This is a genomic window from Klebsiella sp. JN_Kp121, assembly GCF_040062145.1.
GTDB lineage: Bacteria > Pseudomonadota > Gammaproteobacteria > Enterobacterales > Enterobacteriaceae > Klebsiella > Klebsiella aerogenes.
Genome location: NZ_JBEAHX010000001.1, coordinates 402,362 through 459,716, shown reverse-complemented (window position 1 = coordinate 459,716; position 57,355 = coordinate 402,362). Strand labels below are relative to the sequence as shown.

Sequence of the window (57,355 nt, the reverse complement as noted above, 5' to 3'; positions counted from 1 at the left end):
CATCGACAACCTGACGCTGGCGCAAATTAAGGTTCTCAATCGCGATAAAGAATCTTCGCGTAAAAAGGGGCTTAAGCTGCTGGAGCGCGTGGGTCTGGCGGCGCATGCGGAAAAATATCCGGCGCAGCTCTCCGGCGGCCAGCAGCAGCGTGTCGCGATCGCGCGCGCGCTGTGCATGGATCCGATCGCGATGCTGTTCGATGAGCCAACTTCAGCGCTAGACCCGGAGATGATCAACGAAGTACTGGACGTGATGGTCGAGCTGGCGAACGAAGGTATGACCATGATGGTGGTGACGCACGAAATGGGCTTTGCCCGTAAAGTAGCGAACCGGGTCATCTTTATGGATGAAGGTAAAATTGTCGAAGATGTCGATAAAGAAGCCTTCTTCGCCAACCCACAATCAGAACGCGCGAAAGATTTCCTTGCCAAAATCCTGCACTAAAATCCCAGCGCGCATGTCATGTGCGCGCCTTTTCTCTCTCGATAATGTGTGCCATATATTAGTGGTTTATTTTAATTGTTTTCTTATTAAACCAGTGAATAATTTAACACTCCCCCCTAACAAATCACATTCTAAATTAATTTAATTCATACAAAATTCAGTTTTCTTCGCATGGCTAAGCGTTACCGCCACCGCTAACATACCCCCCTTAAGAACAAGCCCTGGAAATATTTCCCAACACAAAACTTTCTGATAATAAAAAATAATATTTTTATGGATGACCCTATACCCTGAATAAGGCCGTGTTTTAAGCAAGCTTAGCAATACAGCATGCAAATTTAATGAAACAAATGGAACTTGCTTCATGTTTAATAAAAAAAATCTGATTCACACCCTGCTGATTGTGTTTTTGTGTCAGCAGCAGGTTTTCGCCAGTACGATAGTCTCCACCACGACTAACCAAAACGAGCAGGATAAAGCCCGTCAGGCGGCGCTGACACCACAGCAGCAGGCCGCCCAGGCTTCACTAATTAATACCGACCGACAAACGCTCACGTTTCCAAAGGAAGAAAACTGCAGGTTCATCAATAATATTCATATCGATTCTGCCGAGCCGAAGCTCACGCATCAGCTTCTGGACAACCTTACAGCTCAGGCTCTGCATCGTTGTCTGGGGATTAACGGTATTCAGCACCTCACCATGGCATTACAAAATGAGTTAATTGCCCGTGGTTACATCACTTCATTACTGACCATCCCGGAACAGTCATTGACGGAGGGCACATTAAGGCTCGAACTCGCTTATGGCAAAATCGGTGATATTTTCTGGTCAACGACAAGCGAGCAAACCACCAGCATCTGGAACAATATCCCCACCCGCACGGGAGATATCCTGCGTCTCACCGATCTCGAACAGGGAATGGAAAACCTGCGCCGCCTGCCAGGAAGTTCGGCGAATATGCAAATATTACCGGGACAACGGGAGGCAGAAAGCAATCTGCAGCTAACGCGTCGGCTGGATAAAAAATGGCAGGTGGGAGCCTGGATGGATGACGCTGGCAGCCGCGCCAGCGGTCGCTATCAGGCCGGAGGTGCGCTCTATCTTTATGATATCACCACCCTCAACGACATTTTCTATGTCTCAGGAGGAGGAGATATCGAGTTTAATCAACATAATGATGGTAACCAGAATGGCAGTCTGTATTACTCGATTCCCTTCGGTTACTGGGCGTTAGGTCTTTACGGTTCACAGAGCCAATATCGCCAGTTGTTCAAGGGCAACTGGTCGCAAACGGATTATAAAAGTAAAAATCGCTACTATAGCGCGACGCTGTCACGACTGCTGTCTCACACCCGTCAGCAAAAAACGTCGCTGGATTTCCGTATCTCAAAAAGTACATCACACTACTATTTTGGCGGTGAAGAACTTAGGGTGATGCGCAAACAGAACCCGACATGGGAGCTGACGCTACGACAGCAACGCTATTTCGATAAAAAAGTCGTCGCCGCCAGCCTGGGGTTACAGCGCCGCCTCCCATGGCTAAACTCCGTCGCCACACCGGAAGAAAAAGCAGGCCAGTTCAGTAAGCGCTCACGCGTAGTACATGCCGATTTGCAGGCCTTAATGAAATTCGATTTAACCGGAGATAGATTTAGCTATGCACCGCATTTTAATGCGCAATATAGCCCGGACATTCTCTCTTCGGATAACCAATTTAATATTGGCAACCGCTGGACGGTTCGCGGATTTGATGGCGAATATACTCTCTCTGGCAATCAGGGATGGTACTGGAGCAATGATTTCATCTGGGATATTGCCGGCCCGGAACAGCAATTCTATTTAGGATTAGATATTGGTCGTATTATCGGCAGTGAACAATATCGGCAAGGAAAAGTTATTTCAGGTGCCGTTAGCGGATTGCGCGGTGATATATTCTCAACACAATATGATTTTTTCATCGGCACACCGCTAAGTAAACCAGATAACTTTAGTAGTGACTCATTCAATATGGGTTTCTCATTGAAGTGGAAGTATTAACACAACCTATTTTTCACTATATTTAAAGGAATAAATTCATGTTTAAGTTTAAATTAACCTATGTTGCTTTAGCAGCAGCGTTAAGCTCGACGGTGGTGTACGCCGATCCGTCGACTTACACCCATCTATCAGGCGCAACGGTGGTTGATATTGAAGCGCCGAATGCTGCAGGCGTTTCGCACAACCTGTATCGTGAATTTAACGTTGGCAGCAACGGTTTAATACTCAATAACAGCGACAGCGATATTAATCATGCGACTTTTGGCAATATTGCTAAAAACAACAATCTGACTAATGGCGGCGCATCGGTGATCCTGAATGAAGTCACCTCCAATAAAGCCAGTTCATTAAATGGCTTCATTGAAGTCGCCGGGCTGAAAGCCGACGTGGTAATCGCTAACCCTAACGGTATTACCTGCTCCGGCTGTAGTTTCGTTAATACCAACAAGGCAATATTAACGACAGGTCAGGTGAATTTGACCGATGAAGGCGCTATCGGCAGCTATACCATCACCAATGGCAAAATCACCATCGGTGAAAATGGCATGAACGCCGCTAACAGCTATGCTGCTCTACTCGCCGACGCGATTAAAATTAATGGTAAAGTGCAGGCCAAGAACGCCCTTGTTAGTGCAGGTAATTTCACCATGGATAACAGTTCTGGCGCGGTGACCTCAGCGGGTAAAAAAGCGACCCTGCTCGAAATGACGATTAACCCGCAATACAGCATCGACGTCAGTAGTCTTGGCGGCATTACTGCCAACAGCATTAGCATGATTGGCAATAACATTGGTTTTGGCGTACGTAATAATGGCTCTATTATCTCAAACAGCTCACTGCAACTCACCAGCTACGGAAACCTGATAAATAAAGGGACGATAAAAGGCAACGGTCTGCTAAGCCAGGTTTCTACGGTCACAGGTATCACCAATGAAGGCAGTATCGGCGGAGCCAATTATTTAATGCTCTCCAGTGGGGATTATATCGTTAACGTCGGTTCTATCACTGGCGGTCAGCTAATTGCCACCGCTAACGGCAACATCACTAACGGCGACTCTGGAACGATGACCGGAACCAGTGGGTTAAGCCTGGCCAGCGGTGGAAAAATCCGTAATGAGGCTAAGGCCTCCCTGCTGTCGAATAACCAGATTTCCGCCACGGCAATAGGCGATTTTCTGAATGAAGGGAAAATCAGTGCTAAAAACACCACCCTTACTTTTGTTGGCGAGAGTTTTAAAAATACCGGGAACATTAATTCAACCGGCAACACCACCATTCAGTCTCTTAAGCAGGATGGAACCGTAAATGTCGGGGAAATCTACAATCTGGGTAATATCACTGGCGAAAACATCAATCTACAAACCAACGGCACGCTGGCGCAAAGCACCAGTGGCCGCATGGAGGCCACCAACGCCATTACCGCGCATAGCTACTGGCTGAATAACAACGGTTATATGAAAGCCGCTGATATTACTACCGATCATGGCACGATTAGTAACACAGGTACTATCACCGCGGCCAATGTCTCTCTGACAACTTATTATGATGTTACTAATGAAGGGACGATTTACAGCACCGGCGATCTGCTGCTGGACACCAAGTTAAAAGGCAATATCTATAACTACTCATTAATTCAGGCGAACGGCACCTTAACCATGACCGCGAAAAAGGTGGTTAACAGCGGTCGCGGCTGCGGTTGGTTGAAATTTAATACCTGTGATGTCGGCACCATCAGCGCCAACAAGATGGTCCTCAACTCCTCGCATAAATACGCCAGTGAGATGGGTGGTTATCAATACTTCAAGGTTGCGGAAATTAATACCGTACTGTAATGACTCAGCGATGCGCAGCGCAATGCGCATCGCTGCTTTTAGCGTTTACGGCTCAAATGGCCGCCGCTGAAACTGGTCATGCCCGCATTTCGGGCAGAGTGGCAGCACATCCGGGGTGTATACCGCCAGATGGTAGTGGCACTTCTCGCATACCAGGTTGCCAAGACCTACCACTTCCCCGCTGTGATAGACTCCATGGTGGTTCAGATCCTGAAACACCTCACGCCACTCAAGCTGGGTTTTGTCGGTGATATCGGCAAGCTCCTGCCACAGGCTCTCTTTGATCACCCGCATAAAGACGCTGTCGCTATCGTCTTCATGGCTCTCTTCATAGCTGCGGGCAAATTCTTCCAGATCGCGCTTCACCGCCGCGATAAGTGACTCAACCTCGCTCTGCGTCAGATCGCCTGCCTGGGTGATTTTCTCCCTCGCCTGCTTCACCAGCGCGTCAATGTCACGCTCTCCATTGCGCAGCCGTTCACTGAGCGAGGAGACCAGTTCCCGGTAATATTGAGCAACCTTGTTCATCATTTCGCCTCCGGTGTGATTAACTGCTTCTAATAATAGACGTTATCGGCGGTTTGCTTTGCCATCCGCGCCACAGAGTCGCGAAAAATTCTGCGCCGCTTTTGCCGATGTTAATGTGCGAAAGGCTGTTTTGACGTGGACGTTTGGGCTATGCTATGCCGATCTGAAATAACACATCCATTGGCTACATTTTGTAGCTGTATTGAAAACAGGACCACTGGCTGCCATGCAAGAGCAATACCGCCCGGAAGAGATAGAATCGAAAGTCCAGCTTCACTGGGACGAAAATCGTACATTTGAAGTAACTGAAGACGAGAGCAAAGAGAAGTATTACTGCCTGTCGATGCTTCCTTATCCTTCTGGTCGACTACACATGGGTCACGTGCGTAACTACACCATCGGCGACGTCATCGCGCGCTATCAGCGCATGCTGGGCAAAAACGTCCTGCAGCCGATCGGTTGGGATGCGTTTGGTCTGCCTGCGGAAGGCGCGGCGGTGAAAAACAATACCGCCCCGGCCCCGTGGACCTATGACAACATCGCATACATGAAAAACCAGCTGAAAAAGCTGGGCTTCGGCTATGACTGGAGCCGTGAAATTGCGACCTGCACCCCGGAATACTACCGCTGGGAGCAAAAATTCTTCACCGAGCTATATAAAAAAGGCCTGGTGTACAAAAAAACCTCAGCGGTGAACTGGTGTCCGAACGATCAGACCGTGCTGGCTAACGAACAGGTTATCGACGGCTGCTGCTGGCGCTGCGACACCAAAGTTGAGCGCAAAGAGATCCCGCAGTGGTTTATTAAAATCACCGCCTACGCTGACGAACTGCTCAACGATCTGGACAACCTGGATCACTGGCCTGACACCGTTAAGACCATGCAGCGCAACTGGATCGGCCGCTCTGAAGGGGTAGAAATCTCCTTTGACGTCAACGACTACGCCGATAAGCTGACCGTCTACACCACCCGCCCGGATACCTTCATGGGCTGCACCTACCTTGCCGTCGCAGCGGGTCACCCGCTGGCGCAACAGGCTGCGGCTAACAATCCGGCGCTGGCCGCCTTTATCGACGAATGCCGTAATACCAAAGTTGCCGAAGCCGATATGGCGACGATGGAGAAAAAAGGCGTCGACACCGGCTTTAAAGCTATTCACCCGCTGACCGGCGAAGCCATCCCGGTATGGGCGGCAAACTTCGTACTGATGGAGTACGGCACCGGCGCGGTGATGGCCGTTCCGGGTCACGACCAGCGCGACTACGAGTTTGCCAGCAAATACGGCCTGAACATCAAGCCAGTTATTCTCGCCGCTGACGGTTCCGAGCCGGATCTCTCCGAGCAGGCCCTGACCGAGAAAGGCGTGCTGTTCAACTCCGGCGAATTTAGCGGCCTGGATTACGAAGCAGGCTTCAACGCCATTGCCGATAAACTGGCCGCGATGGGCGTTGGCGAGCGCAAAGTTAACTACCGCTTGCGCGATTGGGGAGTTTCCCGCCAGCGTTACTGGGGCGCGCCAATTCCGATGGTGACCCTGGAAGACGGTACCGTGATGCCGACGCCGGAAGACCAACTGCCGGTTATCCTGCCGGAAGACGTCGTCATGGACGGCATCACCAGCCCGATCAAAGCCGATCCTGAGTGGGCGAAAACCACCGTTAACGGCATGCCGGCGCTGCGTGAAACCGACACCTTTGACACCTTTATGGAGTCCTCCTGGTACTACGCGCGCTACACCTGCCCGCAGTACGATAAAGGTATGCTGGACCCGAATGCCGCGAACTACTGGCTGCCGGTGGATATCTACATCGGCGGCATCGAGCACGCCATCATGCACCTGCTCTATTTCCGCTTCTTCCACAAGCTGATGCGCGATGCCGGTATGGTGAATTCCGATGAGCCAGCTAAACAGCTGCTGTGCCAGGGTATGGTACTGGCCGATGCGTTCTACTACGTCGGCGAAAACGGCGAGCGTAACTGGGTATCACCGATTGACGCCACCGTTGAGCGTGATGAAAAAGGCCGTATCGTTAAAGCCTTCGACCCACAGGGCCGCGAGCTGGTGTATACCGGCATGAGCAAAATGTCCAAGTCGAAGAACAACGGTATCGACCCGCAGGTTATGGTTGAGCGCTACGGCGCGGATACCGTACGTCTGTTCATGATGTTCGCCTCCCCAGCAGAAATGACCCTTGAGTGGCAGGAATCTGGTGTAGAAGGGGCAAACCGCTTCCTGAAACGCGTCTGGAAACTGGTTTACGAGCATACCTCTCAGGGCCCGGCTGTCGCCCTGGATGTGGCAAGCCTCAGCGAAGATCAGCAAGCGCTGCGTCGCGACGTGCATAAAACGATTGCCAAAGTGACCGATGATATCGGCCGTCGTCAGACCTTCAATACCGCCATTGCCGCGGTAATGGAGCTGATGAACAAACTGGCGAAAGCGCCGCAGGAAAGCGAACAGGATCGCGCGCTGATGCGTGAAGCGCTGCTGGCAGTGGTGCGTATGCTCAACCCGTTCACCCCGCATGCCTGCTTCACCCTGTGGCAAGAACTGGGCGGCGAAGGCGATATCGACAACGCGCCGTGGCCGGTAGCAGACGAAAGTGCAATGGTTGAAAACACGACTCTGGTCGTCGTCCAGGTAAACGGTAAAGTTCGTGGTAAAATTACCGTTGCGGTAGACGCAACCGAAGAGCAGGTTCGTGAACGTGCAGGCCAGGAACATCTGGTCGCAAAATACCTTGAAGGCGTGACCGTACGTAAAGTGATTTACGTTCCGGGCAAACTGCTCAATCTGGTCGTTGGCTAAGCGCGGGAGGAAGCGTGCGATATCTGGCAACAATGCTGTTATCTCTGGCGGTGTTAATCACCGCCGGTTGCGGCTGGCATCTACGTAGTAATACGCAGGTTCCAACCACAATGAAAACTATGATTTTCCAGTCAGGCGATCCGAATGGTCCGTTAAGCCGTGCGGTACGTAACCAGCTACGTCTGAATGGCGTAGAGCTGATCGAAGCCGATACGCTGCGTAAGGATATTCCGTCCCTGCGTCTGGGTAACTCATCCATTCAGAAAGATACGGCATCCATTTTCCAGGATGGTCGTACTGCTGAATACCAAATGGTGCTGACCGTTAACGCCACCGTATTGATTCCGGGCCATGACATTTACCCAATCAATACCAAGGTTTATCGCTCGTTCTTCGATAACCCGCAGGCGGCGCTGGCGAAAGATGCCGAGCAGGACATGATTGTTCGTGAAATGTACGATAAGGCTGCGGAACAGTTGATCCGTAAATTGCCGAGCGTGCATGTTGCGGATGTCGAAGCCACTAAAGAGGCTGAGCAGCCGGTGTCTGGTACCCCGGCCACCTCAACCTCTGGCAACCGCGTCTCCACTACGCTGGGTAACTGATGATTCGGTTGTACCCGGAACAACTCCGCGCGCAGCTCACTGAAGGGCTGCGCGCGGCGTATTTATTGCTTGGTAGCGACCCATTGCTGTTACAGGAAAGCCAGGATGCGATCCGCGAAGCCGCGGCCGCCCAGGGCTTTACCGAACATCACACCGCGACCATCGATGCCAGCACCGACTGGCCCGCCCTTTTTTCCTTAAGTCAGGCGCTGAGCCTCTTTTCCAGCCGCCAGACGCTTCTGCTTATCCTGCCGGAAAACGGCCCGAATGCGGCGATCAACGAACAGCTGTCCACGCTGGTCGGTATGCTGCATGAAGATCTGCTGCTGATTGTCCGCGGCAACAAGCTTACCAAGGCGCAGGAAAACGCGGCGTGGATAACAACGCTTGCCAGCCGCGCCGTGCAGGTGAGCTGCCAGACGCCGGAATACGCGCAGTTGCCTCGCTGGCTGGCCGCCCGCGCTAAACAGAATCAGTTGCAGTTAGATGAGGCCGCCAGCCAACTGCTATGCTACTGCTATGAAGGCAACCTGCTGGCGCTGGCGCAAGCGCTGGAGCGCCTCTCTTTGCTGTGGCCCGACGGTAAACTGACGCTGCCGCGCGTTGAACAGGCGGTGAATGACGCCGCCCACTTTACGCCGTATCACTGGGTCGATGCCCTGCTGGCCGGCAAAAGCAAGCGCGTACTGCACGTCCTGCAACAACTGCGCCTTGAAGGTTGCGAACCCGCTATTTTGCTGCGCACGCTGCAGCGCGAACTGCTGCTGCTGGTCACTCTGAAGCGCCAGTCGGCGCATACGCCGCTGCGCACGCTGTTTGATAAACACCGGGTCTGGCAGAACCGACGTCAGCTGGTCGGCGACGCGCTCACGCGCCTCAGCGCCGAGCAACTGCGCCAGGCCGTTACGTTATTAACCCGCGCCGAGCTCACCTTCAAGCAAGATTACGGTCAGTCAATATGGCCCGAGCTGGAAAGCCTTTCGTTACTGCTCTGCCATAAAGCGCTGGCGGACGTTTTTATTGATGGTTGATATGACTCAGTTGCAGGCAATGTACGGCGGCACCTTCGATCCGGTGCATTATGGTCACCTTAAGCCGGTAGAGATTCTGGCAAACCAAATTGGTCTTAGCCGGGTCATTATCGTGCCTAATAACGTGCCGCCGCATCGCCCGCAGCCGGAAGCCACCAGCGCCCAGCGGGTGCATATGCTGGAGCTGGCAATTGCCGATAAACCCCTATTCGTTCTCGACGAACGCGAGCTACAGCGCGATACGCCGTCCTGGACTGCGCAAACGCTACAGGAGTGGCGGCAAGAACAAGGCCCGGAACAGCCCCTGGCGTTTATCATCGGCCAGGACTCGCTGCTGACCTTCCCCACCTGGCATAACTACGCCACGATCCTCGATAACGCGCATCTGATCGTCTGCCGCCGTCCGGGATATCCGCTGGCGATGAAGCGCGAAGAAGATCAGCAATGGCTCGATAAACATCTCACCCACGACGTCGAGATGTTACATACCCGTCCCGCCGGGGTTATCTATCTGGCGGAAACCCCATGGTTCGATATTTCCGCCACGCTGATTCGTCAGCGTCTACAGCAAGGTGTCTCCTGCGCCGATATGCTGCCGGCCGCCGTACTGGACTATATTCACCAGCAGAAGCTCTATTGCTGAGAACCGGCTGCGAGGATATCGTTACGCTACGCGATTTCCACGGAGTGCATCATGAAACTATGGCTGGTTCGCCACGGCGAAACGCAGGCTAACGTCGACGGACTGTATAGCGGACATGCTCCCACCCCCCTTACCGAACGCGGTATCCAGCAGGCGCGCTCGCTGGGTGACTATCTGCAAGCGGCGCCTTTCGACCGGGTATTGTGCAGCGAGCTGGCGAGAACCCAGCACACCGCCGACCTGTTGCTCGCTGGCCGGCCTGTCCCCCGGCAAATTATTCCTTCATTGAATGAGATGTTCTTTGGCGATTGGGAAATGCGTCACCATCGCGATCTGCAAAAAGAAGACCCGCGGAACTACGCTGCCTGGTGCAAAGACTGGCAACACGCCACGCCGACCAATGGCGAAAGCTTCCAGGCCTTTACCCAGCGTATCGCGGACTTTGCCGCCAGCCTAGGGCAATATCAACAGCGGGCTAACCTGCTGATCGTCGGCCATCAGGGCGCTTTAAGCCTGTTAATCGCACTCTTATTGCAGATGCCGGCGGCAGCAATGTGGCATTTTCCCCTCGCCCACGGTAGCTGGAGCCTTATCGAGCGACGCGACGATTTCACAACCTTACGCGTATTAAATAGCCAGGCGCAGTGGCGCGCGGAATAAGAATTCATGGCCGCCCATTGACAGCCCCGAGCAGGCTGCTATTCTCCGCAGCCAGGCTACACCCGCTATACGCATCTTGCAGAAATTGTTTTACAAAAATGGCGATGCATTCGTCGGCAAGGGATGGGATGATAGCCCGCTTTCAAGGGCTGAAAGCTGACTTTTCTCCCGACATTGCCATGACTTCGGGTATACTGTCAGGCTCGTTATTGTTATCACTCTTCACGCACCCAGGGGGAACACTTGCAGGGTAAAGCACTCCAGGATTTTGTTATCGACAAAATTGATGACCTGAAAGGTCAGGACATCGTCGCCATTGATGTACATGGCAAATCCAGCATCACCGATTGCATGATTATTTGCACCGGCACCTCCACGCGCCACGTAATGTCCATCGCCGACCATGTGGTGCAGGAATCCCGCGCCGCCGGTATGCTGCCGCTGGGCGTTGAAGGTGAAGCCGCCGCCGACTGGATCGTAGTCGATCTGGGCGACGTGATGGTTCACGTCATGCAGGAAGAGAGCCGTCGTCTGTACGAGCTGGAAAAACTCTGGAGTTAATGCGTGAAGCTGCAATTGGTGGCCGTTGGCACCAAAATGCCGGACTGGGTTCAGACCGGCTTTAGCGAATATCTGCGCCGTTTTCCAAAAGATATGCCGTTCGAACTGGTAGAGATCCCTGCCGGTAAGCGCGGAAAGAATGCCGATATCAAACGTATCCTCGAAAAAGAGGGCGAAATGATGCTGGCAGCGGCAGGCAAGAACCGTATCGTGACCCTGGACATCCCCGGCAAACCCTGGGATACGCCACAGCTGGCGCGAGAACTGGAACGCTGGAAGCAGGATGGCCGGGACGTCAGTTTACTCATTGGCGGCCCGGAAGGTCTCTCTCCGGCCTGCAAAGCGGCAGCGGAACAGAGTTGGTCGCTTTCCACGCTCACGTTGCCCCATCCGCTGGTACGCGTGCTGGTGGCTGAGAGCCTGTATCGTGCGTGGAGCATAACGACTAACCACCCTTACCACCGTGAGTAATGATGACCTGGGTAGACTAAGCAGCGAATGAAATTACAGAATTCTTTCCGCGACTATACGGCTGAATCCTCGCTGTTTGTACGCCGCGCGCTGGTCGCTTTTACGGGCATTTTGTTGCTTACCGGCGTGCTGATTGCCAACCTCTACAACGTACAGATTGTCCGTTTCAACGACTACCAAACGCGTTCCAACGAAAACCGCATTAAACTGGTCCCTATTCCGCCCAGCCGCGGTATTATTTACGATCGTAACGGCACACCGCTGGCGCTGAACCGCACCATCTATCAGTTGGAGATGATGCCGGAAAAAGTCGATAACGTGCAGCAGACGCTGGATGCGCTGCGCGGCGTCGTCGACCTGACCGACGACGACATCGCCGGCTTTAAAAAAGAGCGCGCGCGCTCTCACCGTTTCACCTCGATTCCGGTGAAGGTCAATCTTAATGAAGTCCAGGTGGCGCGTTTCGCCGTTAACCAGTACCGCTTTCCCGGCGTTGAAGTCAAAGGCTACAAGCGCCGCTACTATCCGTATAACTCCGCCCTGACCCACGTTATCGGCTACGTCTCTAAAATTAACGATAAAGACGTCGATCGCCTGGATAAAGAGGGCAAACTGGCCAACTACGCGTCGACCCACGACATCGGTAAGCTGGGAATCGAGCGTTACTATGAAGACGTGCTGCACGGGCAAACCGGCTACGAAGAGGTTGAAGTCAACAACCGCGGCCGCGTTATTCGCCAGCTAAAAGAAGTGCCGCCGCAGGCCGGGCGCGATATCTACCTAACCCTTGATTTGAAGCTGCAGCAGTATATCGAAACGCTGCTGGCGGGCAGCCGCGCGGCGGTGGTGGTCACCGACCCGCGCAGCGGCGCGATTCTGGCGCTGGTTTCAACCCCGAGCTACGATCCCAACCTGTTTGTCGATGGTATCTCCAGTAAAGATTATTCCGGACTCCTCAACGATCCGAATACCCCGCTGGTCAACCGCGCGACGCAGGGGGTCTATCCACCCGCCTCGACGGTGAAACCCTACGTCGCGGTCTCAGCCTTGAGCGCCGGCGTCATTACCCGCAACACCAGTCTGTTCGACCCCGGCTGGTGGCAGTTGCCTGGCTCGGAAAAACGCTATCGCGACTGGAAAAAGTGGGGTCATGGTCATCTGAACGTCACCAAGGCGCTGGAAGAGTCCGCGGATACCTATTTCTATCAGGTTGCCTATGATATGGGCATCGATCGCCTTTCCGAATGGATGAGTAAGTTTGGCTACGGCGATTACACTGGGGTTGACCTGGCGGAAGAACGCTCCGGCAACATGCCAACTCGCGAATGGAAGCTTAAGCGCTTTAAGAAACCCTGGTATCAGGGGGATACCATCCCGGTCGGTATCGGCCAGGGCTACTGGACCGCCACGCCGATTCAGATGAACAAAGCGCTGATGATCCTGATAAACGACGGCGTGGTCAAAGTGCCCCATCTTCTGCAAAGCACTCTCGAAGACGGGAAACAGGTACCCTGGGTACAACCGCATGAACCGCCGGTCGGCGATATTCATTCCGGCTATTGGGAAATCGCTAAAGACGGCATGTACGGCGTTGCTAACCGCGGCAATGGTACCGCGCACAAATACTTTGCCAGCGCGCCGTATAAGATTGCGGCGAAGTCCGGTACCGCGCAGGTTTTCGGCCTGAAAGCCAACGAAACCTATAACGCGCACCGAATTTCCGAACGTCTGCGTGACCACAAACTTATGACGGCGTTTGCGCCTTACAACAACCCCCAGGTCGCGGTGGCGATGATCCTGGAGAATGGCGGCGCCGGCCCGGCGGTCGGTACCATTATGCGCCAGATCCTCGATCACATCATGCTGGGTGATAACAACACCAATCTGCCGAGTGAAAGCCCGGCGGTGACGGCGGGGGAGGATCAATAATGACCGATAATCCGAACAAAAAATCACTATGGGATAAAATCCATCTGGACCCCACGATGCTGCTCATCCTGCTGGCGCTGCTCACCTACAGCGCGCTGGTTATCTGGAGCGCCAGCGGCCAGGACGTGGGCATGATGGAGCGTAAAATCGGCCAAATCGCCATGGGCGTGGTGATTATGATCGTGATGGCGCAGATCCCGCCGCGGGTATATGAGGGCTGGGCGCCTTACCTCTATATTTTCTGTATTATTTTGCTGGTTGCCGTAGACGCCTTCGGCGCAATATCCAAAGGCGCACAGCGCTGGTTGGATCTCGGTATTGTACGCTTTCAGCCCTCGGAGATTGCCAAAATAGCGGTGCCGCTGATGGTGGCGCGGTTTATTAACCGCGATGTCTGTCCGCCGTCATTGAAGAATACCGCCATCGCACTGGTCCTGATCTTCCTGCCGACCCTACTGGTTGCGGCGCAGCCAGACCTCGGCACCTCGATTTTGATCGCCCTATCCGGCCTGTTTGTCCTGTTCCTCTCTGGCCTGAGCTGGCGCTTAATCGGCATCGCGGTGGTACTGGTCGCCGCCTTTATTCCGATTTTATGGTTCTTCCTGATGCACGATTACCAGCGTCAACGCGTAATGATGCTCCTCGATCCAGAGACCGATCCGCTGGGCGCGGGCTATCATATTATTCAGTCGAAAATCGCTATTGGTTCCGGCGGCTTACGCGGTAAAGGCTGGTTGCATGGTACTCAGTCGCAGCTCGAATTCCTGCCGGAGCGCCATACTGACTTTATCTTCGCCGTGCTGGCGGAAGAGCTGGGTCTTATCGGGGTATTGATCCTGCTGGCATTGTACATTTTGCTTATCATGCGCGGACTGTGGATCGCCGCCCAGGCACAAACCACCTTTGGCCGCGTCATGGCAGGCGGTTTAATGTTGATTTTATTCGTTTATGTCTTCGTAAATATTGGTATGGTAAGTGGTATTTTGCCGGTGGTGGGGGTACCTTTGCCGCTGGTCAGCTACGGGGGCTCAGCCCTAATCGTATTGATGGCCGGGTTTGGTATCGTAATGTCGATCCATACCCACAGAAAAATGTTGTCGAAAAGCGTTTAAGGGGTTCGCAATGCGTAAGCAATGGCTGGGGATCTGCATAGCAGCGGGGCTGCTGGCGGCATGTTCGGGTGAAGACGTTCAGCAGAAGACGGTTAGCGTCCCGCAGCCGGCTGTCTGTAATGGTCCGACGGTAGAAATTAGCGGCGCCGACCCGCGTTTCGAAACGCTGAACGCCACGGCCAATCAGGATTATGAACGCGATGGCAAAAGCTACAAAATCGTCCAGGATCCGGCCAACTTCACCCAGACCGGTCTGGCGGCAATTTATGACGCCGAGCCGAACAGCAACCTGACCGCCTCTGGCGAAGCGTTCGATCCAACACAGCTTACCGCCGCGCATCCGACCTTGCCCATCCCAAGCTATGCGCGTATCACGAACCTGGCTAATGGCCGAATGATCGTGGTGCGCATTAACGATCGCGGCCCGTACGGCAATGACCGGGTCATTTCCCTGTCCCGCGCCTCCGCCGACCGCCTGAATACCTCGAACAATACTAAAGTTCGTATCGATCCTATCATCGTCTCTCAGGACGGCGCCTTGTCCGGCCCAGGTATGGCATGCACCACCGTCGCCAAACAGACCTATGCCCTGCCTTCACGTCCCAACCTTGATGGCGATGGTTCTGCCGCCATCGCCCCGGCCGATCAGTCAAACGTTCACGCCATCAGCAACTCAACGCTTAAGCCTGAAGATAACGTGGGCGCGCCGGTTAACGGCAGTGGATTCCTTGGCGCACCGACGCCGCTGAATACTGGCGTGCTGGAAAGCAGCGAACCTGCTGCTGCGCCTGCCGCCGTCGCCGCGACGCCGGCAACACCCAGCGCTCCGGTCACCGCGCCGGGCTCGATTCAGGGAAGCGTTGCGCCTGCCGCGACCGCAGCAGCAGCCGCGACTGTTGCCGCACCAGCCGCCAGCACCAGCGGCGAGTTCGTCGTGCAGGTGGGCGCCGTTAGCGACCAGGCTCGCGCCCAGCAATATCAGCAGCGCCTGAGCCAGCAGTTCGCCGTTCCCGGACGTGTGATGCAAAACGGCGCCGTATGGCGGATCCAACTGGGGCCATTTGCCAGTAAGTCGCAAGCGTCGACGGTACAACAGCGCCTGCAAAACGAAGCGCAGCTGCAATCATTTATTACTCGCGCCAACTAAACGCAACGCCGCGGCATCCCGTGCTACTGCATATGTAAAAATCATTAACAAAGTCATATGTAATGTCGGGTGCCGCTGCGAAATGCATTTGTTATAGTAAGGCACTTTTTTTAATTTCATCACGGATGCCGTTGTTCTAACCATGAAGACCTCTTTCACCGCTCGTTTACTCGTTACGGCCCTCTCCGTTGCGGCACTGTCTACCGCTGCCCGCGCCGATGACCTGAATATGAAAACCATGATCCCAGGCGCTCCGCAGATCGATGCCGAATCCTGGGTTCTTATTGATTACAACTCAGGTAAAGTACTGGCGGAAAACAACGCCGACGCCCGTCGCGATCCGGCGAGCCTGACCAAAATGATGACCAGCTACGTCATTGGCCAGGCCATGAAGGCGGGGAAATTCAAAGAATCCGATCTGGTCACCGTGGGTAACGACGCGTGGGCAACCGGTAATCCGGTGTTTAAAGGTTCTTCCCTGATGTTCCTGAAACCGGGCATGCAGGTGCCGGTTTCTCAGTTGATCCGCGGCATCAACCTGCAATCCGGTAACGATGCCTGCGTGGCGATGGCCGACTACGTTGCCGGCAGCCAGGACGCATTTGTCAGCCTGATGAACAATTACGTTAACGCGTTGGGCCTGAAAAACACCCATTTCCAGACCGTTCACGGCCTGGATGCCGACGGTCAGTACAGCTCCGCGCGTGACATGGCGCTGATCGGCCAGGCGCTGATCCGCGACGTACCGAATGAGTACTCCATCTACCGTGAGAAAGAGTTCACCTTTAACGGTATTCGCCAGCTGAACCGTAACGGCCTGCTGTGGGATAACAGCCTCAACGTCGACGGTATTAAAACCGGCCATACCGATAAAGCAGGTTACAACCTGGTCGCTTCTGCTACCGAAGGCCAGATGCGCCTGATCTCCGCGGTTATGGGTGGACGTACCTATAAGGGTCGTGAATCCGAGAGTAAGAAACTGCTGACCTGGGGCTTCCGCTTCTTCGAAACCGTAAACCCTATTAAAGCCGGTAAAGAGTTCGCCTCTGAACCGGCCTGGTTCGGCGATAGCGATCGCGCCTCTCTGGGCGTAGATAAGGATGTCTATCTGACTATCCCACGCGGGCGCATGAAAGACCTGAAAGCCAGCTATGTGTTGAACAACACCGAGCTGCACGCGCCGCTGCAGAAAAACCAGGTGGTCGGTACCATTAACTTCCAATTAGATGGCAAAACTATCGATCAGCGTCCGTTAGTGGTGCTGCAGGAAATTCCGGAAGGTAATTTCTTCGGCAAAATCATTGATTACATTAAGTTAATGTTCCATCACTGGTTTGGTTAAAAATTGAACACTTGAAAGTGTGATTTCTATCCCCATATACTATTCATCAAAGAAACCTGATAACTCCCACATCACGTGGGAGTTATTATTTTAGTCGTCACACCGGAGCTGACATGAAAACCAAACTTAACGAACTGCTTGAATTCCCTACTCCATTTACTTACAAAGTAATGGGGCAGGCGTTGCCTGAGCTGGTTGATCAGGTGGTGGAAGTGGTACAGCGCCATGCGCCTGGTGATTACTCTCCGTCAGTAAAACCGAGCAGCAAAGGTAACTACCACTCGGTCTCCATCACCATTAACGCTACCCACATTGAGCAGGTCGAAGCCCTGTACGAAGAGCTGGGCAATATCGAAATCGTGCGGATGGTGCTGTAATCCCTCGCCTTACCCGGCCTCAAGCGCCGGGTAATCCTCTTTCTTTCGCTGTGATATACTCTCCCCCACTTAAGTCATCCCTCTCGGCGGAGACGTTGTTTTGCAGCACAATACCATTCTTATTCGACAACTCGGCCTGCAACCTTACGAACCCATCTCGCAGGCAATGCATGAATTTACCGACAGTCGTGACGACACGACGCTGGATGAAATCTGGCTGGTAGAACATCACCCGGTCTTTACTCAGGGTCAGGCCGGTAAAGCCGAACACGTGCTGGTGCCAGGCGATATCCCGGTTATTCAGAGCGATCGCGGCGGTCAGGTGACCTATCACGGGCCAGGCCAACAGGTGATGTATGTATTGCTGAATCTTAAACGGCGTAAACTCGGCGTACGTGAATTAGTGACGCTACTGGAGCAGACCGTGGTCAATACTCTCGCAGAGTATCAGATTGAATCCCACCCACGCGCCGATGCGCCGGGGGTTTACGTTGGTGAACAGAAAATCTGTTCACTGGGGCTGCGTATTCGCAAGGGCTGCTCGTTCCACGGACTGGCGCTGAATGTGGCAATGGATTTGACGCCATTCCTGCGTATTAATCCGTGCGGCTATGCCGGCATGGAGATGACGCAAATGCGCCACTGGCAGCCGCAGGCCACTACGGAAAACGTCGCGCCGCGGCTGGTCGCCAACCTGCTGGCGCTGCTGAATAACCCGCCGCATGAATATGTCGCCGCTTGATGCGCACCGCGCTCTGAACCTTCAGAGCGCAACTCATTATTAATACTTCAAATTTGCAATCAATTGTCACTCTACGCCACATAATCGCCCGCTATAATGAGGCTATGACCCAACGACCGGATCCGCGAGTGGCCGACAATCATCCTCCATTGGAAAGCAACGAACAGCCAGAAGATCGGCAGATCTTTCGTATTCTGCGTAATATCGATCTTAACCTGTTAACTATCTTCGAAGCCGTGTACGTGCACAAAGGCATCGTCAACGCGGCGAAGGTATTAAATATCACACCTTCGGCGATTAGCCAGTCCATCAATAAACTACGGGCTCTATTCCCCGACCCGCTCTTTATTCGTAAAGGTCAGGGAGTCACGCCCACGGCTTATGCGACCCACCTGCATCAATATATCAGCCAGGGGATGGAAGCCTTTCTCAATGCGCTGGATTTGGGCAGCGGCTCACATCAGCAGCGTGTGCTCACTATTGCCACCGCGCCGACCGTCGGCGCTCTGGTGATACCGAAAATCGCCAATGCGTTGAAATCGCGCTTTCCTCAGGTATTACTGCACAATATGGCGATTACCGATGCCGCCAGCCAGCTTAATCAGCGGCAGGTTGACTTACTGATCGACAGCTATCCCCATAGCGGGCTGGCTATTGCACACCAGGTGCTGTTCTCCGAACCGGTTGTCATCTTTTGCCGCGAAAATCACCCCATTTTGCACCTTCCCCTGACGAAGGAAAATCTGCAGCAGTATGAGTTCGCGCTATTGCTACCGGAAGGGCAGCGCTACCCTACTCTGCATCGCCAGCTAGAAGAGTACGTCGGCGAACGCCGCTGCGGCTTTAGCAGCTATAACCTGTTGACCCAGGCGGCAATGATGAATAATAGCGATTTGCTGGGGCTGACGCCGGAGAGTATGTTCGCGCTGGTGGCGAAAATCTGGCCTTTACAAGCGATTTCTTTTCCACCTCTGCAGGACCAGCGTATTGATATTTCGCTCCATTACAACCGGCAAAGCGCACAGGAGCCGTTACTGAAAGCGATTATCGACACCATTGTGCAAACTTATGCCTGCTAACCGCACGCGAGGGAAAAGGATAAAACAACAACTATTTTACAATTTGCCGGGTAACCAGGCTGCTTTCAACCCCGTATCAATGATATACTGCCTGTCCTTAGTTCAAAAATAGTTGATAAATACAACATTTGATTGAATTAATTCGCTTTCCTTCGTGACTCGCAACTGGAACACGCACGCTATGAGTAAACCCATTGTGATGGAACGCGGTGTTAAGTACCGCGACGCCGATAAAATGGCCCTTATCCCGGTGAAAAACGTGGCAACTGAGCGTGAAGCTCTGCTCAGAAAACCGGAATGGATGAAAATCAAACTTCCGGCTGACTCGTCCCGTATTCAGGGGATCAAGGCAGCGATGCGTAAGAATGGCCTGCACTCCGTGTGCGAAGAAGCCTCTTGCCCGAACCTTGCCGAGTGCTTCAACCACGGTACCGCGACCTTTATGATCCTCGGCGCTATCTGTACTCGCCGTTGTCCGTTCTGCGACGTTGCCCACGGTCGTCCGGTGACGCCTGATGCCAATGAGCCGCAAAAACTGGCGCAAACCATCGCCGATATGGGTCTGCGCTACGTGGTGGTGACTTCCGTTGACCGCGACGATCTTCGTGATGGCGGCGCGCAACACTTCGCTGACTGTATCAGCGCTATCCGCGAGAAGAGCCCAAATATCAAGATTGAAACGCTGGTGCCGGATTTCCGTGGCCGTATGGATCGCGCGCTGGATATCCTGAAAGTGACGCCGCCGGATGTGTTTAACCACAACCTGGAAAACGTACCGCGTCTGTATCGCCAGGTGCGTCCGGGCGCAGATTACAACTGGTCGCTGAAGCTGCTGGAGCGCTTTAAAGAAGCGCATCCGGAAATCCCGACCAAATCGGGTCTGATGGTCGGTCTTGGCGAAACCAATGAAGAGATCATCGAAGTGATGCGCGATCTGCGCCGTCATGGCGTCACCATGCTGACGCTGGGTCAGTATCTGCAGCCAAGCCGTCACCACCTTCCGGTACAGCGTTATGTTAGCCCGGAAGAGTTTGAAGAGATGAAAGCTGAAGCCATGGCGATGGGCTTTACCCATGCTGCCTGCGGCCCGTTCGTCCGCTCTTCCTATCATGCCGATCTGCAGGCAAAAGGTATGGAAGTAAAATAACTCCTGTCTTTCTCTGGCCGTCGTTCGCGGCGGCCTGATTTACCGGCTAATCCCCCTTTTCATTGTCATACCTGGTTGCATCTTTTTTCATATCCAAAACGCTAACCATAAAAAAGGCGACAACGAATACGCTGCCGCCTCTTTGCCGCCTGAGCTTCACACCCGGCCGCGACGCGCCCCCGTTCGTCGGGAGCCCGTGATTAATTACTCTTTATGAGAGAGCTTCTGTGCCGGCGCGTCTTCCTCAGCGCTGGTCTTTTTGGCACTGTCATCGTCATCATTCATGGCTTTCTTGAAGCCTTTGATAGCCGAACCCAGGTCTCCACCCAGCGTGCGTAATTTTTTGGTACCAAACACTAAAATAATCAGCGCTGCGACTACCAGCAGTTTGGTAATACTAATCTCACCCATAGCTAACCTTCTTCTCTATACAAGCTCAAGCTGCGAATACGCCATCATACACATATACGCATACAATTAACGGCTATTTGACGCGCCGACACAATAGCAATCTGTAACAAGGTGAATCAAGCCTTGTTTAAAAAAACGTCACAATAATTGCGGTGGCGCAAATCTGCGATTACGCAGCACCGGCAAACTTTCACGCACCTGACGAATATAATCTGCGGATATCTCAGCAAAAATCAGCTGCGGCTGGGCAGCGGCGCCAGCAATGGTGGTACCGAGCGGATCGATAATCCGGCTCTGACCGATATTACGCGTTCCACATTCGCCTGCCGCAATAATGTAGCAGGTGGTATCCAGCGCTCTTGCCGCCAGCAGCGTCGCCCAGTGATGTTCTTTCAATGGCCCGCGAACCCACGCGGTAGGAAGCACCAACACATCGGCACCCTTTAACGCTAACGATAGCGCTAATTCGGGAAAGCGTAAATCGTAGCAGGTCATTAAGCCGATTCGCATCCCATTTACATCAATTAACGGCGGAATTTGTTCGCCGGCATCCACCAGCCGCGACTCCTGCATATTAAACGCATCGTACAAATGGAGTTTCTGGTATTGTGCGCTAATCATCCCCTGTCGTATTGCGACCAGGGTGTTGCTCGCGCGCCCTTCGCCAGAGGGCACGTGCAGCGTTAATATCGTGGTTAAGTCATTACTCCGGCTTTCGGCCAGCAGTTGCTGCATGAAGCCGCCGTCCAGCGCCTGCGCTGATTTCACCGACATATCAGGATCGTTATCGGCCCGCGCCAGCAACGCCTCGGGTAAGACCAGTAACGATACGCCGCATTCTGCCGCCTGACGCATCAGTTCAACGCAGATCTGCGCATTAGTTTGCCACTGCGCCGTGACGGCAAATTGCCCTGCTGCTACCCGCATCTCTTTCTCCCACTTCGAATCCATAGCCAAAAACGCCTTTGGCGCGCTACACTCGGCCTTATACCTAACCAAATAGCAGGAAATGACCGTGTTACAACTCCTTTTAGCCGTTTTTGTTGGCGGCGGAACCGGCAGCGTGTTGCGCTGGTGGCTGGGCATGAAATTTAACCCCATGCATCATGCGATTCCCATTGGCACGCTAATCGCTAACCTGCTGGGCGCATTTATTATCGGCGCCGGGCTGGCGTGGTTCAATCGCCTGACGAATGTCGATCCGATGTGGAAACTGCTTATCACTACCGGTTTCTGCGGCGGCCTGACGACTTTCTCCACCTTTTCAGCAGAAGTGGTCTTCCTGCTCCAGCAGGGGCGTTTCAGTTGGGCATTGTTAAACGTGCTGGTCAATCTACTGGGTTCTTTCGCCATGACCGCGACGGCATTCTGGCTGTTCTCACAGTCAGCCGCCCGCTAACGACAGGCAAAAAAAAACCCGCTATAAGCGGGTTTTTATATTCTACTGACGCGTTGGTTAGATAGCCATTACGTTTGCAGCAGAAGGGCCTTTGGCACCGTTAGTGATTTCGAACTCTACGCGCTGACCTTCAGCCAGAGTTTTGAAACCGTTGGACTGGATTGCAGAGAAGTGTACGAATACATCTTTGCTGCCATCTTCCGGAGTAATGAAACCGAATCCTTTGGACTCATTAAACCACTTAACGTTACCTTTAATCTTAGACATCAAAATTACCTTTAAATTAAAAAACGACACTAATGCTGTGTCGGATACCAGTACATCAATTGTGATGCCTTTTGTCCAGCGTAACTTTCTTAAAAAGTGATAAAAGTCTCTATCTTTATAGCCGACAGTTACGTTAGTCATTGTTTTTCAACAAGACAAAGAACTTATCACTTTTGTCACTACGTTATAACGATTAAAACTGAATGCGTGCCCAGGCAAAATAAACGTTGCCGTTGTTATAAGTGCCGGGGATGTAGGTCATCTGGAACGTCGCCGGGCCGTAGCCAATCGATGCCAGCGGCAGCACCACTGGGATCGGGATATAGTTCCAGTTGTCGCGCGCCGTTACGCCAAGGGTGTAACCAAGGCCAAGATGGAAGTTGTCGTCGGCCAGCGGGCGCCAGGTTTTTTCCCAGCCATAGCCGCCAATCGGCTCCCACTTATTAAAGGAATCTTTAAACGCCATCAGATAAAGGCCGTGCCAGTTACCTTTATCGTCCCAACGCGACATGCCAAATCCCGCGCCCCATGGGCGTTCGTTATACTTATCGGTTTTCTCTTTGTCATAGGCAAAGCGCGCGTGCCAGGTGATCGCCGGGATGTAGAGATCGTAGTGCTCAGGCTCGTTCCAGGTTTGCGCGACATTGTCCGTCAGCGTATTGTAGCCATCGCGGAGCGTTGACGAGAACGAGGCGTTAGCATAGCCGGACGACAGCAGCAGGCCGGACAGCGCAAGCATAAATAATGTAAATTGACGTAGTTTAAACACTTCTCTATTACCGATTGCAATTTTAAAAACGAAGTAAAGTAACAAATGTAATCTTAATAGACTGTTAACGGAATAAGGCAAAATCCTGAATTGCGCCATAGCAAAAAGCTCATGCTGGTAGACAACTTTTGTGATGTTAGCCGTGCCACGGGTTCTGATTAGTCAATTCTCAGTAGTTTATTGATTTGGGTCAGCAAGTTCTGTCCGTTTTTTGGGCACATTCCATCACTTAATTTTTGTAGTGCTTTAGATATCAGCAGATTCTTTGGGTTAATGGTTTAGGGGTAAAGTATGCTTACGCTTGTTGAGATCCTTATCGGGGTCGTGGTTATTGTGGGCGTCGCCCGCTACATTATAAAAGGTTATTCCGCGACAGGAGTGCTGTTTGTCGGCGGTTTAATCTTGCTTATCGCCAGCGCCATTATGGGGCATAAAGTTCTCCCTGCCAGCGCCGCCAGTACGGGTTACACCGCAACCGACATCTTTGAATATATTAAAATACTGCTCATGAGCCGCGGCGGCGACCTCGGCATGATGATTATGATGCTCTGCGGTTTCGCCACCTATATGACCCATATCGGCGCCAACGATATGGTGGTTAAACTGGCCTCTAAGCCGCTGCAATATATTAACTCGCCTTATCTGTTGATGATTGCCGCCTACTTCCTCGCCTGCCTGATGTCGCTGGCGGTCTCCTCGGCAACTGGCCTTGGGGTGCTGCTGATGGCGACGCTATTTCCGGTGATGGTCAATGTCGGCATCAGCCGCGGCGCCGCGGCGGCGATTTGCGCCTCCCCTGCCGCGTTGATCCTGTCACCAACCTCCGGTGACGTAGTGCTGGCGGCCAAAGCTGCCGAAATGCCGCTGATTGATTTCGCTTTCAAAACCACTTTACCTATCTCGATTGCCGCTATCGTCTGTATGGCCATCGCTCACTTCTTCTGGCAGCGCTACCTCGATAAAAAAGAGAACGCCTCGCACGAGATGCTCGACGTCAATGAGATAACCACCACCGCCCCGGCGCTGTACGCCATTCTGCCTTTCACACCGATTATCGGCGTGCTGATTTTTGACGGCAAATGGGGGCCGGAGTTACACATCATCACGATTCTGGTGATCTGTATGGTGCTGGCTTCAGTACTGGAATTCCTGCGCAGTTTTGACACTAAAAAGGTCTTCACCGGGCTGGAAGCCGCCTATCGCGGCATGGCGGACGCCTTCGCCAGCGTCGTCATGCTGTTGGTCGCGGCGGGCGTATTTGCCCAGGGTCTGAGCACTATCGGTTTTATCGACGGTCTTATCTCTATTGCGACCTCGTTCGGATCCGCCAGCATCATCCTGATGTTGGTATTAGTCGTCCTGACCATGCTGGCGGCGATGACCACCGGTTCCGGCAACGCGCCGTTTTACGCCTTCGTTGAGATGATCCCGAAGCTTGCCCACTCTTCCGGCATCAACCCGGCCTATCTGTCGATCCCTATGTTGCAGGCATCGAATCTGGGACGCACCATTTCACCGGTTTCCGGCGTGGTGGTGGCGGTGGCGGGAATGGCGAAGATTTCTCCGTTCGAAGTTGTTAAACGCACCTCGGTTCCCGTTATCGTCGGCCTGTTAGTGGTGATCATCGCCACCGAGATTCTGGTCCCCGGCGCCGCGATTCAATAAACCACAAACCGCAGTGAAAAGGCGCCAGCAGGCGCCTTTTTTATGCTTTAATAAATCCCAGCAATTAATCATCTCCCACTATCAGGAATAAAAATGTTCAGGAAGGATGTCGTCGCCATTGCCCTTTTACTCGGCGCAACACAGGTTGGCGCAGAACCGCTTACCGCGACGAAATACGGTGATTTCGATCGTTACGTGCTGGCATTGTCCTGGCAAACCGGTTTTTGTCAGAGCATGCTGGATAGAAATCGTAATGAACCAGAGGAGTGCCGGCTACAGCAGGAAGAACGCAACAAAGCCGATTTTCTGACGGTACACGGCCTGTGGCCGGGCCTGCCGAAGTCGATCGCCTCGCGCGGCGTCGATGAGCGCCGCTGGATGCGCTACGGCTGCGCGACGCGCCCTATCCCCAATATGCCGGAAGTCAGAGCCGGGCGTAAATGCCAGGCCGCGGAAACCGGGCTATCGCTGGAAATGGCCAATAAGCTGAATAGCGTGATGCCGGGGTCCGGCGGCAACTCCTGCCTGGAACGCTATGAGTATGCCAAACATGGCGTCTGTTTCGGCTTCGATCCGGATAGCTACTTCGGCACGATGGTGCGCCTGAATGGCGAAGTGAAGCAAAGCGCAATCGGCGATTTTCTGGCGAAACATTACGGACAAACCGTTAGCCGTAGCGATTTTGATGCCGCCGTCGCCAAAGCCTATGGCGCGCAAAACGTGAAAGCCTTTAAATTAACCTGTGACGGCAATCCCGCTTATTTAACGGAAATGCAAATCTCCATCAAAGCTAGCGCGATCAATGCTCCGCTGGGCGCAGATTCGTTCCTGCCGCAGCCGCATCCGGGCAACTGCGCTAAGCAGTTTGTGCTGGACAAAGTCGGTTCTTGATAACAGAGCGATGCGCCCATTTCATCTGCTTTTGCTAACGATGCGCTGAATGTGCGCTTAATCACTTCAAACATCAGGCAAGTCTCAGTATGATGAAGGGACATTAACCCTTGCCCCTTTCGGCGAGGGTTTTCTTTTACGGAAAAGGTTCCTGGATAACATGGAGTATGCAATGACCAGACCCGCAATCATTATTAATGAATTCGATGCTGAACGTATCGATAGACTGCTTGAACAGCCGGCATACGCGAATTCGCCGGTCGCCGATGCCCTGAACGACGAACTGGACCGCGCGCAAATGCTGGCGCCGGAAGCAATGCCGCACGACGTCGTCAGCATGAACAGCAAAGTCCGCTTCCGCGACTTAACCAGCGGTGAAGAACGCGTGCGGACTCTGGTTTTCCCGGCGCAGGCGACCGATAGCGCCACTCAGCTTTCGGTTCTGGCGCCGGTTGGCGCAGCGCTGCTCGGGCTGAAAGTCGGGACCTCCATTCATTGGGAGTTACCCGGCGGCGCATCGGCGCATCTGGAAGTGCTGGAACTGCTGTACCAGCCGGAAGCCGCAGGCGAATTCCACCGCTAAGTACCCCGCTGCCTGAGGCGTTTCACGCTTTATTCAGAGGATGCGTCGTCATCCTCTTTCTGTTTCCCCACCCTCTGTGACAAATTTTTACCTCATCCCGTGACGGCGTATACAGTTTTGCGACCTGAATGCCACAATATCCTTGTATAATATGTTGATATAGAAACAGACAAACAAGGAGAAATGCATATGTATAAAACTATCATTATGCCGGTTGATGTCTTTGAAATGGAGCTGAGCGACAAGGCTGTCCGCCATGCAGAGTTTCTCGCCCAACAGGACGGTATTATTCATTTACTTCACGTCTTACCCGGTTCATCCAGCTTCACCATGAGCCGTTTTACCGCCGATCTGCGCCGCTTTGAAGAGCATTTGCAGCATGAAGCGGAAACCCGCTTGCAGACCATGGTCGGCCACTTCAGCATCGACCCTTCACGCATCAAGAGCCATGTGCGTTTCGGCAACGTCCGCGATATGGTTAATGAACTGGCCAATGAAATCAAAGCTGACGTGGTAGTCATTGGTTCACGTAATCCGTCGATCAGCACCCATTTGCTGGGTTCAAACGCCTCAAGCGTGATTCGTCATGCCCATATTCCGGTAATGGTCGTGAGATAACGGAACGGTGCAATAAGCAAAAAAAGAGGCGACCCCAGGGTCGCCTCTTTGCTGTGTGCAGGTATTGTCTTACGACTTTTTATGCGGTTTTGGTGCGAATCAGATAATCAAATGAGCTCAAAGAAGCCTTCGCACCTTCGCCAGTGGCGATAATAATTTGTTTGTACGGCACGGTAGTACAGTCGCCGGCGGCAAACACGCCCTTCACGTTGGTTTCACATTTGGCATCAATGATGATTTCACCCATGCGGTTACGCTCAACCGTACCTTCCAGCCAGTTGGTATTCGGCAACAGACCGATCTGGACAAAAATACCGGCTAACGCGACATGATGCTCATCGCCGCTGACGCGGTCGCGGTACTGTAGCCCCGTCACCTTACTACCGTCGCCAACCACTTCGGTGGTCTGGGCGTTGAGAATAATATCGACATTTTTCAGGCTGCGTACTTTATCCTGCAGCACCTGGTCGGCTTTCATTTCTGGCGCGAACTCCAGCAACGTCACGTGTTCAACGACGCCCGCCAAATCAATTGCCGCTTCAACGCCAGAGTTACCGCCGCCAATCACCGCCACGCGTTTACCTTTGAACAGCGGGCCGTCGCAGTGCGGGCAGTAGGTTACGCCCTTAGTGCGGTATTGGTCTTCACCAGGCACGTTCATGTTACGCCATTTGGCGCCGGTTGCGATGATCACGCTGCGCGCTTTCAGCACCGCGCCGGAGGCGGTTTCGATCTGATGCAGGCCACCTTCGACGGCTGCCGGGATCAGTTTTGCCGCGCTTTGTGAATCAATCACATCAACATCATATTCACTGACGTGCGCTTTCAGGGCGCCGGCCAGTTTTTGGCCTTCGGTTTTCGGTACGGAAATATAGTTTTCGATATCTACAGTATCCAGCACCTGGCCGCCGAAACGTTCGCCCATCAGGCCGGTACGAATGCCTTTACGCGCGGAGTATACCGCCGCCGCGGCGCCAGACGGGCCGGAACCGACGATTAGAACATCATAAGCATCGCGTTTGTTCAGCTCTTCCGCCGCGCGTTTTTCCGCGCCGGTATCCACTTTGGCGACGATTTCAGTCAGCGTCATACGACCTTGACCAAACTCCTGACCATTCACAAACACCGCCGGTACGCCCATCACGTTGCGATCGGTGATTTCATTCTGGAAGGTTCCACCATCAATCGCCGTGTGTTTGATGCGCGGGTTCAGCACCGCCATCAGGTTCAGCGCCTGCACCACGTCCGGGCAGTTGTGGCAAGAGAGCGAGTAGTAAGTCTCGAATTCAAAATCACCGTCAAGGTTGCGGATCTGCTCCAGCAGCGACTGCGCTTCTTTCGACGGATGACCGCCGGTCCACAGTAGCGCCAGCACTAATGAGGTGAACTCATGTCCCAGGGGAGAACCAGCAAAACGCGGCCCCTGGTTGGAACCTGGGTTAGTAATCAGGAACGATGGCTTACGTACCGCCAGCGTGTTGTCTTCTTTAAAGGTAACTTTGTCTGACAGTTCAGCGATTTCAGCCAACAGTTCCTTGATCTCTGCCGATTTAGCGCTGTCATCCAGCGTGGCAATCAGCTCAACAGGTTTGGTCAGCTTCTCAAGATAGGCCTTGAGCTGGGTTTTCATGTTGGTGTCGAGCATTTTTATCTCCTGGGCTTAAAACATCATCATGCAAGCGGCCTTAGTCAGGCAGCCTGAATGCGCTTGCATCATGGTGTTGGAATAAAACGGGCGCTGGTGCGCCCGTTAATTAGCGGGAATAAAACGAATTAGATCTTACCAACCAGATCTAAAGAAGGAGCCAGAGTCGCTTCGCCTTCTTTCCACTTAGCCGGGCACACTTCGCCTGGGTGGGAAGCAACGTACTGAGCGGCTTTGATTTTACGCAGCAGGTCAGACGCATCACGGCCGATACCTTCAGCGGTAACTTCGATTGCCTGGATGATACCCTGCGGGTCAACGACGAAGGTCGCGCGGTCAGCCAGACCTTCATCTTCACGCATATTGTCGAAGTTACGGGTCAGGGCGCCAGTCGGGTCGCCGATCATCGCGTATTTGATTTTAGCGATGGTGTCAGAGCTGCTGTGCCACGCTTTGTGGGTAAAGTGGGTGTCGGTAGAAACAGAGTAAACGTCTACGCCCAGTTTCTGCAGCTCTTCGTAATGGTCAGCCACGTCGCCCAGTTCGGTCGGGCAAACGAAAGTGAAGTCGGCCGGGTAGAAGAAGAAGACGCTCCAGCGGCCTTCAGTGTCTTTTTCGGTAACTTCGATGAATTCACCGTTTTTGAATGCCTGGTTTTTGAAAGGTTTGATTTTGGTATTAATTAAAGACATCGATACTTCCTCCGTGTTTTTGTTGAGGTCTAAGTTAACGAATTTTTCCTGACTCGACCAATGCGTTTGCATTATCAAATCAATAAGCGTTATCTAACAACCGTAACAAGACAACTTTGTGAACCTGCCGTCGCGATCGCGGTTTTTCCCCGTGTTTCGCCTCATTTCGCTGAAAGTAAAAAGGCCGCCCTCTCAGGCGGCCCCGTTACCTGAAATACCCGCAGGTAGCTTCAGCGCCAGAATGGCTGGCAATATGTTGCGCTCTACACCTTAATGTAACAGCATGAAGGATTACATCATTCGCCGAACTAAAGGGCAACCAAACGCCCGGCAGGTGTTATCTATGGCTGCGATAGGTTTCACCACCACTTCACATTAGCTTCTGATTTAAAAGGAATACTCATGTTAAAACGACTGCTTTTTCTGAGCCTGCTGCCGTTGTGTAGCTATGCCGAAGACCTCCCCGCCCCCGTAAAAGCAATAGAAAAACAGGGTATTACTATCATTAAGCCCTTTGAAGCCCCCGGCGGCGTCAAAGGCTGGCTCGGAAAGTATCAGGATATGGGCGTTGCTATTTATCTCACCCCCGACGGTAAGCACGCCATTTCCGGCTACATGTACGACGAAAAAGGCAACAATCTGAGCGAACAGCTTTTCCAGAAAGAACTCTATACCCCGGCCGGACAGGCGATGTGGAAAAAACTCGAGTCCGCTGACTGGCTACGGGAAGGTAAAAAAGAGGCGCCCATCGTCCTTTATGTGTTTGCCGACCCTTTCTGCCCCTACTGTAAACAGTTCTGGCAACAGGCGAGGCCGTGGGTTGAATCCGGTAAGGTGCAACTACGCACCTTATTGGTCGGCGTGATTAAACCAGAAAGTCCGGCCACCGCAGCGGCCATACTGGCAAGCAAGGACCCGGCGCAAACCTGGCATGATTACGAACAGTCCAACGGCAAACTGAAGCTGAACGTACCGACAGATATCCCTGCGGCCTTGATGAGGACCCTGAATATCAACCAGCAGCTGATGGATGACCTTGGCGCTAACGCCACGCCGGCTATTTACTATATGAATAAAGATAACGTGCTGCAGCAGGTAGTGGGACTACCCGATAAAGAGAAACTACAGGTGATGATGGGTGAAAAGCAGCAGTAAAAAATAACGCATTTCCGCCAGGTACTTAAGGACAAAAAAGGATCTGGCGGAAAGCGATTGGTTGGTATACATTTAGTAGGGATTAATTGTATATTTAGCTATAATAATGATATTTGATAGCATCGCCACAAATGTATAACGGTAAGAAATAATAATCCGTTCGCCTCGCTGCAACATAAACAGGACGTTAAGCATGGCCAACCTTTATGATTTAAAAAAATTCGATCTAAACCTGTTGGTTATCTTCGAGTGCATTTATCAACATCTTAGTATCAGTAAAGCGGCGGAAACGCTGTTTATTACTCCTTCCGCGGTAAGCCAGTCACTGCAGCGGTTACGTAATCAATTAAACGATCCGCTATTTGTGCGTTCCGGTAAAGGAATTACCCCGACGATCGTGGGCATGAACTTACATCATCACCTGGAAAAAAACCTCAACCAATTAGAAAAAACAATTAATATCGCCAATCATTCTGAATTAAGTAAACGATTTGTAATTTACAGCCCGCAACTTCTTATATCACCAGCAACCATGGATTTAATTAATAAATTGCACATGGACCCGAATCTACAAATCGATCATCGCGATCTGCTGCTATCCCCAGAAAGCGTTGAAGACCTGATGGCTTACCGTAAAGCCGACCTGATTTATAGTATTACGCCTCTTTCTAATCACAGTACTATTTGCCAGCCTTTTCAGGAATTAGAAATTGCACTGGTTTGTCGCGAAGGCCACCCTCGTGCAGATCATCTGAATTCATTTGAAGAGGTGTCTCGGGAAGGATTTACGCTTTACACCTCATCTGACCCAAATGTAAAGGCCTTTCAACAGCACGGGAGCGATCTCATGCCTGAAAGAAGAATTGCGTTTCGCAGCAACTCGCTAATAGCTATTTTAACGATGATCAATCAGAGCGATCTTATTGGTTTTGTCCCGAAGCACGCATTAAGTTATTTTAGCGCGTCATTTAAATTCCGCGAAATCATTTTGCCTGACCCGATCCCTCCGGTAATGGCCTATATGATTTATAATCGTTCATCATTAAACAACCCCAAATTTTCCGAATTTATTACGCAAAATACCGCAGTCAACTAATTTGCCATTACAAACATATTCACATGGTGAATATGTTTGTGTGAATTACATTGAACCCACTTAAAACATTACCATTTCATATTAACCTTACCATTAATGTGTTCTACACTACCGTGAAAGCGCATCCATCACATTAAAGGATTAATGGTAATGTCTTTGGTAAAAATTCCATTACCCGAGTCCGTTCTTCAGGCTAGCCAGCAGCGGATACAGTGGGTATTAGAAAATTTTTCACGCATTTGCATCTCTTTCTCCGGCGGAAAAGACTCCACCACCATGCTGCACCTGGCGGCGCTTTGCGCCCGGCAAATGGGAAAAAAATTCAACGTGTTGTTTATTGATTGGGAGGCGCAATTTTCCTGCACCATTCAGCATTGCGAAAATATCCGTACCGAATACCAGGATGTTATTGAGAAATTTTATTGGGTCGCCCTACCACTCACCACGCAAAATTCACTGACTCAGTTTTCGCCGGAGTGGCAATGCTGGGAGCCGGGCGTCAACTGGGTACGCCAGCCGCCCGCTGACGCCATTACCGATCCCGGCTATTTCCCGTTTTATAGCAGCGGAATGAGCTTCGAAGAGTTCGTCCGTGATTTCGCCGACTGGTTTTCACAAAACCGTCCGGCGGCGATGATGGTGGGTATCCGGGCAGATGAATCGCTTAATCGGTTTATGACCATCTCCTCGCAGCGCAAACTGCGCTTTGCCGATGATAAGCCATGGACGACATCGGCGCCGGGCGGCCATACCTGGTACATCTACCCGATTTATGACTGGAAAACCGCCGATATCTGGACGTGGTTTAGCAAAAGCGGTCATACCTATAACCCCCTTTACGATCTGATGTATCAGGCCGGGGTGCCGCTGCGCTATATGCGCATCTGCGAACCCTTTGGCCCGGAGCAGCGCCAGGGTCTCTGGCTGTATCACGTGCTGGAGCCAGAACGTTGGGCAGCCATTTGCCAGCGCGTAAACGGCGTGCACAGCGGTGGTATTTACGCAGGGTACGACAACAAATTTTATGGCCACCGCAAACTCGATAAACCCGGGCACCACAGCTGGAAGAGTTACGCCCTGTTCCTGCTGGATAGCATGCCGCGGCCAACCGCCGAGCATTATCGTAATAAAATCGCGGTCTATCTGCATTGGTATCAAAAACAGGGAATGGAGGATATCCCCGATAGCCAGGAGAGCGACATCGGCACCCGGGATATCCCTTCATGGCGGCGCGTCTGCAAAGTGTTATTAAACAATGATTACTGGTGTCGCCAGCTCTCATTTAGCCCAACTAAAGCCACCCGCTATAAAAGCTACTGCAAGCGCATAAGTAAAAAACGCCAACAATGGGGACTGCTATGCAACAACGACTAATCACCCAAATAGAAGCGTATTTGGCTACGCTGTCGGAAGAGGAAAAAATCGACGCGCTGAATCACTTTCGCCAGGCTCTGCACCGCCATAGCCCCTTTCACAACCAGCCGGTCGACTGCGTGCTATGGGTTAAACAGGAAGAAGTCAGCCCCAACGATTACAACCCTAATAACCTTGCGCCGCCGGAAAAGCGGCTGTTATTAACTTCGCTGGAGGCCAATGGTTTCACGCAACCGATCGTGGTGCAGAATCAACAGTCAAAACGCTATACCATCGTTGACGGTTTTCACCGCCACGAACTGGCGGGCAGCAAGCTGTCGCTGAAAAAACAGCTCAAGGGATATTTGCCGGTAACCTGTCTGTCGGCGAACAGCCCCCCGCGCGATGCCCTGATGGCCGCGACTATCCGCCACAACCGGGCGCGCGGGCGCCATCAGATCCACGCGATGTCGGAAATTGTCCGCGAGCTGGCCAATCTCGGCTGGAGCAATAGCAAAATCAGCAAAGAGCTGGGGATGGATGCCGATGAAGTGCTGCGCCTGAAGCAAATTAACGGCCTGGCCGAGATGTTCGCCGACCGTCAATTTTCTCAGGCATGGACGGTGAAATAGCTACAGGCGACGCAGCCGGTCTGCTGCCGCCAGCAGGGTCTCCGGCTGCTTGGCGAAGCACAGGCGAATCAGCTTATGCGGGAACGGATCGGCACAGAATACCGACAGCGGGATCGCCGCCACGCCGACTTCAGTGGTCAGCCAGCGACAGAAACTGACGTCATCAAGGTCAGAGATCGCGCTATAGTCGGCCAGCAAGAAGTAGGTCCCTTCACAAGGCAAAATCTCCAGCCGGCTATCACGTAGCGCATCGATAAACAGATCCCGACGCTGCCGATAAAACGCAGGCAGTTCGCGGTAGTGCTCCGGCTGCGCGTGCAGCATATCCGCCAGCGCCAATTGAGCGGGCGTATTGACGGCAAACGTCAAATACTGGTGCACCTTACGCAGTTCGACGCTGATGGCGGCAGGCGCCACGCAATAACCCACTTTCCAGCCGGTCATGTGAAAGGTTTTACCGAAAGAAGAGACCGCTACCGCCCGCTCGCGCAGCTGCGGATGGGCCAGCACGCTGGTATGGCCCTGCTCTGCAAAACAGATATGTTCATACACTTCGTCGCTGATAACGTAGATTTCCCGTTCAGCGATCGCCTGCCACAGCGCGGCAAAATCTTCCCGCTGCCAGACCGTGGCTGATGGATTATGCGGCGTATTAAGAATGACCAAACGGGTGCGGTCGCTTAACGTGGCGGCAAACTGCTGCCAGTCAACGCGGAAATGCGGCGGCTGCAGAGCAATACGTTTCAGCGCCCCGCCGGAAAGTTCTACCGCCGGCGCGTAGCTGTCATAGCTCGGGTCAAAGCAGATCACCTCATCGCCGGCTCTGACCAGCGCGGCGATCGCCGCATACAGCGCTTCGGTCGCCCCCGCGGTGACGGTGACATCGCTATTCGCATCCGGGCGATAGCCATACAGCTCAGCGGTTTTATCGGCAATGGCTTCGCGCAGCGCCGGTACGCCGGTCATCGGAGCGTACTGGTTAGCCCCCTGGGCGACGTGCCAGGCCAACCGTTCCTGTAGGTAACGCGGGCCATCAAAATCCGGAAAACCTTGTGATAGATTGATGGCCTGATGCTGCTGCGCCAGCGCGCTCATCTGGGTAAAAATGGTGGTGCCTAATGCAGGGAGTTTACTCTCAGGAATCAGTGGCTTATTGCTCATTCTCTTTGTTCCGATTGTAATGCTGTTGTTGAAGCCACTATAACACGATGTTAATATTTGGCAATCAAGACGCTTAGACGTCTAAATGCTAACGTTATTTCGCTTGCCGCAGGCAGGCGGCAAACCGACGCCACCGGCAGCACGGCGCACTATCCACTCTGGAGATACCATGATCCGCGCTATCGTGACCGATATTGAAGGCACCACCAGCGACATTCGCTTCGTCCATAACGTCTTATTCCCCTATGCCCGCGAGCGGCTGGCCGCTTTTGTCAGCGCGCAGCAGTATGTCGAGCCGGTCAGTACCATTCTCGACAATCTGCGTACAGAAATCGCCGCTCCCGAAGCCAGCACCGCAGCGCTTATCGAGACGCTATTCCGCTTCATGGACGAAGATCGTAAATCCACGGCGCTGAAAGCGCTGCAGGGCATTATCTGGCGCGAGGGCTATCTGAACGGCGACTTTACCGGCCATCTTTATCCCGATGTACTCCCGGCGCTGGAGAAGTGGAAGGCGATGGGCATTGATTTATATGTATATTCCTCAGGCTCGGTTGCCGCGCAGAAATTGTTATTTGGCTACAGCGACGAAGGTGATATTACTCATCTCTTCAGCGGCTATTTCGATACCCTGGTCGGCGCCAAACGCGAAGTTCAATCCTATCGCACTATCGCCGAACAACTGGGGCATAGCCCGGCGAGCATTCTGTTCCTCTCTGATATCCATCAGGAACTGGACGCCGCCGAAGCGGCAGGTTTACGCACCCTGCAGCTGGTACGCGGCGACCGCGACCCGGCCAGCCATCATCCACAGGTTCAGCGTTTTGACGACATCGACCCGGAGCAACTTCCCGCATGAGCGAATTAACTATTTTTTCCGTTAACGACGCCAGCCATCCACGCTGGCACAGCAGCAACGCCGATGAGATCCAGCAGCAATTGCGCGCAAAAGGGGTGCGCTTCGAGCGCTGGCAGGCCGATCGCTACCTGGGCCCGGCGCCAACCGCTGAAACCGTTATTGCGGCCTATCAGCACGCGATTGATAAACTGGTGGCTGAAAAGGGCTACCAGAGCTGGGATGTCATTAGCCTGCGGGCGGATAATCCGCAGAAAGAGGCGCTGCGGGCTAAATTCCTCAATGAGCATACCCATGGCGAAGATGAAGTACGCTTCTTTGTCGAAGGCGCCGGGCTGTTTTGCCTGCATATCGGCGATGAAGTCTTTCAGGTGCTGTGCGAAAAGAACGATCTGATCTCCGTCCCGGCGCATACGCCGCACTGGTTCGATATGGGTTCGGAGCCGAATTTCACCGCCATTCGTATTTTTGACAATCCGGAAGGCTGGATAGCGCAATTCACCGGCGATGCTATCGCCGATGCCTATCCGCGCTTACCCTAACCTTTATGCATAGCGGCGGCGCAGCAGCTCGCATTCGAAGAGAAATTCGAGCCCTTCCAGCTGACGCCGCGCCTCGCTAACATCCCTGCCCCAGCAGGTTAAGCCGTGGCCGCGGATCAAAAATCCATAACGCAAAGGATGGCTACGGGCATACGCTTCAACCCGCGCCGCCAGCGCCTCAATATCCTGATCGTTATCAAAAATCGCCACCGGTACGCTATCGAGATGGCTATGCTGCCCGCTCAGCGTTTTTTGCATTTCATAGCCCTGCAGCTGCAGGGTATCGCTGGTTTCAAGACGTGAGAGCACCGTAGCGTGCACGGTATGCACGTGCAGCACGACGTTCGCTTCAGGAAACAGGCGATAAACCAGCGTATGCAAGCCGGTCTCCGCCGACGGTTTACGGCCCGACGGCGCGCGATTGCTGGCGATGTCTACCTGTAAAAAATCGTCGCTGGTCAGGCTGCCCTTATCGCGCCCCGATTCGCTCAACCAACACCAGCGCGCATCCTCGCGTACTGACATATTGCCGCCGGTTGCCGGCGCCCACCCTTTTGCGCCAATCCAGTGACAGGTGGTCACCAGTTGTGCGAGTCGCTCTTGCCACATAATCGTTCCTTATCACTGTTAACCGTTACGCCAGCGGCGCAAAAATACCGTCCGCCACCTGCTGTGGCGTGACCACGCCGCTATCCAGCACCCAACCGCTGATTAACGCGGCTGGCGTCACGTCAAAGGCCGGGTTATAAACCGGCGCGTTTTCTGGCGCCCACTGCACGGCGCCAAAGCTGCCTTTTACGCCGGTCACCTCTTGCGCCGCACGCTGTTCAATCGGGATCGCCGCGCCGTTCGGGCAGTAGCGATCGAGAGTGGTTTGCGGCGCCGCCACGTAGAAAGGAATACGATGATAGTGAGCCAGCACCGCCAGCGAATAGGTCCCAATTTTATTCGCCACGTCGCCGTTGGCGGCGATACGATCCGCGCCGACCCATACCGCATCAACCTGCCCCTGCGCCATCAGGCTGGCGGCCATTGAGTCGGTAATCAGCTGATACGGCACGCCCAGCTCCCCCAATTCCCAGGCGGTCAGGCGCCCGCCCTGCAGCAGCGGCCGCGTCTCATCGACCCAGACGTTAGCCACCTTGCCCTGTTCATGGGCCAAAGCGATAACCCCCAGCGCGGTGCCAACCCCCGCCGTCGCCAGGCCACCGGTATTACAGTGGGTCAACAAACGGCTACCCGGCGTTACCAGCGCATTGCCAGCTTCGGCAATGCTGGCGCACAGCTGTTTATCTTCCGCAATCAGGCGCAGCGCTTCGGTCTCCAGCGCCTGCGGATAGTCTTCCTGCGCCAGCGCCTGCTTCATACGATCGAGATTATTCATTAGATTGACCGCCGTCGGCCGCGCCGCGCGCAGGGTTTCCAGCGCCTGAGCAAGCTCGTCGCGGGATAAGCCGCGCTGCGCCAACAGCGCCAGCAGCAGACTGGCGGAGAGACCAATCAACGGCGCGCCGCGCACCCGCAGGGCATGAATATGGTCCACCAGCAGCGCAACGTTATCCGCCGCCAGCCAGCGTTTTTCCTGCGGCAATGCCTGTTGATCGAGAATAAAAAGCTGATTTTCGCTTACCCGCAGGCTGGTGGTCTGTAGTGTCTGCATATCGTTAAATCCCTGTTGCGTTGTTGTATCACATTGTGTCAGGATGAAATCCAGATGTATAGACGTCTGAACGGCTTAATTCAGCACTTTTGAGGATCGAGGCAATGTCGCAATACCATACCTTCACGGCCAGCGATGCGGTGGCTTACGCACAACAATTTGGCGGGCTCGACGATCCGTCTGAGCTGGTGTCGGCGCAGGAGGTAGGCGACGGCAATCTCAATCTGGTGTTCAAAATTTTCGATGCTCAGGGCGTGAGCCGGATTATTGTTAAGCAGGCGCTGCCCTACGTGCGCTGCGTCGGCGAATCCTGGCCGCTGACCCTCGACCGCGCGCGCCTCGAAGCACAGACCCTGGTCGCCCACTATCAGCACAGCCCGCAACATACGGTACACATTATTCATTTCGATCCCGCTCTGGCGGTGATGGTGATGGAGGACCTTTCCGATCACCGTATCTGGCGCGGCGAGCTTATCGGCAACGTCTACTATCCGCAGGCGGCAGGCCAGTTGGGCGAATATCTGGCGCAGACGCTGTTCCACACCAGCGATTTCTATCTCCATCCGCATGAGAAAAAAGCGCAGGTGGCGCAATTTATCAATCCGGAAATGTGCGAGATCACCGAGGATCTGTTTTTTAACGATCCGTATCAGATCCACGAGCGCAATAACTACCCGGCGGAGCTGGAAGAAGAGGTTGCCGCCCTGCGTGAGGACGCTCAGCTTAAACTGGCGGTCGCGGCGCTGAAGCACCGCTTTTTTTCACAGGCCGAAGCCCTGCTGCACGGCGATATTCATAGCGGCTCCATCTTCGTCGCTGAAAATAGCCTTAAAGCCATCGATGCCGAATTTGGCTATTTCGGCCCTATCGGTTTTGACGTCGGCACCGCCATTGGCAATTTGTTGCTTAACTATTGTGGTCTACCTGGCCATCTCGGCATTCGCGATGCCGCCGCCGCGCGCGAACAGCGGCTCAACGATATACAGACCTTGTGGCACACCTTCAGCGAGCGTTTCCAGGCGTTAGCGACGGAGAAAACCCGCGATGCGGCGCTGGCCTGCCCCGGTTACGCCTCAGTATTCCTCAAAAAAGTATGGTGCGATGCCATTGGATTCTGCGGAACTGAACTGATACGCCGCAGCGTCGGGCTTTCACACGTCGCCGATATCGATTCGATTCAGGACACGGCCATGCGCCACGAATGCCTGCGCCATGCAATTACGCTCGGCAAAGCGCTGATCGTCATCGCCGAGCGTATCGATAGCGTGGACGAACTTATCGCCCGCGTACGTCAGTACAGCTAACCGCGTGATTATTTATGTTGGGCTTCCAGGGTGGCAAACCACGGGGCAATAAAATCTTCGGTCTGCCCCCAGCCTGGGATGATTTTCCCCAGCGACGCCACGTTGACCGCCCCCGGCTGTGCCGCCAGCAGCGCCTGCGGAATGGCCGCCGCTTTGAAATCGTAGGTAGCCGGGGTGCTTTCCCCGGCAATCTTATTGGCAATCAAGCGCACATTGGTGGCGCCGATGAGTTTCGGGTCGACCGCCACGCTAACCTTCCACGGGCTACCGGCCTCCCGCATCAGCTGTAAATCCTGATTGGAAATATCGATGCTGTAGAGTTTGATTTCGCTGCGCCCGTTTTCTTTCAGCGCCTTATAGGCTCCCTGACTAAAGGCATCCCATGTCCCCCAGATGGCGTCAATTTTACCTTTAGGATACTTAGCCAGAATCGCGCCAACTTTGTTGGCCGTGTCACCCTGCACGTCGGATGAAACGGCACCGATAGACTCCAGCTCTTTAATCCCCGGATTTTGTTTTAGCAGCGTCTGGTAGGCCGCCTGGCGGCGCTCCATTGGCGGGAAGCCTGCCACCCATAGCTTGATAATGTTGGCCTTGCCGTTGAAGTCTTTTACCAGTTGGCCAAAAGAGAGCTCGGTCAACGAGGCGTCATCCTGCTGGCTAACCGTCACGCCGGGGACGGATCCCTGCACCGCGGTATCGAACACCGCCACTTTGATCCCGGCATCGACCGCTTTTTTCACCAGCGCGGTCGAGTAGGGATCGCGCCCCTGGGAAAGAATAATACCGTCGTATTTCTGGCTAATGGCCTGATTGACGAAATCCTGGAACTTCGCGTCATCACCGTTGCTCAGGAAAGCGCTGACTTTAAAACCGAGCTTTTTACCTTCCTGAATCGCCCCGGCGACAAACTGGGTAGTGTTATCGTCAGAACCGAGATTGCGAATCACCGCGATGCGGATCGGGCCGTTATGCTCAGCGATCGCCGCCGGAACCGGCGTCGGGGTCTGCGCCAGCGCTGCCATCGACTGCAGCAGGCCCAGCGCCATAAGAGAAAGTGCTATCTTTTTCATTTTGTTTACCCTGTAAAGTGTTAGGTCCGGCGCTGAAAATAGGTCAGTGCCAGCGCGCCAGCCAGCACCAGCCCTTTAATAATGTCCATCGCGTAATAGGGCACCGACAGCATCACCAGTCCATTGGAAAGCACGCCAAGGATAACCGCTCCCACCAGCGTCCCCAGCGCATTCGGCTTGCCGGAGCCCGCCAGCGAAAAGCCGATCCACGCCGCCGCGACCGCATCCATCAGGTAACCGCCCCCGGCGTTCACCTGGGAAGAACCAATCCTTGATGCCAGCAGAATGCCGCCCAGCCCGGCCAGCAGCGAGGCAATCACGTAGGCCGCTACTTTATAGCGCGTGATCCGCAGGCCGGAGAGCCTCGCCGCCTCCGGATTACCGCCGATGGCGTACATCCGCCGCCCGTGGGTGGTGAACGACAGCGCCAGCTGCGCGATTAGCGTTACCACCAGCATGATAATGACGATGATCGGTACCTGCCCCAGCGCGCCAAACGCCGCCGGAATCGTGCCTTCAGCCATATCGCCGCTCGGCAACACCATATTCTCGGTGATCGAGCCGCCGTAGCTGTAGGTCATCGCCACCCCCTGAATCACAAACAGGCTGGCAAGCGTGGCGAGCATGTCAGGAATGCGCAGCACCACGATCAGAAACGCGTTGAATAACCCCACTAGCGTACAGAGCGCGAGGGTAATCAGAATGGCTTCAGTGGTGTTCAGGCCGTGCCAGACAAACAACGAAATCACTAACGCATTCGCCAGCGACGCCGTCGACCCCACCGACAGATCGAAACCGCCAATAGTGAGCGAAATCGACACCCCGATGGCAATCACCGTCACGATAGCGATGGAGCGCAGAATGTTGATGATGTTAAAGGGATCAAGAAAGTTATCTGAGGCTAAACCAAAGACGCCAACCAGCAGCACCACGGTCAGCAACATGCCCCATTTATAGAGAAAATCGAAAAACCGCTGACGGCCCGATACCGTCGCGTTGACTGCCAGGGCCTTGCTCACGCTGCCGCTCCTCCGGTGGAGTAATAAAGAATTGTATCTTCCCGCGCCTCGGCGCCGGGAATTTCCGCCACAATGCGCCCATCCCACAGCACGCAGATGCGATCGCACAGGCCTACCAGCTCGGAAAATTCGCCGGAGGCGTAAATCACGCCCCGGCCTTCCCGCGCCAAGCCATCAATCAACTGAAACAGATCGGTTTTCGCTTTAACGTCCACCCCTTTCGTCGGTTCGTCGAAAATCAGCACGTTTGCACTGCCGCGCAGCCATTTGCCGATGGCCACTTTTTGCTGATTACCGCCGGAGAGACGGCGCAGTGACTGCCCCGGTCCGGTGGCACGCACGCCGATACGGGCAATTACCTCCTGCGCCCACCGCCACGCCTGCCGATGGCCGAACAGGCTCCAGCGCGAAAAGCTGTTATCGGCGCTGACCGCCAGATTCATGGCGATCGCCTCATCAATGAATATCCCCTCTTTGCGCCGCTCTTCCGGCACCAGCGCCAGCCCCTGGAGGACGGAATCGGCCGGATCGCGCGGCCGCCACGGCTGGCCGTTAAGTTCGCCGTAGCGCAGTCGGCTTTTGCTGGCGCCGAATAAGGCTTTGCAGAGTTCAGTTTTCCCCGCGCCCGCCAAGCCGGCGATGCCGAGAATTTCCCCCTTATGCAGGCGTAGCGAGATATCCTGCAACAGCGCCTCGTCATGCAAACCGTCAACCTGCAACAGCACCTCTTCGCCATGCGGCGGACGCGCAGGCGGGAAAATATCGCTCAGCTCGTGACCGAGCATTTTTTCGACGATCTGCTCACCGCTGAGCTCGGCCATCGGCCCGCTTTCGATTAAACGGCCATCGCGCAGCACCGTCAGGGTGTCGCAAATCGCTTTCAGTTCATGAATACGATGCGAAATAAAGACCACGCCGATCCCCTGCTGTTGCAGACGACGAACCACCGCAAATAAGCGTTCGCTTTCGTGCTGATCCAACGGCGCGGTGGGTTCATCAAGAATCAAAAAACGGCAGTGGTGCGACAGTGCGCGAGCCAGCAGAATTTGCTGCTTTTCGGCAAGGGTACAGCTATCGATTGAACGTCGAACGTCCAGAGCAATATCAAGCTGCGCCAGCGCTTCGCGCGCCTGCTGACGCACCCGCGACCAGCGAAAAACCGCACCCGGTTCAGCCAGCCTGTCCAGCATGATGTTTTCCGCAATGCTCAGCCCCGGAACCAGCGCAACATCCACCTCCTGCTGTACCAGATGAATCCCCAGTTGCTTTGCATCGCGCGGCGAACGAATGCTAACCGGCTGGTTATTGATCACCACTTCACCTTCGTAATCGGCATGCGTCCCGCACAACACCGCCATCAGCGTCGATTTGCCTGCGCCGTTGGCGCCGGTCAGCGCATGCACCGTTCCGCCCTTAAGGGTAAACGCCACCTTGCTCAGCGCCTGAAAGCCGGAAAAGGCCAGGCTAATGTTATGCATCTCAAGGCGATTCACGCTCATCACCCTCCCCAGGCAATTAATATTCTGATTTAACGAATTTTTCACAGCCGCCGATGCCTGACAACTGCGTAAAAAGCATAAGCTAAAACCAAATAATATTAGCCATCTGGATGTCCAGACATAACATCAGGTTAGCCCAACACCCATAATGAGCGCTTCCCGCCCTGGCAGCGCTTTAGCCTGCCGGCGACGTTAACCCCTGACGCTTTGCGCGCGACGTTTGAGAAGGTGGAATACTTCAGCCGTTAATCACCCAGACCATCTATACCTAATGATGATTCTCACCACTCTCGTAACGAGGTCATCATGCAGATCGATTTAACAGGTAAGAAGGCGCTGGTTACCGGCGCCAGCCGTGGGTTGGGTCGCGCTATTGCGCTGTCGCTGGCGCGCGCCGGCGCCGATGTGGTTATTACGTATGAAAAATCGGCCGATAAAGCCCAGGCGGTCGCCGATGAAATAAAGGCCCTGGGTCGGTACGGCGAAGCGGTGCAGGCCGACAGCGCCAGCGCGCAGGCCATTCAGGATGCCGTCACCCATGCGGCCCGGGCCCTCGGCGGACTGGATATTCTGGTCAACAACGCTGGCATCGCCCGCGGCGGTCCACTGGAATCCATGACGCTGGCGGACATTGACGACCTTATCAACGTCAATATTCGTGGGGTGGTCATCGCTATCCAGGAAGCGCTGGTGCATATGTCCGATGGCGGACGGATCATCAACATCGGCAGCTGTCTGGCCAACCGCGTAGCCATGCCGGGCATCGCGGTTTACGCCATGACCAAGTCCGCCCTCAACTCCCTGACCCGTGGCCTGGCGCGTGATTTAGGCCCTCGCGGGATCACCGTTAACCTTGTCCATCCAGGGCCGACCAACAGCGATATGAACCCGGAGGATGGGGAACAGGCGGAAGCCCAGCGCCAGATGATTGCGGTCGGTCACTACGGCCAGCCGCAAGACATCGCCGCGGCGGTCACCTTCCTGGCCAGCCCGGCCGCTGGGCAGATCTCCGGTACGGGGCTCGACGTGGATGGCGGCCTGAACGCCTGATCGCATATTTTCTGCAAGCCTCTGTCGCCCGGCAGAGGCCTTCCCGCGCCGCCTCGACGGGTTACGCTTTGCCTCTTACCTGCGTTTTTTCTCCGCTCTACTGTACTCCATAAGAAATTCGGAATTTATCTAATAGTCTTATTATTTCCTTATGTTTTGTGTGGGCGTACAGTGGAGGTACGGATGAAGATTGTCTGGTCAAAAACGGCAAATAAGCAATTTTCTAAAATCGATAATCGGTATAAGAACCGCATTAAATCCAGGCTGGAGAAGATGAATGATAAAGCTTCACCTATCTCGGATATCAAAAAATTGTCCTTTCCCGAAAACCACTACAGGCTGCGATTAGGTGATTACAGAGTCATCTACACCTTTGGGGATCCGCCGGACGATACCTGCTACGTAGTGGCGGTTAAACGCCGAACCACCACCACCTACCTTCATGAGGAACATACCGAATATGACTATTCAGTACATCAAGGATGAAGAAGGAAAAGACCAGTATGTCGTCATTCCTTACAGTGATTACTTTCGTATGCGCCTGGCTCTGCTGGAGTACGACGACGAGGATGAAAACAATTGGGAAGATATTTCTTATGAATCAGATATCTATGATAACGTAATGCTGCCAGGGGATGTCTGCGACGTGATGCATAAAGAAAACGTCAGCCTGCAGGCCGCGTGGCGTATCCTGCGCGGACTCTCACAGCGGGAGGTCGCGGCTAAACTCGGCATCAGCCAGTCCGCGGTGTCACAGCTGGAAGCACTGGACTCCCGTCCGCAGAAGCGGACCCGCGAAAAACTGGCGGCGATTTACGGCTGTACCCAGGAGCAAATCAGCCTCTACTTACCGAAAGAAGGCTAGCAGCACTTCGCCCCGCCCTTACCGCCATAGCGCGCGTCCTGGCGTTCGCGAAAGAACTCTTCATAGGTCATCGGCGTCTGATCCGGGTGGGTTATTCGCATATGCTCGACGTAGTTATCGTAATCCGGCACGCCGATCATCATCTTCGCCGCCTGGCCTAAATATTTTCCTGCTTTTGAAAGGGTGTCGAACATAATGAGTTTCTCGCTTATTTCCCTCACCCCAGCCCTCTCCCACAGGGAGAGGGAGGAGAAGAAAGGTAGGCCAAACAGGTTAATGCGCGCGTTTTGCCTGCGCCGTTAAGCCCTGCGCATCCGCGGGCATCGCTTCATACGGCGTCTCTTTCGCCGTCGGTTTATCCTCTTTCAGCGCCGCCAGCGCGGTTTTAATCGAGAACAGCGCCAGAACCACCACCACAATCATAAAGAAGATAGTCAGCCCGGCATCGAGACGGTTATTAAACACCAGCTGCGCCAGCTGCGATTCCGTATATTGCGGCGGAATGGCGCCGCTGTCGATCATCGCCTGGAATTTATTGGCGATGGCCAGGAAGCCGACTTTGGTATCCGGGCTAAACGACTTCTGCCAGCCGGCGGTCAACGTACAAATCAGCAGCCAGCTTGTCGGCAGCAGCGCCACCCACGCATAGCGCTGGCGTTTCATCTTGAACAGTACCACCGCGCACAGCATCAGCGCCATCCCCGCCAGCATCTGGTTGGCGATACCGAACAGCGGCCACAGGGTATTGATGCCGCCCAACGGATCGACCACCCCCTGATGCAGGAAGTAGCCCCACGCCAGGACGCACAGCGCGGTCGCCAGCAGGTTAGCCGGCAGCGAGCTGGTTTTTTTCAACCCCGGACTCACCACGCCCAGCAGATCCTGCAGCATGAATCGCGCCGCGCGGGTGCCGGCATCAACCGCCGTCAGGATAAACAGCGCCTCAAACAGAATGGCGAAGTGGTACCAGAAAGAGACATCCATCAGCCCGCCCAGCGAGCCGTGCAGAATGTAAGCCATCCCCACCGCCAGCGTCGGCGCGCCGCCGGCGCGTGAAATAATCGACTGTTCGCCGACCTCGCTGGCAATCTGGCGCAGCGTATCCGGGGTTATGCTAAAGCCCCAGCCGCTCACCACCTGCGCCGCCGAGGCCACAACATCGGTGGTTCCCGCCGGCGCCAGCACCGCCATCGGGCTGTTCATCGCGAAGTAGACGCCCGGATCGATAATACAAGCCGCCACCAGCGCCATAATGGCGACGAAGGATTCCATCAACATGCCGCCGTAGCCGATAAAGCAGGCTTGCCCTTCGTTGGCCAACATTTTCGGCGTGGTGCCGGAGGAGATCAGCGCGTGGAAGCCGGAAACCGCGCCGCAGGCGATGGTGATAAACAGGAACGGGAACAGGTTGCCGGTCCATACCGGGCCGGTGCCGTCAACGAACTTCGTCAGCGCCGGCATGGTCAACGTCGGGCGCATAATCAGGATGCCAATCGCCAGCCCAACGATGGTGCCGATTTTCAGGAACGTGGAGAGATAGTCGCGCGGCGCCAGCAGCAGCCAGACTGGCAGTACCGCAGCCACAAAGCCGTAACCCACCAGAATCCAGGTCAGCTGTACGCCGGTGTAATCAAACCACGGCGCCCAGGTCGGGCTTTCCGCCACCCAGCCGCCGGAAATGATCGCGAACACCAGCATCACCAGGCCTATCACCGACACCTCACCGATGCGCCCCGGGCGCAGATAGCGAATATAGATGCCCATAAAGATCGCCAGCGGGATGGTAAAGGCGACGGTGTATGTCCCCCACGGACTGTGGGTCAATGCTTTCACCACGATCATCGCCAGTACCGCGAGGATGATCACCATGATCATAAAACAGGCCACCAGCGCCAGTACGCCAGCGGTTGGCCCCATCTCCTCTTTAACCAGTTCGCCAAGCGAACGGCCATCGCGACGGGTCGAAACAAACAGCACCATAAAGTCCTGTACGGCGCCGGCCAGCACCACGCCGGCGAGGATCCAGATCATCCCCGGCAGGTAGCCCATCTGCGCGGCAAGCACCGGGCCAACCAGCGGCCCTGCGCCGGCAATCGCCGCAAAATGGTGACCGAACAGCACTTTTTTGTCAGTCGGAACATAATCGAGGCCGTCGTTATGTCGTACCGCCGGCGTCATCCGCGTTGGGTCAACGCCGAGGACGGTTTTGGCGATATACAGGCCGTAGAAACGATACGCGATCAGATAAACGCAGACCGCCGCGACGACAATCCACAGCGCATTTATCTGCTCACCCCGGTTTAAGGCGATATAGCCGAGGGCAAAGGCTCCGATCACGGAGAGCAGTGTCCAGATAAGGTATTTCCCTGAATTATTCATTGTTGTGGTCCACCGGTAGGGTAATCAGGATGTTACAGTTTGTTTCTAGAACACAACGCAGAGTTTAACAACTTCGAAACAGCGCAGATGCCATGCCGCGGCGGAGATTTGTCTCACATTGCTAGCGAGATCACTTAAGGCAGGAAAATAAATGAAAGGATTACCGTGAACGGTGCCGTTTTTTTGTCGGGTGGCGGCTAACGCCTTACCCGACCTACAGATCCGTAGCCCGGCTCAGCGCAGCGCAAGCCGGGGAAATAGCAGCGTCTTAGCCAAGCACCGCGGTTCCCAGACGACAGGTGCAGCAGCGCCGCCCTTTTTCGTCATACACCACAATTTCCCAGCTCTGACTCTGGCGGCCAAGATGCAGCGGTCGGCATTCGCCGCGCACTTTACCGCTGGAGACCGGACGATGGTGGGTAGCGTTAAGCTCGGTGCCCACCACACATTGCCCTTCTTCGGTCATCAGCCAACCGGCCATCGAGCCCAGCGTCTCCGCCAGCGCCGCGGAAGCGCCGCCGTGCAGCAGACCAAACGGCTGATGCGTGCGCGCATCCACCGGCATCTCCGCCTCCAGCAGCGCCTCCTCCAGCCGGGTGTAGACAATACCCAGATGCGCCACCATGGTGTTTTCGCTGCTGGCGTTCAGCGCCGCAAGCGTGAGCTCTCGTTTCCAGGACATCTACGCCCCCAGCGTCGAGCCGCCATCGACCACAATATCCTGCAGCGTAATATGGCTGGCGTGAGAAGAGGCGAGGAACAAAATGGTATTGGCGATCTCCTGCGGTCGGGCGATTTTGCCCAGCGGGATGCCAAGCTTAAACTGCTCGCCAAATCCGCGGATCCGCTGCTGTTCAGCATCTTCATTGACCCACAGGGTACGTTGCATATCGGTGTCGGTGGAGCCCGGCGATACCAGGTTGCAGCGCACGCCGCTACCTGCCAGCTCAAGCCCGACGGTCAACGCCAGGCTTTTCAGCGCCGCTTTCGAGGCGCCATAGGCGCTCATGCCGATACGCGGCGTATGCGCGGCATCGGAGGCGACGGTGACGATCGCCCCGCCCCGCTGACGGCGGAACTGCGCCATCGTCTGCTGAAACAGATTAAACGCGCCGCCGACGTTCACAGCGAAAGTCTGCTGCCAGTCCTCCGCGCTCAATTGATCGGTCGCCCCCATGCGCAGGATCCCGGCGGCATTCACCAGCACGTCCAGTCGTTCGATATCGTTGAGCAGACGCGCGCAAACGTCGCGTACCTGGTCGGCATCGGCGACGTCCAGCATTTCGGTGGCAAACGGATAACCTTCGCCGTCAAAGGCAAGGTCGAAACCGGTGACGTTGGCCCCGGCCTCGACGAAAGCCAACGCGGTGGCATAGCCAATGCCTTTACCTGCGCCGGTCACCCACACGGTCTGGCCGTGAAAATCCAGCGCCGCCATTATTTCACCTCGCGGGAGAGCAGCGCCCACCAGGCGTCGATGGTCGGGTTTTTCGCCAGCATCACGAAGTCGATATCGCCGTGTACTTTGCGCCAGCGGGCGGCCAGCGCCATCATACGCACCGAATCCAGACCGTAGTCGATCAGGTTTTCATCATCCAGCGGTTCGTCGGATTCGTCGAGCAGCGGCAGAATTAGCGCGCGCAGCGCCGCTTTGGAGGCCGGCAGCGGCAACAATTCTTCGGTCATCACCACGCGTCCAGAACGGCCGGCGACGTATTTCAGCGCCATCAAATGCTCTTCGCGGCTGAAATCTGCCAGCGCGTCGGCGACAAAGAACGGTTTGATATCGCGCATAAAAGCGTCGGTGGCGGTGGTCATGCAGCCGATATGGGCGTAAACGCCGGTGATGATCAGCTGGTCGCGGCCGGTCTCTTTCAGCATCTCTTCAAGCGGTGAGCGATGAAACGCGCTGTAGCGCCATTTCACCAGCACCGTATCCTGTTCATCCGGCGCCAGCGCGGCAATCACCTGCTGCTGTTCCGGCGAGCGAGTCAACCCCGGCCCCCACATATCATTCAGCAGGGCGCGGTCTTCGTCGCTCTGCTCTTTCGGCTGGGCGGTGTAGTACACCGGAATGCCGTTTTGTTTGCAGAAGTCGCGCAGGGCGGCAATATTGGCCACCACTTTTTCCATCATCGCGCTGTTTTCGCCCCAGAAGTTGAGGAAATACTCCTGCATATCGTGGATCAGCAGCGCGGCGCGCGACGGCTCAAAGGCCCAGTTAACTTTGTTGGCCGGAATATCGCTGGCTTCCGGCAGCGCGTAAGCCTGTAATTTAGGGATTGCCATTCTCTGTTCTCCTTCAGCCCAGCTTGCCTTCGGCCAGCCACTGACGTAATTGTTTTTTATCGACTTTGCCCACCGGCGTCAGCGGCAGCGCGGCAACGCACTCCACGCGATCCGGCAATTTAAATTCCGCCACGCCCTGCTCGCGCAGGAAACGGCGCACCGCGACGGCGCGCAGCGGCGATGTCACCACCAGATAAGCACAGCTCTTCTCGCCCAGCAGATTGTCTTCAATGCTAACCAGCGCGGCGTGGATCACCGCCTCATGGCGCAGCAGCAGGTTTTCTATCTCTTCAGCGGCGATCTTCTCGCCGCCGCGGTTGATCTGATCTTTTTCCCGGCCCTGGACGGTGATATAGCCATCTTCATCGATCGAAATCAGATCGCCGGAGCAGTAAAATCCATCGGCATCAAAGGCTTCCGCGTTATGTTGCGGGCTGTTGTAATAGCCGCGGAAGGTATAAGGGCCGCGGGTCATCAGACGGCCCACTTCGCCGCGCGGCAGTGGGTTACCGTCGGCATCCGCCACCCACACTTCGTCGTCAGGGCACATCGGGCAACCCTGGGTGTTGATAATCCGCTGCGGGCTATCGTTGAGGCGGGTGTAGTTAACCAGCCCTTCCGCCATGCCGAACACCTGCTGCAGCTGGCAGCCGATTTCCGCCGGGATACGCGCGGCGAGCGTCGCGGACAGGCGCGCTCCGCCAACCTGCAGCAGCTGCAGCGATTGCAGTTGCGCGTTGCTGCCCCATTCATGAATAGCCTGCAGCCACAGGCTGACCGCCGGCGGCACCAGCGATGCGACGTTAATCTGATGTTTTTCGATCAGCGGGAAACACAACGTGGCGCTCGGGTCAGCGGCGAGGATCACCCGGCCGCCGGCGAGAAAGACGCCCAGCGATCCGGGCGAGCTCATCGCATAGTTATGCGCCGCCGGCAGCGCGTTGAGATAGCGCGTGTCGGCGTTAATCCCGCAGATCTCGTTGCTGCGGCGGATACTGTAGTCGTAATCGTTATGGGTTCGCGGAATAAGCTTCGGCGTCCCGGTGCTGCCGCCGGAGAGCTGGAAAAAAGCCACTTCGTCAGCCGGCGTCGGATTGGCGACAAAGTTATCCGCCGTGCGGTTAATTTCCGTTGCCAGGTCGCGCTCGCCGCCATCGTTACGCAGCAGCGCGACACGCAGCGAAGGATGCTCAGCGATAAAACCATTAAGGAAACTATCGTCAGCAAACAGCGCGTGCTCGCGATCGGCAATCAGCAGCACCGGTTTAATCTGCGCGGCATAGGCGTTGAGTTCGCTGCGCTGATGGCTAAACAAAGCGTTAACCGGTGCGACGCCGATGCGCAGCAGCGCAAAGAAAGTAATGTAGAACTCGGCGACGTTGCCAAGCTGCACCAGCGCGGTTTCTCCGCGCTTGAGTCCCTGATGCTGCAGGGAGGACGCGAGGTTATCCACCAGTTGGTTAAACTGGCGGTAGCTAATCTGCCGCTCGCCGTCGATAATCGCCACGGCGTCATTGTCCGCATGACGAGTAATCAGATTGGTTAACGGCAGATCCTGCCAGTAGCCTTTTTGACGATAGCGGGCCGCAAACTCTTCCGGCCAACGGGTAAATGCAATCATCCTTGCCTCTTAATTCAAGCCAAATACGTTGAGCATGGTGGTGAGTTTGACGCCGGTTTCACGCCATTCGCCCAGCGGCGAAGAGGCCGGGACGATACCCGCGCCGGCAAACAGGCGCAGCGAGCGTTGATGTAAGCGTGCGCAGCGGATGGTCACTACCCATTCGCCGTTGCCTTCGTCATCGCACCAGCCGACAATGCCGCCAAACAGTTGGCGATCGAAGGGTTCGAGCTCGGCAATCAGCCGCTTCGCCACCTGGTGCGGGAAGCCGCTCAGCGCCGGGGTCGGGTGCAGCAGGCAGGCCAACGACATGGCGTTTTCTTCCGCCAGCGCCGTACCTTCGATCGGCGTCGCCAGATGCCAGAGCGTCGGGGTGGTAATCAGCTGCGGCGATTCCGGTAGCGACAATTGGCTACTGCGCGGGCCCAGCACGCTCTTCATCGCCTGCGTCACCAGCTCATGCTCATGGCGATCTTTGCCTGACGCCAGTAGCTTATTACCCGCTTCCCGGTCCAGCACATCGTCAGGCTGGCGGCGGGCGGAGCCGGCCAGCGGCAGCGAACTGAAGTGCAGTCCTTCTTTACGCAGTAGCAGTTCCGGGCTGGCGCCCAGCAGCACATCACCATTGGACAGTGGAACATGGAAGTTAAAGCTCGCCGGGTTCTGGGCGATCAGCCGCTCCAGCAGCGCGCCGCTATCGACCCGGTCGCGGGTCGTGATATCAATCAGCCTTGAGAGCACCACTTTGTCGACTTCCGGAGTCGCCGTCAGCACGGCGGCGCGTTCCACCATCGCCAAAAACTCGTCCTGTTCCGGGATCTCCTGACGATCGACAACATCCATCGCCTTGAGCGGCGCCGCGTAACGCGCGGACTGCTGTTTGTCGGTACGGGAGAAGGTTTCCCAGCGTTCGGGAATATAGAGCTCGGAAGGCTGATTGGTGTCGAACGGAATCGCCCCGACCATGACCGGCTTGCGGATCCCCGCCGCGCGGGCTTCGGCAAAAGCGGCTGCCATTTTCTGCTGGAACTCGCCGTTCAGCGAATCACCGCCGACGGCAGGCTGGGAAAAACGGCTAAAACAGCCGGTGGTACTGAAGCTGCGGTACGGCGACATAAAGAAGAAGCTTTGCGGCGACAGGGTCTGCGTTTTTTCCTGTACATCCTCAGCCAGTGACGTTTCCATATCATCCTCCAAAAACGATAAAGATATTAAGAATAATTATCATTTATATTTTTGTTGGCTAACCTAAAAGGTATTGCTCTCCTTGTCAACCGCACAAACAGCAGGTTATGCGACTTACACTTGCATCCGTACAGTACAATGTTGAAAATGAGACGTATTTACTACAACTGACTCAGGATGCGAATTCGTGAATTTTGCCACTTTTTGCCGTCGTACTTTACTCGCCAGCGGGCTGTGCCTTTTAGGAATTAACTCAGCGCTGGCGGCAGACTGGCCGCGTCAGATCGTCGATAGCCGCGGCCCCCATACGCTGGAGAGCCAACCGCAGCGCATCGTCTCGACCAGCGTCACCCTCACCGGATCGTTGCTGGCTATTGATGCGCCGGTGGTCGCCAGCGGCGCGACCACGCCGAATAACCGCGTGGCAGACGCGCAGGGCTTTCTGCGCCAGTGGGGCGATGTCGCTAAAAAGCGCAACCTGGCGCGACTCTATATTGGCGAACCCAGCGCCGAAGCGGTGGCGGCGCAGATGCCGGATCTGATTCTGATAAGCGCCACCGGCGGCGATTCCGCGCTGGCGCTGTACGACCAGCTGTCGACTATCGCGCCGACCCTTATCATCAACTACGACGATAAAAGCTGGCAGACGCTTCTTACCCAATTAGGGCATATTACCGGTCACGAAAAGCAGGCGGACGCGCGCATTGCCGAATTCAATAAACAGCTCGTTTCGTTAAAAGAGAAACTGAAGTTGCCGCCGCAGCCGGTGACCGCGCTGGTTTATACCGCCGCAGCGCATAGCGCCAATATCTGGACGCCGGAATCAGCGCAGGGTCAGATGCTGGAACAGTTAGGCTTTAAGCTGGCGACGCTGCCGGGTAACCTGCACGCCAGCCAGAGCCAGGGTAAGCGTCACGACATCGTGCAGTTAGGCGGCGAGAATCTGGCGGCGGGTATCAACGGCGAAAGCCTGTTCCTGTTCGCCGGCGACCAGAAAGACGCCGAGGCCATTTACGCCAACCCGCTACTGGCGCACCTACCGTCGGTTGCCGCTAAACGCGTTTATCCGCTGGGGACCGAAACCTTCCGTCTGGACTACTACAGCGCCATGCTGGTACTGCAGCGTTTATCAGCGCTCTTTGCCTGATTCTCTCCCCGGCGCCCTGCGCCGGGATCTCATTTCACATCATAACTCACACCATCCTGTTGTTATAAAAGAATTTTTTATTTCTTTCCTCTCTTGATACCTCATCGGCGCCTCACGCGAATCATCATCGTTTCAGGTGTTGTTTTGTGATTAGCCATCGTCGCCGCCTTCCCTGAATATCTGCCCCACACCACTTGAGGTGGACATTCAACTCAGAAGGAACTTACCGTGACCACTAGCAAATTGATCAAGGGCGATACCCTGACCGAAACCAGCAATGCGGCAGATGGTTTTAACCCGGCAACTGAAGTCAGCAACTACAGCTATACGTCAGACCGCGTCGCTAAACCGGTCTATAACAAATACAAAAGCGCGACCAACAAACCAAAGGTCTTCGGTTACTACACCGACTGGTCTCAGTACGATGGCCGCCTGCAGGGCAGCGATGCGAAAGATAACCGCGGACGCGGCTACGACCTGACCAACGTCTCCCCTACCGCTTACGATAAAATCATCGTTGGCTTCGTCGGCGTAACCGGCTTCCATAAAGTGGATGGTCTGTATCGCGATGTGGTAGCCGAAGGGGCTGAGCAGTGCGGCAAAGTCAAATATGAACCGACCTTCCTCGACCCGTGGGGCGACTTCCAGTCTTACGTTAACGTTGGCCACAGCGTCAGCGGCTGGGATATCGATCCGAAAACCGTAACCCAGACAAACACCAAAGGCCTGCTCGGCGGTCTGCGCGACCTGCAAGCGAAAGCCAAACAACAGGGCCACAACCTGGTGCTGTCCATGAGCATCGGCGGCTGGAGCATGAGCAACGGTTTTCATGAAACCGCGGCATCTGATTCCTCGCGTAAAATCTTCGCTAAAGGCGTGGTGAAGCTGTTCAAACAGTTCCCGATGTTCAGCGAAGTGGATATCGACTGGGAATACCCGAATGCCGAAGGCGCCGGCAACCCCTACGGCCCGGAAGATGGTGAAAACTATGCGTTACTTATTGCCGAACTGCGTAAGCAGCTGGATTCTGCCGGCCTGAGCGATGTCAAAATCTCTATCGCCAGCTCCGCCGTGGTGAAGACCTTTGATTATTCCAACGTCAAAGCGCTGATGAATGCCGGCCTGTACGGCATCAACGTCATGACCTATGACTTCTTCGGCACCCCGTGGGCGGAAAGCATCGCGCACCACACCAACCTGAAAGCCATTGAGCAAGGCGGCTGGGCGATTAACACCATCGTTGAACATCTGCTGGCGGAAGGTTTCCCGGCTGAGCGCATCAACATCGGTTACGCCGGCTATACCCGTAACGGCCGCAACGCCGAGCTGGAATCGCTGTCTCCGCTGAAAGGCACCTATAACCCGGGTAACGGCACCACCGTCGGTACCTTTGAATCCGGTACCAACGAATGGTATGACGTCATTTATAACTACCTGGATCTGGAAAACCAGAAAGGGCGTAACGGCTTTAACGTCTATACCGATCAGGTTGCTGACGCTGATTTCCTCTACAACCCGGAATCCAAACTGTTTATGTCGCTGGATACCCCGCGCACCGTCAAAGCCAAAGGGGAATACGCTGCCAGTCTGGGCTTAGGCGGCCTGTTCACCTGGACTATCGACCATGATAACGGCGTGCTGGTTAACGCCGCCCGTGAAGGTCTGGGCTACGAAATCGCCTCTGAAGTTATCGATATGGAGCCGTTCTATTTCGAAGGCATTAACGTTGTGCCAGCTGATGAACAAGAAGACGATAAGTCAGAAGATGAGCCAACTGAACCGACGGTAAACCATGCGCCGGAAGCGGCAATTGAAATGATGGTCGTAGGCGGCTCCCGCGTACGCCTGTCCGGGGAAAAATCGTCTGATGAAGACAGCGACGAGTTGAGCTACAGCTGGGGCGTGCCGGCAGCGATTGATGTTGCGGATAAAACCGCCGCGGTTATTGAGTTCGATGTTCCGGAAGTCACCGCGGATACCGAGTTCACTTTCACTCTGTTCGTTCGCGATAGCTGGGGCGAACCGTCAACCCAGCAGCGCTTTATTCTGTCGGTGGTCGTCGCCTCCCAGGGTGAACCAAGCGCTGACGAGCCAGCCGATGAGCCGGCAGATGAAGCGGCTGACGATGAAAAAGACGCCGATGACGTGCCGGCACAGGAAGACGATGTTGTACCATCTGACGAAACCACGCCTTACCCGCTGTGGGATGCCAAAACCGTTTATGGCGGCAACTGGGGTACCTTTGAAACCGTGAGCTGGAAAGGCCACAACTACCAGGTGAAATGGTGGTCTCAGGGCAACCAGCCTGACCTGTACTGCGGCCAGTTCGACGTCTGGAAAGATCTCGGCGCGTACTAAGGGTTATAAATGAAACCAGGCCCCGGAGCAATCCGGGGCCTTTTTGCTGTTGTCGCGCTTAACTTTCGCTGACCATTTCCGGACGCTGAAAACGACGTAGCTCGCGTAATAAGCCAACCAGTAATACGCCAACAATCACCAGCGCCCAGCCGCTGGCGCTGGCGGAAGCCACCGGGGTCATCACCGCCCCTAATCCGCCAAGCAACGCCGCGCCAATGGCATCGCCGGTGACGTTCTGCGCGGTCCACAGGCCATTAATGCGCCCCAACATATTCTCCGGCGTTTGCGTCTGGATAAGCGTGTATTGTAGCAGCGAGCTTATCGCGCTCAGCCAACCAAACAGCGCCAGACAGAGCGCGCCCAGCGCCCAGAACGGCATCACGCTGAACAGCGCAATCGCCACAAACGACCCTACCGTCGTTATCAGCATCAACGCCCCCGGCTTCGCGGTATGCGCCAGTTGTCCGCTGGTTAACGCCCCCAGCGCCGCGCCAAGCGGAATGGCGGCATACAACAGGCCAATCTGCGAATTTGACATCTGCCAACCTTCCGCCAGCGCCGGATAAAGCACCCGCACCGCGCTGGCCATCGTCAACAGGCCGCCGAGCAGCGCAATGCCGCCAATAAGCGGGCTATTAAAGAGAAATTTCAGCCCCGCCAGCAACGATTTCAGCGGATGCTCGCGCGGCTGCGGCGGTGGCGGCAGCAGCGGCAAGCGTAGCAGCGTCAGGGTGGTAATGAACGTCCCCGCCGCCGCCAGGCCATAGTTCCAGGCCACGCCGCCGGTCGCCAGCAATAGCCCGCCGATCATCGGCGATATCACCGAACCGAGACGCACGGTCAGCATGGTGATCGCTCCGGCCTGCATCAGGTTTTCGCGGCCGACTAAAGCCGGCGTTGCCGCCAGAAGCGCGGTCACGCCCAAAGAGGCGAAGAAGCCATCCCAGATCCCCAGCAGGTAAATTGCCGCCAGCGAGGGTTCCGGTAGCATAGCGTTCAGGCACAAGCCGACGAAGCCCACGCCGCAGGTGCCACGCGCCAGCAGGATCAGGCGTTTGCGTTCATAACGGTCGGCCAGCACGCCGCCGACCATCAGCCCAATGAACATCGAACAGCCGGTCAGCATCACCGAGAGCCCCACCTGCCAGGTCGAATGGGTCATCATCTGGATTTGTACCGGGATCGCCACGCCTAGCAGGCCAAGCGACAGGATAGAGATAAAGCGAGCGATAAAGACGGCGCGGAACGCCGGATGGGTGCGCAGGAGGCTGACATCAAGCAGCCGGGAAGGTCGGTTCATGCAAGGGCCTTGTCGTTATTTTTCATACCATTTTTATGGTTTCTCATGGTAACATACCTGAATAAAATCGATAACGATAATTAATATCATTATCATGTCAGGGATTTGAATTATGTCGTTTTCTACGACCACGGTGCGCGCCGTCGCCGTGCCTGGTCTCTTGTTACTTTTAGCTCTCGCGATTGCGCTCAGCCTGCTTATCGGCGCCAAACCTCTGCCGCCTTCGGTGATTGTCGATGCCTTCTCCGGCAGCTGTCAGAGCGCCGACTGCACTATCGTACTGGATGCCCGCCTGCCGCGTACGCTGGCCGGATTGCTGGCCGGCTGCGCGCTCGGTCTCGCCGGCGCGCTAATGCAAACCCTCACCCGTAAC

At 54.8% G+C, this 57,355-nt stretch carries 57 protein-coding genes (2 of these 57 cut by a window edge); 36 read left to right on the top strand and 21 right to left on the bottom strand.

All coding sequences use genetic code 11. The features are described 5' to 3' along the window. From ABLU86_RS02165 to ABLU86_RS02155, 3 genes are all read left to right on the top strand, one after another. Positions 1-445: the 3' portion of an amino acid ABC transporter ATP-binding protein gene (locus ABLU86_RS02165; RefSeq protein WP_015367722.1), read on the top strand. The gene continues 281 nt to the left of window position 1, outside the view; the window shows 445 of its 726 coding nt (coding positions 282-726); its start codon lies beyond the left edge, outside the window; it ends in the stop codon at positions 443-445. 364 nt (positions 446-809) lie between these two features. Continuing rightward, positions 810-2,483: a ShlB/FhaC/HecB family hemolysin secretion/activation protein gene (locus tag ABLU86_RS02160; protein WP_108684417.1), complete on the top strand. Its 1,674-nt coding sequence runs from the start codon at positions 810-812 to the stop codon at positions 2,481-2,483. 38 nt (positions 2,484-2,521) lie between these two features. Then, positions 2,522-4,315: a filamentous hemagglutinin N-terminal domain-containing protein gene (locus ABLU86_RS02155; RefSeq protein ID WP_047069374.1), complete on the top strand. Its 1,794-nt coding sequence runs from the start codon at positions 2,522-2,524 to the stop codon at positions 4,313-4,315. Between the two features lie 45 nt (positions 4,316-4,360). On the opposite strand, the gene ABLU86_RS02150 is transcribed toward ABLU86_RS02155, so the two are convergent. Further along, positions 4,361-4,843 carry a zinc ribbon-containing protein gene (locus ABLU86_RS02150; RefSeq protein WP_015704740.1) on the bottom strand — a complete coding sequence of 161 codons (483 nt, stop codon included), beginning with the start codon at positions 4,841-4,843 and terminating at the stop codon, positions 4,361-4,363. A gap of 226 nt (positions 4,844-5,069) precedes the next feature. Here ABLU86_RS02150 and leuS point away from each other — a divergent pair, with 226 nt between their 5' ends. From leuS to lipA, 15 genes are all read left to right on the top strand, one after another. Then, a complete protein-coding gene (gene leuS / locus ABLU86_RS02145) occupies positions 5,070-7,652 on the top strand; it encodes a leucine--tRNA ligase (protein WP_015367727.1) in 2,583 nt (860 codons plus the stop codon). Between the two features lie 14 nt (positions 7,653-7,666). Beyond that, positions 7,667-8,257: an LPS assembly lipoprotein LptE gene (gene lptE, locus ABLU86_RS02140; protein ID WP_015704738.1), complete on the top strand. Its 591-nt coding sequence runs from the start codon at positions 7,667-7,669 to the stop codon at positions 8,255-8,257. Beyond that, entirely contained in the window at positions 8,257-9,288 is a 1,032-nt protein-coding gene (gene holA, locus ABLU86_RS02135) for a DNA polymerase III subunit delta (protein WP_015704737.1), read from the top strand. The genes lptE and holA overlap by 1 nt, the downstream gene beginning before the upstream one ends. Further along, positions 9,281-9,931 (top strand): nicotinate-nucleotide adenylyltransferase, encoded by a 651-nt coding sequence (gene nadD / locus ABLU86_RS02130; RefSeq protein ID WP_045411805.1) that lies wholly within the window; start codon positions 9,281-9,283, stop codon positions 9,929-9,931. The genes holA and nadD overlap by 8 nt, the downstream gene beginning before the upstream one ends. A gap of 51 nt (positions 9,932-9,982) precedes the next feature. Next, positions 9,983-10,591 carry an adenosylcobalamin/alpha-ribazole phosphatase gene (locus tag ABLU86_RS02125; protein WP_045411808.1) on the top strand — a complete coding sequence of 203 codons (609 nt, stop codon included), beginning with the start codon at positions 9,983-9,985 and terminating at the stop codon, positions 10,589-10,591. A gap of 243 nt (positions 10,592-10,834) precedes the next feature. Then, entirely contained in the window at positions 10,835-11,152 is a 318-nt protein-coding gene (gene rsfS, locus ABLU86_RS02120; protein ID WP_002894623.1) for a ribosome silencing factor, read from the top strand. Positions 11,153-11,155: 3 nt separating this feature from the next. Continuing rightward, positions 11,156-11,623: a 23S rRNA (pseudouridine(1915)-N(3))-methyltransferase RlmH gene (rlmH, locus tag ABLU86_RS02115; protein ID WP_015367732.1), complete on the top strand. Its 468-nt coding sequence runs from the start codon at positions 11,156-11,158 to the stop codon at positions 11,621-11,623. Positions 11,624-11,650: 27 nt separating this feature from the next. Next, positions 11,651-13,552 (top strand): peptidoglycan DD-transpeptidase MrdA, encoded by a 1,902-nt coding sequence (gene mrdA, locus ABLU86_RS02110; RefSeq protein WP_015704734.1) that lies wholly within the window; start codon positions 11,651-11,653, stop codon positions 13,550-13,552. Beyond that, a complete protein-coding gene (gene mrdB / locus ABLU86_RS02105; RefSeq protein ID WP_008805635.1) occupies positions 13,552-14,664 on the top strand; it encodes a peptidoglycan glycosyltransferase MrdB in 1,113 nt (370 codons plus the stop codon). Before mrdA ends, mrdB begins: the two co-directional genes overlap by 1 nt. A gap of 10 nt (positions 14,665-14,674) precedes the next feature. After that, a complete protein-coding gene (gene rlpA, locus ABLU86_RS02100; RefSeq protein ID WP_047739960.1) occupies positions 14,675-15,811 on the top strand; it encodes an endolytic peptidoglycan transglycosylase RlpA in 1,137 nt (378 codons plus the stop codon). A gap of 142 nt (positions 15,812-15,953) precedes the next feature. Next, a complete protein-coding gene (gene dacA, locus ABLU86_RS02095; RefSeq protein WP_015367735.1) occupies positions 15,954-17,153 on the top strand; it encodes a D-alanyl-D-alanine carboxypeptidase DacA in 1,200 nt (399 codons plus the stop codon). A gap of 113 nt (positions 17,154-17,266) precedes the next feature. After that, the gene (gene ybeD, locus ABLU86_RS02090) at positions 17,267-17,530 is read left to right on the top strand and encodes a DUF493 family protein YbeD (protein WP_015367736.1); all 264 of its coding nucleotides are present in this window, start codon (positions 17,267-17,269) and stop codon (positions 17,528-17,530) included. Positions 17,531-17,630: 100 nt separating this feature from the next. Continuing rightward, the gene (lipB, locus tag ABLU86_RS02085) at positions 17,631-18,272 is read left to right on the top strand and encodes a lipoyl(octanoyl) transferase LipB (RefSeq protein WP_015367737.1); all 642 of its coding nucleotides are present in this window, start codon (positions 17,631-17,633) and stop codon (positions 18,270-18,272) included. 128 nt (positions 18,273-18,400) lie between these two features. Continuing rightward, positions 18,401-19,351 carry a YbeF family transcriptional regulator gene (locus ABLU86_RS02080; RefSeq protein WP_015367738.1) on the top strand — a complete coding sequence of 317 codons (951 nt, stop codon included), beginning with the start codon at positions 18,401-18,403 and terminating at the stop codon, positions 19,349-19,351. Positions 19,352-19,532: 181 nt separating this feature from the next. Further along, entirely contained in the window at positions 19,533-20,498 is a 966-nt protein-coding gene (gene lipA / locus ABLU86_RS02075; protein ID WP_015367739.1) for a lipoyl synthase, read from the top strand. Between the two features lie 204 nt (positions 20,499-20,702). On the opposite strand, the gene tatE is transcribed toward lipA, so the two are convergent. Then, on the bottom strand, positions 20,703-20,909 hold the full coding sequence (tatE, locus tag ABLU86_RS02070) for a twin-arginine translocase subunit TatE (protein ID WP_004859519.1): 207 nt from the start codon (positions 20,907-20,909) through the stop codon (positions 20,703-20,705). 138 nt (positions 20,910-21,047) lie between these two features. Then, positions 21,048-21,836, bottom strand: a complete 789-nt coding sequence (locus tag ABLU86_RS02065; protein ID WP_015704731.1) for a deaminated glutathione amidase — start codon at positions 21,834-21,836, stop codon at positions 21,048-21,050. An 88-nt stretch (positions 21,837-21,924) separates the two neighbouring features. Between ABLU86_RS02065 and crcB the strand changes: the two genes are divergently transcribed. After that, entirely contained in the window at positions 21,925-22,308 is a 384-nt protein-coding gene (gene crcB, locus ABLU86_RS02060) for a fluoride efflux transporter CrcB (RefSeq protein WP_015704730.1), read from the top strand. A 57-nt stretch (positions 22,309-22,365) separates the two neighbouring features. On the opposite strand, the gene cspE is transcribed toward crcB, so the two are convergent. Together cspE and pagP are read right to left on the bottom strand one after the other, a co-directional pair. Beyond that, a complete protein-coding gene (gene cspE / locus ABLU86_RS02055; protein ID WP_012542460.1) occupies positions 22,366-22,575 on the bottom strand; it encodes a transcription antiterminator/RNA stability regulator CspE in 210 nt (69 codons plus the stop codon). Between the two features lie 193 nt (positions 22,576-22,768). Beyond that, positions 22,769-23,344: a lipid IV(A) palmitoyltransferase PagP gene (pagP, locus tag ABLU86_RS02050; protein ID WP_162184122.1), complete on the bottom strand. Its 576-nt coding sequence runs from the start codon at positions 23,342-23,344 to the stop codon at positions 22,769-22,771. 291 nt (positions 23,345-23,635) lie between these two features. Between pagP and dcuC the strand changes: the two genes are divergently transcribed. The 4 genes from dcuC (at position 23,636) to uspG (ending at position 27,101) form a co-directional block, all read left to right on the top strand. Continuing rightward, positions 23,636-25,009: an anaerobic C4-dicarboxylate transporter DcuC gene (gene dcuC, locus ABLU86_RS02045; protein WP_015704728.1), complete on the top strand. Its 1,374-nt coding sequence runs from the start codon at positions 23,636-23,638 to the stop codon at positions 25,007-25,009. Between the two features lie 93 nt (positions 25,010-25,102). Continuing rightward, on the top strand, positions 25,103-25,900 hold the full coding sequence (gene rna, locus ABLU86_RS02040) for a ribonuclease I (protein ID WP_015367744.1): 798 nt from the start codon (positions 25,103-25,105) through the stop codon (positions 25,898-25,900). 172 nt (positions 25,901-26,072) lie between these two features. Continuing rightward, on the top strand, positions 26,073-26,483 hold the full coding sequence (gene rnk / locus ABLU86_RS02035) for a nucleoside diphosphate kinase regulator (protein WP_015367745.1): 411 nt from the start codon (positions 26,073-26,075) through the stop codon (positions 26,481-26,483). Between the two features lie 189 nt (positions 26,484-26,672). Further along, positions 26,673-27,101: a universal stress protein UspG gene (uspG, locus tag ABLU86_RS02030; RefSeq protein WP_015367746.1), complete on the top strand. Its 429-nt coding sequence runs from the start codon at positions 26,673-26,675 to the stop codon at positions 27,099-27,101. A 79-nt stretch (positions 27,102-27,180) separates the two neighbouring features. Here uspG and ahpF read toward each other — a convergent pair whose 3' ends face one another. Both ahpF and ahpC read right to left on the bottom strand, forming a co-directional pair. Then, positions 27,181-28,746, bottom strand: a complete 1,566-nt coding sequence (gene ahpF, locus ABLU86_RS02025; protein ID WP_020079366.1) for an alkyl hydroperoxide reductase subunit F — start codon at positions 28,744-28,746, stop codon at positions 27,181-27,183. 128 nt (positions 28,747-28,874) lie between these two features. Beyond that, positions 28,875-29,438, bottom strand: coding sequence for an alkyl hydroperoxide reductase subunit C (gene ahpC, locus ABLU86_RS02020; protein WP_004859485.1), 564 nt, complete (start codon positions 29,436-29,438; stop codon positions 28,875-28,877). 402 nt (positions 29,439-29,840) lie between these two features. Between ahpC and dsbG the strand changes: the two genes are divergently transcribed. The 4 genes from dsbG to ABLU86_RS02000 all read left to right on the top strand — a co-directional run bounded on the left by dsbG (position 29,841) and on the right by ABLU86_RS02000 (position 33,674). Further along, complete coding sequence (dsbG, locus tag ABLU86_RS02015; RefSeq protein WP_015367748.1) at positions 29,841-30,593, top strand: thiol:disulfide interchange protein DsbG; 753 nt, start codon at positions 29,841-29,843, stop codon at positions 30,591-30,593. 193 nt (positions 30,594-30,786) lie between these two features. Then, on the top strand, positions 30,787-31,689 hold the full coding sequence (locus ABLU86_RS02010; RefSeq protein WP_015367750.1) for a LysR family transcriptional regulator: 903 nt from the start codon (positions 30,787-30,789) through the stop codon (positions 31,687-31,689). A 150-nt stretch (positions 31,690-31,839) separates the two neighbouring features. Beyond that, positions 31,840-33,063, top strand: coding sequence for a DUF3440 domain-containing protein (locus tag ABLU86_RS02005; protein ID WP_015367751.1), 1,224 nt, complete (start codon positions 31,840-31,842; stop codon positions 33,061-33,063). Then, positions 33,048-33,674 carry a ParB/RepB/Spo0J family partition protein gene (locus tag ABLU86_RS02000; protein WP_047042292.1) on the top strand — a complete coding sequence of 209 codons (627 nt, stop codon included), beginning with the start codon at positions 33,048-33,050 and terminating at the stop codon, positions 33,672-33,674. Before ABLU86_RS02005 ends, ABLU86_RS02000 begins: the two co-directional genes overlap by 16 nt. Here ABLU86_RS02000 and ABLU86_RS01995 read toward each other — a convergent pair whose 3' ends face one another. Further along, positions 33,675-34,820 carry a pyridoxal phosphate-dependent aminotransferase gene (locus tag ABLU86_RS01995; RefSeq protein WP_348796182.1) on the bottom strand — a complete coding sequence of 382 codons (1,146 nt, stop codon included), beginning with the start codon at positions 34,818-34,820 and terminating at the stop codon, positions 33,675-33,677. It abuts the gene before it with no gap. 184 nt (positions 34,821-35,004) lie between these two features. On the opposite strand from ABLU86_RS01995, the gene mtnC reads away from it, so the two are divergent. Then, the gene (gene mtnC / locus ABLU86_RS01990; RefSeq protein WP_015704722.1) at positions 35,005-35,694 is read left to right on the top strand and encodes an acireductone synthase; all 690 of its coding nucleotides are present in this window, start codon (positions 35,005-35,007) and stop codon (positions 35,692-35,694) included. Then, entirely contained in the window at positions 35,691-36,233 is a 543-nt protein-coding gene (locus ABLU86_RS01985; protein ID WP_015367755.1) for an acireductone dioxygenase, read from the top strand. Before mtnC ends, ABLU86_RS01985 begins: the two co-directional genes overlap by 4 nt. Before the next feature lie 3 nt (positions 36,234-36,236). On the opposite strand, the gene ABLU86_RS01980 is transcribed toward ABLU86_RS01985, so the two are convergent. After that, positions 36,237-36,842: a methylthioribulose 1-phosphate dehydratase gene (locus ABLU86_RS01980; RefSeq protein ID WP_015367756.1), complete on the bottom strand. Its 606-nt coding sequence runs from the start codon at positions 36,840-36,842 to the stop codon at positions 36,237-36,239. A gap of 25 nt (positions 36,843-36,867) precedes the next feature. Further along, the gene (mtnA, locus tag ABLU86_RS01975; protein WP_047063579.1) at positions 36,868-37,893 is read right to left on the bottom strand and encodes an S-methyl-5-thioribose-1-phosphate isomerase; all 1,026 of its coding nucleotides are present in this window, start codon (positions 37,891-37,893) and stop codon (positions 36,868-36,870) included. Positions 37,894-37,997: 104 nt separating this feature from the next. Between mtnA and mtnK the strand changes: the two genes are divergently transcribed. After that, complete coding sequence (gene mtnK / locus ABLU86_RS01970; protein WP_032712846.1) at positions 37,998-39,197, top strand: S-methyl-5-thioribose kinase; 1,200 nt, start codon at positions 37,998-38,000, stop codon at positions 39,195-39,197. A gap of 8 nt (positions 39,198-39,205) precedes the next feature. On the opposite strand, the gene ABLU86_RS01965 is transcribed toward mtnK, so the two are convergent. The 3 genes from ABLU86_RS01965 to ABLU86_RS01955 are packed head-to-tail and all read right to left on the bottom strand — an operon-like array spanning position 39,206 to position 42,788. Beyond that, positions 39,206-40,270 (bottom strand): sugar ABC transporter substrate-binding protein, encoded by a 1,065-nt coding sequence (locus ABLU86_RS01965; RefSeq protein ID WP_032714061.1) that lies wholly within the window; start codon positions 40,268-40,270, stop codon positions 39,206-39,208. Between the two features lie 20 nt (positions 40,271-40,290). Further along, entirely contained in the window at positions 40,291-41,289 is a 999-nt protein-coding gene (locus ABLU86_RS01960) for an ABC transporter permease (RefSeq protein WP_101739224.1), read from the bottom strand. After that, entirely contained in the window at positions 41,286-42,788 is a 1,503-nt protein-coding gene (locus ABLU86_RS01955) for a sugar ABC transporter ATP-binding protein (RefSeq protein WP_348796172.1), read from the bottom strand. Before ABLU86_RS01955 ends, ABLU86_RS01960 begins: the two co-directional genes overlap by 4 nt. 306 nt (positions 42,789-43,094) lie before the next feature. On the opposite strand from ABLU86_RS01955, the gene ABLU86_RS01950 reads away from it, so the two are divergent. The 3 genes from ABLU86_RS01950 to ABLU86_RS01940 all read left to right on the top strand — a co-directional run bounded on the left by ABLU86_RS01950 (position 43,095) and on the right by ABLU86_RS01940 (position 44,703). Next, positions 43,095-43,838 carry a 3-oxoacyl-ACP reductase family protein gene (locus ABLU86_RS01950; protein ID WP_015704716.1) on the top strand — a complete coding sequence of 248 codons (744 nt, stop codon included), beginning with the start codon at positions 43,095-43,097 and terminating at the stop codon, positions 43,836-43,838. 183 nt (positions 43,839-44,021) lie between these two features. Continuing rightward, on the top strand, positions 44,022-44,324 hold the full coding sequence (locus ABLU86_RS01945; protein ID WP_015367763.1) for a type II toxin-antitoxin system RelE/ParE family toxin: 303 nt from the start codon (positions 44,022-44,024) through the stop codon (positions 44,322-44,324). Further along, positions 44,299-44,703, top strand: coding sequence for a helix-turn-helix domain-containing protein (locus ABLU86_RS01940; RefSeq protein WP_015704715.1), 405 nt, complete (start codon positions 44,299-44,301; stop codon positions 44,701-44,703). The genes ABLU86_RS01945 and ABLU86_RS01940 overlap by 26 nt, the downstream gene beginning before the upstream one ends. Here ABLU86_RS01940 and ABLU86_RS01935 read toward each other — a convergent pair. From ABLU86_RS01935 to entC, 7 genes are all read right to left on the bottom strand, one after another. Next, a complete protein-coding gene (locus ABLU86_RS01935) occupies positions 44,700-44,897 on the bottom strand; it encodes a YbdD/YjiX family protein (protein WP_002893903.1) in 198 nt (65 codons plus the stop codon). The two genes, ABLU86_RS01940 and ABLU86_RS01935, sit on opposite strands and share 4 nt — an antisense overlap. 79 nt (positions 44,898-44,976) lie before the next feature. Then, entirely contained in the window at positions 44,977-47,082 is a 2,106-nt protein-coding gene (gene cstA / locus ABLU86_RS01930) for a pyruvate/proton symporter CstA (protein ID WP_015367765.1), read from the bottom strand. Positions 47,083-47,350: 268 nt separating this feature from the next. Next, positions 47,351-47,764 carry a proofreading thioesterase EntH gene (gene entH, locus ABLU86_RS01925; protein WP_042893316.1) on the bottom strand — a complete coding sequence of 138 codons (414 nt, stop codon included), beginning with the start codon at positions 47,762-47,764 and terminating at the stop codon, positions 47,351-47,353. Beyond that, on the bottom strand, positions 47,765-48,520 hold the full coding sequence (gene entA / locus ABLU86_RS01920; protein ID WP_015367767.1) for a 2,3-dihydro-2,3-dihydroxybenzoate dehydrogenase EntA: 756 nt from the start codon (positions 48,518-48,520) through the stop codon (positions 47,765-47,767). Then, complete coding sequence (gene entB, locus ABLU86_RS01915) at positions 48,520-49,371, bottom strand: enterobactin biosynthesis bifunctional isochorismatase/aryl carrier protein EntB (RefSeq protein ID WP_015367768.1); 852 nt, start codon at positions 49,369-49,371, stop codon at positions 48,520-48,522. The genes entA and entB overlap by 1 nt, the downstream gene beginning before the upstream one ends. 13 nt (positions 49,372-49,384) lie before the next feature. Continuing rightward, positions 49,385-50,992, bottom strand: a complete 1,608-nt coding sequence (gene entE, locus ABLU86_RS01910; RefSeq protein ID WP_015704713.1) for a (2,3-dihydroxybenzoyl)adenylate synthase EntE — start codon at positions 50,990-50,992, stop codon at positions 49,385-49,387. A 9-nt stretch (positions 50,993-51,001) separates the two neighbouring features. Beyond that, positions 51,002-52,177: an isochorismate synthase EntC gene (gene entC / locus ABLU86_RS01905; RefSeq protein WP_116326475.1), complete on the bottom strand. Its 1,176-nt coding sequence runs from the start codon at positions 52,175-52,177 to the stop codon at positions 51,002-51,004. A 187-nt stretch (positions 52,178-52,364) separates the two neighbouring features. Between entC and fepB the strand changes: the two genes are divergently transcribed. Together fepB and ABLU86_RS01895 are read left to right on the top strand one after the other, a co-directional pair. Beyond that, positions 52,365-53,324 (top strand): Fe2+-enterobactin ABC transporter substrate-binding protein, encoded by a 960-nt coding sequence (gene fepB, locus ABLU86_RS01900; RefSeq protein ID WP_045411826.1) that lies wholly within the window; start codon positions 52,365-52,367, stop codon positions 53,322-53,324. A gap of 228 nt (positions 53,325-53,552) precedes the next feature. After that, positions 53,553-55,682 (top strand): glycosyl hydrolase family 18 protein, encoded by a 2,130-nt coding sequence (locus ABLU86_RS01895; protein ID WP_348796171.1) that lies wholly within the window; start codon positions 53,553-53,555, stop codon positions 55,680-55,682. Positions 55,683-55,740: 58 nt separating this feature from the next. On the opposite strand, the gene entS is transcribed toward ABLU86_RS01895, so the two are convergent. Continuing rightward, positions 55,741-56,982, bottom strand: coding sequence for an enterobactin transporter EntS (entS, locus tag ABLU86_RS01890; RefSeq protein ID WP_101739227.1), 1,242 nt, complete (start codon positions 56,980-56,982; stop codon positions 55,741-55,743). Between the two features lie 112 nt (positions 56,983-57,094). On the opposite strand from entS, the gene fepD reads away from it, so the two are divergent. Next, positions 57,095-57,355, top strand: partial view of a Fe(3+)-siderophore ABC transporter permease gene (gene fepD, locus ABLU86_RS01885; RefSeq protein WP_086630825.1) — the 5' portion only. Its footprint extends 747 nt past the window's final position; 261 of the gene's 1,008 nt are visible here — the first part of the coding sequence; the start codon lies at positions 57,095-57,097; its stop codon lies beyond the right edge, outside the window.

Excerpts from the sequence above, each read along its gene's own strand:
- ybeD (WP_015367736.1), top strand. The coding sequence starts at position 17,267 with ATGAAAACCAAACTTAACGAACTGCTTGAATTCCCTACTCCATTTACT.
- ABLU86_RS02010 (WP_015367750.1), top strand. The coding sequence starts at position 30,787 with ATGGCCAACCTTTATGATTTAAAAAAATTCGATCTAAACCTGTTGGTT.
- ABLU86_RS02160 (WP_108684417.1), top strand. The coding sequence starts at position 810 with ATGTTTAATAAAAAAAATCTGATTCACACCCTGCTGATTGTGTTTTTG.
- uspG (WP_015367746.1), top strand. The coding sequence starts at position 26,673 with ATGTATAAAACTATCATTATGCCGGTTGATGTCTTTGAAATGGAGCTG.
- rna (WP_015367744.1), top strand. The coding sequence starts at position 25,103 with ATGTTCAGGAAGGATGTCGTCGCCATTGCCCTTTTACTCGGCGCAACA.
- mtnA (WP_047063579.1), bottom strand. The coding sequence starts at position 37,893 with ATGCAGACACTACAGACCACCAGCCTGCGGGTAAGCGAAAATCAGCTT.
- ABLU86_RS01950 (WP_015704716.1), top strand. The coding sequence starts at position 43,095 with ATGCAGATCGATTTAACAGGTAAGAAGGCGCTGGTTACCGGCGCCAGC.
- ahpF (WP_020079366.1), bottom strand. The coding sequence starts at position 28,746 with ATGCTCGACACCAACATGAAAACCCAGCTCAAGGCCTATCTTGAGAAG.
- mrdB (WP_008805635.1), top strand. The coding sequence starts at position 13,552 with ATGACCGATAATCCGAACAAAAAATCACTATGGGATAAAATCCATCTG.
- ABLU86_RS02125 (WP_045411808.1), top strand. The coding sequence starts at position 9,983 with ATGAAACTATGGCTGGTTCGCCACGGCGAAACGCAGGCTAACGTCGAC.
- entE (WP_015704713.1), bottom strand. The coding sequence starts at position 50,992 with ATGATTGCATTTACCCGTTGGCCGGAAGAGTTTGCGGCCCGCTATCGT.
- entA (WP_015367767.1), bottom strand. The coding sequence starts at position 48,520 with ATGGCGGCGCTGGATTTTCACGGCCAGACCGTGTGGGTGACCGGCGCA.
- ABLU86_RS02005 (WP_015367751.1), top strand. The coding sequence starts at position 31,840 with ATGTCTTTGGTAAAAATTCCATTACCCGAGTCCGTTCTTCAGGCTAGC.
- ABLU86_RS01945 (WP_015367763.1), top strand. The coding sequence starts at position 44,022 with ATGAAGATTGTCTGGTCAAAAACGGCAAATAAGCAATTTTCTAAAATC.
- dcuC (WP_015704728.1), top strand. The coding sequence starts at position 23,636 with ATGCTTACGCTTGTTGAGATCCTTATCGGGGTCGTGGTTATTGTGGGC.
- cspE (WP_012542460.1), bottom strand. The coding sequence starts at position 22,575 with ATGTCTAAGATTAAAGGTAACGTTAAGTGGTTTAATGAGTCCAAAGGA.
- mtnC (WP_015704722.1), top strand. The coding sequence starts at position 35,005 with ATGATCCGCGCTATCGTGACCGATATTGAAGGCACCACCAGCGACATT.
- ABLU86_RS02150 (WP_015704740.1), bottom strand. The coding sequence starts at position 4,843 with ATGAACAAGGTTGCTCAATATTACCGGGAACTGGTCTCCTCGCTCAGT.
- dsbG (WP_015367748.1), top strand. The coding sequence starts at position 29,841 with ATGTTAAAACGACTGCTTTTTCTGAGCCTGCTGCCGTTGTGTAGCTAT.
- ABLU86_RS02155 (WP_047069374.1), top strand. The coding sequence starts at position 2,522 with ATGTTTAAGTTTAAATTAACCTATGTTGCTTTAGCAGCAGCGTTAAGC.
- holA (WP_015704737.1), top strand. The coding sequence starts at position 8,257 with ATGATTCGGTTGTACCCGGAACAACTCCGCGCGCAGCTCACTGAAGGG.
- leuS (WP_015367727.1), top strand. The coding sequence starts at position 5,070 with ATGCAAGAGCAATACCGCCCGGAAGAGATAGAATCGAAAGTCCAGCTT.
- rnk (WP_015367745.1), top strand. The coding sequence starts at position 26,073 with ATGACCAGACCCGCAATCATTATTAATGAATTCGATGCTGAACGTATC.
- entC (WP_116326475.1), bottom strand. The coding sequence starts at position 52,177 with ATGGAAACGTCACTGGCTGAGGATGTACAGGAAAAAACGCAGACCCTG.
- mtnK (WP_032712846.1), top strand. The coding sequence starts at position 37,998 with ATGTCGCAATACCATACCTTCACGGCCAGCGATGCGGTGGCTTACGCA.
- ahpC (WP_004859485.1), bottom strand. The coding sequence starts at position 29,438 with ATGTCTTTAATTAATACCAAAATCAAACCTTTCAAAAACCAGGCATTC.
- lipA (WP_015367739.1), top strand. The coding sequence starts at position 19,533 with ATGAGTAAACCCATTGTGATGGAACGCGGTGTTAAGTACCGCGACGCC.
- ABLU86_RS01955 (WP_348796172.1), bottom strand. The coding sequence starts at position 42,788 with ATGAGCGTGAATCGCCTTGAGATGCATAACATTAGCCTGGCCTTTTCC.
- rlpA (WP_047739960.1), top strand. The coding sequence starts at position 14,675 with ATGCGTAAGCAATGGCTGGGGATCTGCATAGCAGCGGGGCTGCTGGCG.
- tatE (WP_004859519.1), bottom strand. The coding sequence starts at position 20,909 with ATGGGTGAGATTAGTATTACCAAACTGCTGGTAGTCGCAGCGCTGATT.
- ABLU86_RS01965 (WP_032714061.1), bottom strand. The coding sequence starts at position 40,270 with ATGAAAAAGATAGCACTTTCTCTTATGGCGCTGGGCCTGCTGCAGTCG.
- entS (WP_101739227.1), bottom strand. The coding sequence starts at position 56,982 with ATGAACCGACCTTCCCGGCTGCTTGATGTCAGCCTCCTGCGCACCCAT.
- ABLU86_RS02065 (WP_015704731.1), bottom strand. The coding sequence starts at position 21,836 with ATGCGGGTAGCAGCAGGGCAATTTGCCGTCACGGCGCAGTGGCAAACT.
- ABLU86_RS01935 (WP_002893903.1), bottom strand. The coding sequence starts at position 44,897 with ATGTTCGACACCCTTTCAAAAGCAGGAAAATATTTAGGCCAGGCGGCG.
- ABLU86_RS02000 (WP_047042292.1), top strand. The coding sequence starts at position 33,048 with ATGCAACAACGACTAATCACCCAAATAGAAGCGTATTTGGCTACGCTG.
- entH (WP_042893316.1), bottom strand. The coding sequence starts at position 47,764 with ATGTCCTGGAAACGAGAGCTCACGCTTGCGGCGCTGAACGCCAGCAGC.
- ABLU86_RS01940 (WP_015704715.1), top strand. The coding sequence starts at position 44,299 with ATGACTATTCAGTACATCAAGGATGAAGAAGGAAAAGACCAGTATGTC.
- dacA (WP_015367735.1), top strand. The coding sequence starts at position 15,954 with ATGAAGACCTCTTTCACCGCTCGTTTACTCGTTACGGCCCTCTCCGTT.
- nadD (WP_045411805.1), top strand. The coding sequence starts at position 9,281 with ATGGTTGATATGACTCAGTTGCAGGCAATGTACGGCGGCACCTTCGAT.
- ABLU86_RS01980 (WP_015367756.1), bottom strand. The coding sequence starts at position 36,842 with ATGTGGCAAGAGCGACTCGCACAACTGGTGACCACCTGTCACTGGATT.
- ABLU86_RS01985 (WP_015367755.1), top strand. The coding sequence starts at position 35,691 with ATGAGCGAATTAACTATTTTTTCCGTTAACGACGCCAGCCATCCACGC.
- entB (WP_015367768.1), bottom strand. The coding sequence starts at position 49,371 with ATGGCAATCCCTAAATTACAGGCTTACGCGCTGCCGGAAGCCAGCGAT.
- cstA (WP_015367765.1), bottom strand. The coding sequence starts at position 47,082 with ATGAATAATTCAGGGAAATACCTTATCTGGACACTGCTCTCCGTGATC.
- mrdA (WP_015704734.1), top strand. The coding sequence starts at position 11,651 with ATGAAATTACAGAATTCTTTCCGCGACTATACGGCTGAATCCTCGCTG.